The 57,671-nt window shown below is 52.5% G+C and carries 52 protein-coding genes, 3 tRNA genes, 1 other RNA gene and 1 other annotated feature (2 of these 57 running past the window's edge); of the genes, 35 read left to right on the forward strand and 21 right to left on the reverse strand.

Annotated elements, in window-relative coordinates; all coding sequences use genetic code 11:
- The 15 genes from thrS to HA50_RS08660 form a co-directional block, all read left to right on the forward strand.
- Nucleotides 1-1,046, forward strand: partial view of a threonine--tRNA ligase gene (thrS, locus tag HA50_RS08595; RefSeq protein WP_084874038.1) — the 3' portion only. It extends 883 nt beyond the left edge of the window; the window shows 1,046 of its 1,929 coding nt (coding positions 884-1,929); its start codon lies off the left edge, out of view; its stop codon occupies nt 1,044-1,046.
- A 3-nt stretch (nt 1,047-1,049) separates the two neighbouring features.
- The gene (infC, locus tag HA50_RS08600; protein WP_084874039.1) at nt 1,050-1,592 is read left to right on the forward strand and encodes a translation initiation factor IF-3; all 543 of its coding nucleotides are present in this window, start codon (nt 1,050-1,052) and stop codon (nt 1,590-1,592) included.
- 100 nt (nt 1,593-1,692) lie between these two features.
- Nucleotides 1,693-1,890: a 50S ribosomal protein L35 gene (rpmI, locus tag HA50_RS08605; RefSeq protein ID WP_010275699.1), complete on the forward strand. Its 198-nt coding sequence runs from the start codon at nt 1,693-1,695 to the stop codon at nt 1,888-1,890.
- A 108-nt stretch (nt 1,891-1,998) separates the two neighbouring features.
- Complete coding sequence (gene rplT / locus HA50_RS08610) at nt 1,999-2,355, forward strand: 50S ribosomal protein L20 (RefSeq protein ID WP_007892678.1); 357 nt, start codon at nt 1,999-2,001, stop codon at nt 2,353-2,355.
- Nucleotides 2,356-2,470: 115 nt separating this feature from the next.
- Nucleotides 2,471-2,596: a sequence feature (Phe leader region), on the forward strand.
- Nucleotides 2,476-2,520 carry a pheST operon leader peptide PheM gene (pheM, locus tag HA50_RS31020; RefSeq protein WP_121626058.1) on the forward strand — a complete coding sequence of 15 codons (45 nt, stop codon included), beginning with the start codon at nt 2,476-2,478 and terminating at the stop codon, nt 2,518-2,520. (Overlaps the previous feature by 45 nt.)
- Nucleotides 2,597-2,667: 71 nt before the next feature.
- A complete protein-coding gene (gene pheS, locus HA50_RS08615) occupies nt 2,668-3,651 on the forward strand; it encodes a phenylalanine--tRNA ligase subunit alpha (protein ID WP_084874040.1) in 984 nt (327 codons plus the stop codon).
- 14 nt (nt 3,652-3,665) lie between these two features.
- Entirely contained in the window at nt 3,666-6,053 is a 2,388-nt protein-coding gene (gene pheT / locus HA50_RS08620) for a phenylalanine--tRNA ligase subunit beta (RefSeq protein ID WP_084874041.1), read from the forward strand.
- A gap of 4 nt (nt 6,054-6,057) precedes the next feature.
- Complete coding sequence (gene ihfA, locus HA50_RS08625) at nt 6,058-6,360, forward strand: integration host factor subunit alpha (RefSeq protein ID WP_021506246.1); 303 nt, start codon at nt 6,058-6,060, stop codon at nt 6,358-6,360.
- Between the two features lie 193 nt (nt 6,361-6,553).
- Nucleotides 6,554-6,934: a DUF2502 domain-containing protein gene (locus HA50_RS08630; RefSeq protein ID WP_084874042.1), complete on the forward strand. Its 381-nt coding sequence runs from the start codon at nt 6,554-6,556 to the stop codon at nt 6,932-6,934.
- A 101-nt stretch (nt 6,935-7,035) separates the two neighbouring features.
- Entirely contained in the window at nt 7,036-8,019 is a 984-nt protein-coding gene (gene btuC, locus HA50_RS08635) for a vitamin B12 ABC transporter permease BtuC (protein WP_084874043.1), read from the forward strand.
- A 40-nt stretch (nt 8,020-8,059) separates the two neighbouring features.
- Nucleotides 8,060-8,602 carry a glutathione peroxidase gene (locus HA50_RS08640; protein WP_084874044.1) on the forward strand — a complete coding sequence of 181 codons (543 nt, stop codon included), beginning with the start codon at nt 8,060-8,062 and terminating at the stop codon, nt 8,600-8,602.
- A 3-nt stretch (nt 8,603-8,605) separates the two neighbouring features.
- Nucleotides 8,606-9,352, forward strand: a complete 747-nt coding sequence (gene btuD, locus HA50_RS08645) for a vitamin B12 ABC transporter ATP-binding protein BtuD (RefSeq protein WP_084874045.1) — start codon at nt 8,606-8,608, stop codon at nt 9,350-9,352.
- 74 nt (nt 9,353-9,426) lie between these two features.
- Entirely contained in the window at nt 9,427-9,885 is a 459-nt protein-coding gene (locus HA50_RS08650; RefSeq protein ID WP_084874046.1) for an NlpC/P60 family protein, read from the forward strand.
- A gap of 316 nt (nt 9,886-10,201) precedes the next feature.
- Nucleotides 10,202-10,945: an EAL domain-containing protein gene (locus HA50_RS08655; protein WP_084874047.1), complete on the forward strand. Its 744-nt coding sequence runs from the start codon at nt 10,202-10,204 to the stop codon at nt 10,943-10,945.
- 98 nt (nt 10,946-11,043) lie between these two features.
- Complete coding sequence (locus tag HA50_RS08660; protein ID WP_084874048.1) at nt 11,044-12,483, forward strand: protein adenylyltransferase SelO; 1,440 nt, start codon at nt 11,044-11,046, stop codon at nt 12,481-12,483.
- A 9-nt stretch (nt 12,484-12,492) separates the two neighbouring features.
- Here the strand turns inward: HA50_RS08660 and HA50_RS08665 are convergent, their stop codons facing one another.
- Complete coding sequence (locus HA50_RS08665; RefSeq protein WP_084874049.1) at nt 12,493-13,539, reverse strand: 3-deoxy-7-phosphoheptulonate synthase; 1,047 nt, start codon at nt 13,537-13,539, stop codon at nt 12,493-12,495.
- A 159-nt stretch (nt 13,540-13,698) separates the two neighbouring features.
- Nucleotides 13,699-14,526 (reverse strand): posphoenolpyruvate synthetase regulatory kinase/phosphorylase PpsR, encoded by an 828-nt coding sequence (gene ppsR / locus HA50_RS08670; RefSeq protein WP_084874050.1) that lies wholly within the window; start codon nt 14,524-14,526, stop codon nt 13,699-13,701.
- A 448-nt stretch (nt 14,527-14,974) separates the two neighbouring features.
- Here ppsR and ppsA point away from each other — a divergent pair, with 448 nt between their 5' ends.
- The 4 genes from ppsA (at nt 14,975) to HA50_RS08690 (ending at nt 24,426) form a co-directional block, all read left to right on the forward strand.
- Nucleotides 14,975-17,362: a phosphoenolpyruvate synthase gene (gene ppsA, locus HA50_RS08675; protein ID WP_084874051.1), complete on the forward strand. Its 2,388-nt coding sequence runs from the start codon at nt 14,975-14,977 to the stop codon at nt 17,360-17,362.
- A gap of 229 nt (nt 17,363-17,591) precedes the next feature.
- Nucleotides 17,592-19,769, forward strand: a complete 2,178-nt coding sequence (locus tag HA50_RS08680; RefSeq protein ID WP_084874052.1) for a zinc-dependent metalloprotease family protein — start codon at nt 17,592-17,594, stop codon at nt 19,767-19,769.
- A gap of 211 nt (nt 19,770-19,980) precedes the next feature.
- Complete coding sequence (locus HA50_RS08685) at nt 19,981-22,161, forward strand: M12 family metallo-peptidase (protein ID WP_139810912.1); 2,181 nt, start codon at nt 19,981-19,983, stop codon at nt 22,159-22,161.
- A 78-nt stretch (nt 22,162-22,239) separates the two neighbouring features.
- Nucleotides 22,240-24,426, forward strand: a complete 2,187-nt coding sequence (locus HA50_RS08690) for a M12 family metallo-peptidase (protein ID WP_084874054.1) — start codon at nt 22,240-22,242, stop codon at nt 24,424-24,426.
- 72 nt (nt 24,427-24,498) lie between these two features.
- On the opposite strand, the gene rprA is transcribed toward HA50_RS08690, so the two are convergent.
- Together rprA and ydiK are read right to left on the reverse strand one after the other, a co-directional pair.
- An RNA gene (gene rprA / locus HA50_RS08695) (antisense sRNA RprA) lies at nt 24,499-24,606 on the reverse strand.
- Between the two features lie 256 nt (nt 24,607-24,862).
- Entirely contained in the window at nt 24,863-25,975 is a 1,113-nt protein-coding gene (gene ydiK / locus HA50_RS08700; protein ID WP_084874055.1) for an AI-2E family transporter YdiK, read from the reverse strand.
- A 207-nt stretch (nt 25,976-26,182) separates the two neighbouring features.
- On the opposite strand from ydiK, the gene ydiJ reads away from it, so the two are divergent.
- The gene (gene ydiJ, locus HA50_RS08705) at nt 26,183-29,236 is read left to right on the forward strand and encodes a D-2-hydroxyglutarate dehydrogenase YdiJ (RefSeq protein WP_084874056.1); all 3,054 of its coding nucleotides are present in this window, start codon (nt 26,183-26,185) and stop codon (nt 29,234-29,236) included.
- A gap of 30 nt (nt 29,237-29,266) precedes the next feature.
- On the opposite strand, the gene HA50_RS08710 is transcribed toward ydiJ, so the two are convergent.
- The gene (locus tag HA50_RS08710) at nt 29,267-29,671 is read right to left on the reverse strand and encodes a hypothetical protein (RefSeq protein WP_084874057.1); all 405 of its coding nucleotides are present in this window, start codon (nt 29,669-29,671) and stop codon (nt 29,267-29,269) included.
- Between the two features lie 389 nt (nt 29,672-30,060).
- On the opposite strand from HA50_RS08710, the gene sufA reads away from it, so the two are divergent.
- The 7 genes from sufA (at nt 30,061) to HA50_RS08745 (ending at nt 36,728) form a co-directional block, all read left to right on the forward strand.
- Complete coding sequence (sufA, locus tag HA50_RS08715) at nt 30,061-30,435, forward strand: Fe-S cluster assembly scaffold SufA (protein ID WP_084874058.1); 375 nt, start codon at nt 30,061-30,063, stop codon at nt 30,433-30,435.
- A 7-nt stretch (nt 30,436-30,442) separates the two neighbouring features.
- Nucleotides 30,443-31,936 (forward strand): Fe-S cluster assembly protein SufB, encoded by a 1,494-nt coding sequence (gene sufB, locus HA50_RS08720; RefSeq protein ID WP_084874059.1) that lies wholly within the window; start codon nt 30,443-30,445, stop codon nt 31,934-31,936.
- Between the two features lie 35 nt (nt 31,937-31,971).
- The gene (sufC, locus tag HA50_RS08725) at nt 31,972-32,718 is read left to right on the forward strand and encodes a Fe-S cluster assembly ATPase SufC (RefSeq protein ID WP_084874060.1); all 747 of its coding nucleotides are present in this window, start codon (nt 31,972-31,974) and stop codon (nt 32,716-32,718) included.
- Complete coding sequence (sufD, locus tag HA50_RS08730) at nt 32,693-33,970, forward strand: Fe-S cluster assembly protein SufD (protein WP_084874061.1); 1,278 nt, start codon at nt 32,693-32,695, stop codon at nt 33,968-33,970. The genes sufC and sufD overlap by 26 nt, the downstream gene beginning before the upstream one ends.
- Nucleotides 33,967-35,190, forward strand: coding sequence for a cysteine desulfurase SufS (sufS, locus tag HA50_RS08735; protein ID WP_084874062.1), 1,224 nt, complete (start codon nt 33,967-33,969; stop codon nt 35,188-35,190). Before sufD ends, sufS begins: the two co-directional genes overlap by 4 nt.
- Before the next feature lie 20 nt (nt 35,191-35,210).
- Complete coding sequence (gene sufE / locus HA50_RS08740; protein ID WP_084874063.1) at nt 35,211-35,627, forward strand: cysteine desulfuration protein SufE; 417 nt, start codon at nt 35,211-35,213, stop codon at nt 35,625-35,627.
- Between the two features lie 66 nt (nt 35,628-35,693).
- Nucleotides 35,694-36,728 carry a L,D-transpeptidase family protein gene (locus HA50_RS08745; RefSeq protein ID WP_084874064.1) on the forward strand — a complete coding sequence of 345 codons (1,035 nt, stop codon included), beginning with the start codon at nt 35,694-35,696 and terminating at the stop codon, nt 36,726-36,728.
- A 63-nt stretch (nt 36,729-36,791) separates the two neighbouring features.
- Here HA50_RS08745 and HA50_RS08750 read toward each other — a convergent pair whose 3' ends face one another.
- The 6 genes from HA50_RS08750 to HA50_RS08775 all read right to left on the reverse strand — a co-directional run bounded on the left by HA50_RS08750 (nt 36,792) and on the right by HA50_RS08775 (nt 40,916).
- A complete protein-coding gene (locus HA50_RS08750) occupies nt 36,792-37,028 on the reverse strand; it encodes a major outer membrane lipoprotein (RefSeq protein ID WP_007374746.1) in 237 nt (78 codons plus the stop codon).
- 304 nt (nt 37,029-37,332) lie between these two features.
- Nucleotides 37,333-38,745: a pyruvate kinase PykF gene (pykF, locus tag HA50_RS08755; RefSeq protein ID WP_084874065.1), complete on the reverse strand. Its 1,413-nt coding sequence runs from the start codon at nt 38,743-38,745 to the stop codon at nt 37,333-37,335.
- A gap of 342 nt (nt 38,746-39,087) precedes the next feature.
- Nucleotides 39,088-39,164, reverse strand: a tRNA-Val gene (locus HA50_RS08760).
- A gap of 67 nt (nt 39,165-39,231) precedes the next feature.
- A tRNA-Val gene (locus HA50_RS08765) sits at nt 39,232-39,309 on the reverse strand.
- Between the two features lie 3 nt (nt 39,310-39,312).
- A tRNA-Val gene (locus tag HA50_RS08770) sits at nt 39,313-39,389 on the reverse strand.
- Nucleotides 39,390-39,542: 153 nt separating this feature from the next.
- Nucleotides 39,543-40,916 carry an MATE family efflux transporter gene (locus HA50_RS08775; RefSeq protein WP_084874066.1) on the reverse strand — a complete coding sequence of 458 codons (1,374 nt, stop codon included), beginning with the start codon at nt 40,914-40,916 and terminating at the stop codon, nt 39,543-39,545.
- 201 nt (nt 40,917-41,117) lie between these two features.
- On the opposite strand from HA50_RS08775, the gene HA50_RS08780 reads away from it, so the two are divergent.
- The gene (locus tag HA50_RS08780) at nt 41,118-41,768 is read left to right on the forward strand and encodes a riboflavin synthase subunit alpha (protein WP_084874067.1); all 651 of its coding nucleotides are present in this window, start codon (nt 41,118-41,120) and stop codon (nt 41,766-41,768) included.
- 41 nt (nt 41,769-41,809) lie between these two features.
- Here HA50_RS08780 and cfa read toward each other — a convergent pair whose 3' ends face one another.
- Both cfa and punC read right to left on the reverse strand, forming a co-directional pair.
- Nucleotides 41,810-42,958 carry a cyclopropane fatty acyl phospholipid synthase gene (gene cfa / locus HA50_RS08785; RefSeq protein ID WP_084874068.1) on the reverse strand — a complete coding sequence of 383 codons (1,149 nt, stop codon included), beginning with the start codon at nt 42,956-42,958 and terminating at the stop codon, nt 41,810-41,812.
- A gap of 308 nt (nt 42,959-43,266) precedes the next feature.
- Entirely contained in the window at nt 43,267-44,475 is a 1,209-nt protein-coding gene (gene punC, locus HA50_RS08790) for a purine nucleoside transporter PunC (protein ID WP_084874069.1), read from the reverse strand.
- Nucleotides 44,476-44,584: 109 nt separating this feature from the next.
- Between punC and punR the strand changes: the two genes are divergently transcribed.
- The gene (punR, locus tag HA50_RS08795; RefSeq protein WP_084874070.1) at nt 44,585-45,496 is read left to right on the forward strand and encodes a DNA-binding transcriptional activator PunR; all 912 of its coding nucleotides are present in this window, start codon (nt 44,585-44,587) and stop codon (nt 45,494-45,496) included.
- On the opposite strand, the gene purR is transcribed toward punR, so the two are convergent.
- Nucleotides 45,493-46,518 carry an HTH-type transcriptional repressor PurR gene (gene purR, locus HA50_RS08800; RefSeq protein ID WP_084874071.1) on the reverse strand — a complete coding sequence of 342 codons (1,026 nt, stop codon included), beginning with the start codon at nt 46,516-46,518 and terminating at the stop codon, nt 45,493-45,495. The two genes, punR and purR, sit on opposite strands and share 4 nt — an antisense overlap.
- Before the next feature lie 285 nt (nt 46,519-46,803).
- On the opposite strand from purR, the gene cydH reads away from it, so the two are divergent.
- Entirely contained in the window at nt 46,804-46,893 is a 90-nt protein-coding gene (cydH, locus tag HA50_RS31025) for a cytochrome bd-I oxidase subunit CydH (protein ID WP_139810913.1), read from the forward strand.
- A gap of 55 nt (nt 46,894-46,948) precedes the next feature.
- On the opposite strand, the gene HA50_RS08805 is transcribed toward cydH, so the two are convergent.
- Entirely contained in the window at nt 46,949-47,734 is a 786-nt protein-coding gene (locus HA50_RS08805; RefSeq protein WP_084874072.1) for a C40 family peptidase, read from the reverse strand.
- 367 nt (nt 47,735-48,101) lie between these two features.
- Between HA50_RS08805 and HA50_RS08810 the strand changes: the two genes are divergently transcribed.
- Nucleotides 48,102-48,434: a Grx4 family monothiol glutaredoxin gene (locus HA50_RS08810; RefSeq protein WP_021185244.1), complete on the forward strand. Its 333-nt coding sequence runs from the start codon at nt 48,102-48,104 to the stop codon at nt 48,432-48,434.
- A 36-nt stretch (nt 48,435-48,470) separates the two neighbouring features.
- On the opposite strand, the gene rnt is transcribed toward HA50_RS08810, so the two are convergent.
- From rnt to eptA, 5 genes are all read right to left on the reverse strand, one after another.
- On the reverse strand, nt 48,471-49,136 hold the full coding sequence (rnt, locus tag HA50_RS08815; RefSeq protein WP_084874073.1) for a ribonuclease T: 666 nt from the start codon (nt 49,134-49,136) through the stop codon (nt 48,471-48,473).
- Nucleotides 49,137-49,244: 108 nt separating this feature from the next.
- Entirely contained in the window at nt 49,245-49,652 is a 408-nt protein-coding gene (gene gloA / locus HA50_RS08820) for a lactoylglutathione lyase (RefSeq protein ID WP_084874074.1), read from the reverse strand.
- 96 nt (nt 49,653-49,748) lie between these two features.
- Nucleotides 49,749-50,846 carry an alkene reductase gene (nemA, locus tag HA50_RS08825; RefSeq protein WP_084874075.1) on the reverse strand — a complete coding sequence of 366 codons (1,098 nt, stop codon included), beginning with the start codon at nt 50,844-50,846 and terminating at the stop codon, nt 49,749-49,751.
- Between the two features lie 48 nt (nt 50,847-50,894).
- Nucleotides 50,895-51,491, reverse strand: a complete 597-nt coding sequence (locus HA50_RS08830; RefSeq protein WP_084874076.1) for a TetR/AcrR family transcriptional regulator — start codon at nt 51,489-51,491, stop codon at nt 50,895-50,897.
- 39 nt (nt 51,492-51,530) lie between these two features.
- A complete protein-coding gene (gene eptA / locus HA50_RS08835; RefSeq protein WP_084874077.1) occupies nt 51,531-53,168 on the reverse strand; it encodes a phosphoethanolamine transferase EptA in 1,638 nt (545 codons plus the stop codon).
- Nucleotides 53,169-53,398: 230 nt separating this feature from the next.
- Between eptA and HA50_RS08840 the strand changes: the two genes are divergently transcribed.
- The 4 genes from HA50_RS08840 (at nt 53,399) to HA50_RS08855 (ending at nt 55,801) form a co-directional block, all read left to right on the forward strand.
- Nucleotides 53,399-53,638 (forward strand): DUF1289 domain-containing protein, encoded by a 240-nt coding sequence (locus HA50_RS08840; RefSeq protein ID WP_084878433.1) that lies wholly within the window; start codon nt 53,399-53,401, stop codon nt 53,636-53,638.
- Between the two features lie 72 nt (nt 53,639-53,710).
- The gene (locus HA50_RS08845) at nt 53,711-54,607 is read left to right on the forward strand and encodes an aldo/keto reductase (RefSeq protein ID WP_084874078.1); all 897 of its coding nucleotides are present in this window, start codon (nt 53,711-53,713) and stop codon (nt 54,605-54,607) included.
- A gap of 79 nt (nt 54,608-54,686) precedes the next feature.
- Nucleotides 54,687-55,205, forward strand: coding sequence for a superoxide dismutase family protein (sodC, locus tag HA50_RS08850; protein WP_084874079.1), 519 nt, complete (start codon nt 54,687-54,689; stop codon nt 55,203-55,205).
- A 128-nt stretch (nt 55,206-55,333) separates the two neighbouring features.
- Entirely contained in the window at nt 55,334-55,801 is a 468-nt protein-coding gene (locus HA50_RS08855) for a hypothetical protein (protein WP_084874080.1), read from the forward strand.
- On the opposite strand, the gene HA50_RS08860 is transcribed toward HA50_RS08855, so the two are convergent.
- Nucleotides 55,770-57,671, reverse strand: partial view of an FUSC family protein gene (locus HA50_RS08860; RefSeq protein ID WP_084874081.1) — the 3' portion only. The gene runs 123 nt beyond the window's last position; only the last 1,902 of its 2,025 coding nucleotides appear in the window; the start codon falls outside the window, past its right edge; its stop codon occupies nt 55,770-55,772. The genes HA50_RS08855 and HA50_RS08860 overlap by 32 nt on opposite strands.

Here is a 57,671-nt window from a genome sequence, read left to right on the forward strand (position 1 = left end):
GTCCGTTCATGATGGACCGCGTGCTGTGGGAAAAAACCGGGCACTGGGAAAACTATAAAGAAGCGATGTTCACCACCTCTTCTGAGAACCGTGAATATTGCATCAAGCCGATGAACTGCCCAGGCCATGTGCAGATCTTCAATCAGGGTTTGAAATCCTATCGCGATCTGCCGCTGCGTATGGCGGAGTTCGGTAGCTGCCATCGCAATGAGCCGTCAGGCGCGCTGCATGGTCTGATGCGCGTACGTGGTTTTACCCAGGATGATGCTCACATCTTCTGTACCGAAGATCAGGTACGTGATGAGGTGAACAGCTGTATCCGTATGGTGTATGACATGTACAGCACCTTCGGCTTTGAAAAAATTGTGGTGAAACTCTCCACCCGTCCGGAAAAACGTATCGGTACTGACGAAATGTGGGACCGTGCGGAAGTGGATTTGGCGGAAGCACTGAATGAAAACCAGATTCCGTTTGAATATCAACCGGGTGAAGGTGCATTCTATGGCCCGAAAATTGAGTTCACCCTGCATGATTGCCTTGATCGCGCCTGGCAGTGTGGTACCGTTCAGCTAGACTTTTCGTTGCCGAAGCGTCTGGATGCCACTTATGTCGGTGAAAACAACGATCGCCAGACGCCGGTAATGATTCACCGTGCGATTCTTGGCTCGATGGAACGTTTCATCGGCATTCTGACCGAAGAATTTGCTGGCTTCTTCCCAAGCTGGCTGGCTCCGGTCCAGGCTGTGGTGATGAATATCACCGACAGTCAGGCAGAATATGTCACCGAATTGACAAAGAAATTGCAAAATGCGGGCATTCGTGTCAAAGCAGACTTGAGAAACGAGAAGATAGGCTTTAAAATCCGCGAGCACACATTACGTCGCGTCCCTTATATGCTGGTTTGCGGTGAGAAAGAGGTGGAAGCAGGCAAAGTTGCCGTGCGCACCCGCCGTGGTAAAGACCTCGGGAGCATGGACGTAGATGTGTTTGTTGAGAAGCTGCAACAAGAGATTCGCAGCCGACATCTTCACCAATTGGAGGAATAAGGTATTAAAGGCGGAAAACGAGTACAACCGACGCGTCCTAATCGTATCAACGGCGAAATTCGCGCTACTGAAGTGCGCCTGACTGGCGTTGATGGCGAGCAACTTGGCATTGTGTCTCTGCGCGAAGCTATCGAGAAAGCAGAAGAAGCTGGCGTAGATTTAGTTGAAATCAGCCCTAACGCCGAACCGCCGGTTTGCCGTATTATGGATTACGGCAAGTTCCTCTATGAAAAGAGCAAATCTTCTAAGGAACAGAAGAAGAAGCAGAAAGTTATCCAGGTTAAGGAAATCAAATTCCGACCTGGTACCGACGAAGGCGACTATCAGGTAAAACTCCGCAGCCTGATTCGTTTTCTGGAAGAGGGCGATAAAGCCAAAATCACGCTGCGTTTCCGTGGTCGTGAGATGGCGCACCAACAGATCGGTATTGAAGTGCTTAACCGCGTGAAAGAAGATCTGGTTGAACTGGCAGTGGTCGAATCCTTCCCATCGAAGATCGAAGGCCGCCAGATGATCATGGTGCTCGCACCTAAGAAGAAACAGTAGGCTTTCAAGTAATAAAATCCGCGCAGCGTTCGCGTTGTGCGGTTTTTTATTCGCCTGTCTGGTTCATTTTATTAACAATGCGAAGTGGATATTTGTAAAAATGCCAAAGATTAAAACTGTACGTGGCGCGGCTAAGCGCTTCAAGAAGACCGCTTCTGGCGGCTTCAAGCGTAAGCACGCGAACCTGCGTCATATTCTGACCAAAAAATCAACTAAGCGTAAACGTCACCTGCGTCCGAAAGGCCTGGTGTCTAAAGGCGATCTGGGTCTGGTTATTGCCTGCCTGCCGTACGCATAAGTTAACTTTTTTACTCCCGGTAGATTTCGGGTTGCAGTAAGGCAGTCAACGCCGCTGCGGCGCGAAAGATGCAGGGAAAACTCAGAATATTGAAACAGGAGAGCTCACATGGCTCGCGTAAAACGTGGTGTAATTGCTCGCGCACGTCACAAAAAAATCTTAAAACAAGCTAAAGGCTACTACGGTGCACGTTCACGTGTATACCGCGTTGCCTTCCAGGCTGTTATCAAAGCTGGTCAGTATGCTTACCGTGACCGTCGTCAACGTAAGCGTCAGTTCCGTCAGCTGTGGATCGCACGTATCAACGCTGCGGCGCGTCAGAACGGCATCTCTTACAGCCGTTTCATCAATGGCCTGAAAAAAGCGTCCATTGAAATCGACCGTAAAATCCTGGCTGACATCGCTGTATTCGACAAAGTGACATTTACTGCACTGGTTGAAAAAGCAAAATCAGCTCTGGCGTAAGTCAGGTAAAAAAGGGAGCTTGCTCCCTTTTTTATTATCCGCAAGCCACGCAAAAGATTGACATTTTACGCGCCGCGCTTTTCAATAGTGCCGTTGAAATCATGACAAGGTAACGCAAGCATGCACGCTGCTATTTTCCGTTTCTTTTTTTACTTTAGCGCCTGACATTCGGGGGCTTTTGCGCATAAGAAAAGAAACGAAAAATCGCGCTGAAAGCCTCCCTCGTGGAGGCTTTTTTGTTTCTGGCGACACTACATTGGATCCCCGGATCCCAACGAGAACAGACCAGCCTGACTGGAAGAAGAGGAAATCATGTCCCAACTCGCAGACCTGGTGGCCCGTGCCACGGCCGCCATCGACGAGGCGTCGGATATCGCCGCTCTGGACGCCGTGCGCGTCGAATTCCTGGGTAAAAAAGGACATCTGACACTGCAGATGACCACCCTGCGTGAACTGCCAGCAGAAGAGCGTCCTGCTGCCGGTGCGGTAATCAATGAAGCCAAACAGCAGGTACAGGATCGCCTCAATGCGCGCAAAGATACGCTGGAAAGCGCGGCGCTGAATGCGCGTCTGGCAGAAGAGACGATCGATGTCTCACTGCCGGGCCGTCGTTCTGAGAACGGTGGGCTGCATCCGGTAACCCGTACCATCGATCGTATCGAAACCTTTTTCGGTGAATTGGGTTTCGCGGTCGCCACCGGGCCGGAAATTGAAGATGACTACCATAACTTTGACGCGCTGAATATTCCGGGCCACCACCCGGCGCGTGCCGATCACGACACCTTCTGGTTCGATGCGACCCGCCTGCTGCGTACGCAGACCTCTGGCGTGCAGATTCGTACCATGAAAAATCAGCAGCCGCCGATTCGCATCATCGCGCCGGGCCGTGTGTATCGTAACGATTACGATCAGACGCACACCCCGATGTTCCATCAGATGGAAGGGTTGATCGTAGATAAAGACATCAGCTTTACCAACCTGAAAGGCACGCTGCACGATTTCCTGAACAACTTCTTTGAAGAGAACCTGCAGATTCGCTTCCGTCCGTCTTACTTCCCGTTCACCGAACCTTCCGCTGAAGTGGATGTGATGGGTAAAAACGGCAAATGGCTGGAAGTGCTGGGTTGCGGCATGGTGCACCCGAATGTGCTGCGCAACGTGGGTATTGACCCGGAAGTCTATTCTGGCTTTGCCTTCGGTATGGGTATGGAGCGTCTGACCATGCTGCGCTATGGCGTGACCGATCTGCGCGCCTTCTTCGAAAATGATTTACGTTTCCTCAAACAATTTAAATAAGGGCAGGTTATCCAATGAAATTCAGTGAACTCTGGTTACGCGAATGGGTAAATCCAGCCCTGGACAGCGCTGCGCTGGCTGAACAGATCACCATGGCCGGTCTGGAAGTGGACGGCGTGGATGCGGTTGCCGGTGCCTTTCATGGCGTGGTAGTGGGTGAAGTGGTGGAGTGTGGCCAGCATCCGAACGCCGATAAACTGCGCGTTACCAAAATCAATGTTGGCGGCGATCGCCTGCTGGATATCGTCTGTGGTGCACCGAACTGCCGTCAGGGCCTGAAAGTTGCGGTAGCCACCGTAGGCGCGGTATTACCGGGTGACTTCAAAATCAAAGCCGCCAAACTGCGTGGCGAGCCGTCAGAAGGGATGTTGTGTTCCTTCTCTGAGCTGGGTATTTCCGACGACCACAGCGGTATTATCGAACTGCCCGTTGATGCGCCGATTGGCACCGATATCCGTGCTTATCTGCAACTCGACGACAACACCATCGAAATCAGCGTGACGCCAAACCGTGCTGACTGCCTTGGCATTATTGGGATCGCCCGTGATGTGGCGGTGCTGAATGGTCTGCCGCTGAATGCGCCGGTTATTGAGCCGGTGAAAGCCACCATTGCCGATACCTTCCCGATTCGCGTTGATGCGACGGCTGCCTGCCCGCGTTACCTTGGCCGTGTCGTCAAAGGCGTCAACGTGAAGGCCGCTACGCCACTGTGGATGCGTGAAAAACTGCGCCGTTGCGGTATCCGCTCTATCGATCCGATCGTGGATATCACCAACTATGTTCTGCTGGAGCTGGGCCAGCCGATGCATGCCTTCGACCTTGACCGTATCGACGGCGGCATCGTGGTACGCATGGCGAAAGAGGGCGAAAGCCTGACGCTGCTGGACGGTAGTGAAGCAAAACTCAGCAGCGATACGCTGGTGATTGCTGATCACCACAAAGCGCTGGCGATGGGCGGCATCTTTGGTGGTGAACATTCTGGCGTGAACGAAGAGACGCAAAACATTCTGTTCGAATGTGCCTACTTCGATCCGCTGGCCATTACTGGCCGTGCACGCCGTCAGGGTCTGCATACCGATGCTTCGCACCGTTATGAGCGTGGTGTGGACCCGGCACTGCAATATAAAGCCATTGAACGTGCTACCCAGCTGTTGCTGGAGATCTGCGGTGGAGAAGCCGGTCCGGTTATCGATCAGACTGATGCGGCTGCACTGCCGCCACGCGCCACCATCACGTTACGTCGTGAGAAGCTGGATCGCCTGATTGGTCATGTGATTGCTGATGAGCAGGTGACCGATATTCTGACCCGTCTGGGCTGTGAAGTGACCGTTGCCGCCGGTGAATGGCAGGCAATTGCACCGAGCTGGCGTTTCGATATGGCGATCGAAGAAGATTTGGTTGAAGAAGTCGCGCGTATCTACGGCTACAACAATATTCCTGATGTGCCGGTGAAAGCGGGCCTGGTGATGACCCAGCACCGTGAAGCGGACCTGTCGCTGAAACGTGCGAAAACCCTGCTGGTGGATAAAGGCTATCAGGAAGCCATCACTTATAGTTTCGTCGATCCAAAAGTGCAGCAATTACTGCATCCTGGCGAAGAAGCACTGATTCTGCCCAGCCCGATTTCCAGCGATATGTCGGCGATGCGCCTGTCCCTGTGGACCGGTTTGTTGAGCGCAGTGGTGTACAACCAGAACCGTCAACAGAGCCGTGTACGCCTGTTTGAAAGCGGTTTGCGCTTTGTTCCTGATACTCAGGCCGATCTCGGTATCCGTCAGGATCTTATGCTGGCGGGCGTGTTGAGCGGAAATCGCTATGAAGAGCATTGGGATCTGGCGCGTCAGACGGTTGACTTCTATGATTTAAAAGGCGATTTAGAGTCGCTGCTGGATTTAACTGGCAAACTGGATGAGATTTCTTTCCGCGCAGAAGCGAATCCTGCCCTGCATCCGGGACAAAGCGCCGCAATTTATTTACGCGACGAACGAATCGGATTTATCGGGGTGGTTCATCCGGAACTGGAACGTAAGCTGGATCTCAACGGCCGCACCTTAGTGTTTGAACTGCTTTGGAATAAGGTCGCAGACCGCGTCCTGCCTGACGCGCGCGAGATTTCACGCTTCCCGGCGAACCGTCGCGATATCGCTGTGGTAGTGGCTGAAAACGTGCCCGCAGCAGATATCATCGCGGAGTGTAAGAAAGTTGGCGTAAATCAGGTAGTTGGCGTAAACTTGTTTGACGTGTACCGTGGTAAGGGCGTAAACGAAGGTGAAAAGAGCCTTGCGATTAGCCTGATTTTGCAGGATACCAGCCGGACACTCGAAGAAGAGGAGATTGCCGCGACCGTTGCCAAATGTGTTGCGGCATTAAAAGAGCGATTCCAGGCAACCTTGAGGGATTGAACCTATGGCGCTTACAAAAGCTGAAATGTCAGAGTACCTGTTTGAAAAGCTCGGGCTGAGCAAACGCGACGCCAAAGAGTTGGTCGAGCTATTTTTTGAAGAGGTTCGCCGCGCGTTGGAAAACGGAGAACAGGTTAAACTGTCCGGATTTGGTAATTTTGATCTGCGTGACAAAAACCAGCGTCCGGGCAGAAACCCGAAAACCGGGGAAGATATTCCAATTACGGCCCGCCGTGTGGTGACCTTCCGTCCCGGTCAGAAGTTGAAAAGCCGCGTCGAGAACGCGTCACCCAAGGATGCTGACTGATTTCAGTAAAACAAAAAGGCCGCTTAGCGGCCTTTTTTATTTTGGTCAGAAAATCAACGTTCTCCATGCTTTTTCCATAGTGTAAGGATTTCGTAAGTGCGCGGAAAATAGCATGAAAATCGGCACTTACTGATAGTGACCTCTTACGCGCTTTTGTTATAACAGCGGCAACACAAAACAAGAGGTTAAGCTGATGAAAAAGACAGCACTTTTATTAAGCATCCTGTTAGGAATGCCGCTGCTCGCCAATGCGAATGTTTCCGTAAACATCAACACCCCGGGCGTATCGATTCATATCGGTGACCAGGATAAACGTGGTTACTTCTGGGATGGTTATGACTGGCGTTCACCGTCATGGTGGCAGCAACACCACAACCGCCGCGTCGGAACCAAAGGCCCACACGGTTACTGGAACGGTAACGGCTGGCAGGCACAGCATCCGGGCAATAAAGCACCGCAGCAACGCCCGCCGCAGCACGATAACAAGCCGCAGCACGATAACAAACCTCAGCAGCAGCCGAATCATGACCAACGTGATAACCACAATGGTCAGCCGATTCCGCCACGTAATTAATGCCTGATCCTGCGGCGTCGCCCTGACGCCGCAATCGTGACCTTTCTTTTTGCTGTAATCTCACTACAATCAAATCTCTGTTTTCTCAGCCAATCTTATTTATGACTCTGCTGGATCAGCTGGGCCGCCAGGCGGACCGCCGCAGCCAACGCTGGCTTATCACGCTCTGCGCGTTGGTTATTATCCTGATGGTGGTAAGCCTGTGCGCTGGCGATAGCTGGATTGCCCCCACGCACTGGTTTTCCGCCGACGCGGACCTGTTTGTCTGGCAATTACGCTTGCCCCGTACGCTGGCGGTGCTGCTGGTGGGGGCAGCACTGGCGGTATGTGGGGTCGTGATGCAGGCGTTGTTCAATAATCCGCTGGCCGAACCCGGTCTGCTAGGCGTCTCCAATGGTGCCGGTATTGGCCTGGTACTTGGCGTAATGCTCGGTAATGGCTCATTGTGGAGTCTGGCGCTGGCGGCGATGGCCGGGGCGCTACTGATTACCTTAATCCTGCTGCACTTCGCCCATCGCCATCTTTCCGTCAGCCGTTTGCTGCTGACCGGTGTGGCACTGGGCATTATTTGCAGTGCTGTCATGACCTGGGCAGTTTATTTCAGCACCAGCCTCGACCTGCGGCAGTTGATGTACTGGATGATGGGCGGTTTTAGCGGCATCGACTGGCGCTATGGCTGGATGATGCTGGCGTTAATCCCCGCCATCCTCGCGTTGATTGCGACCGCGCGCGTGCTCAATCTGCTGGCGTTGGGAGAGACTTCTGCACGCCAGCTGGGATTACCGCTGTTACTGTGGCGCAATCTGCTGGTGCTGACCATGGGCTGGCTGGTTGGAGTCAGCGTAGCGATGGCCGGTGCCATTGGTTTTGTCGGGCTGGTGATCCCACATTTGCTGCGATTGAGTGGCTTCAGCGACCATCGTTATCTGCTGCCGGCCGCCGCGCTCGCCGGTGCGGCGGTGTTGCTGGGTGCCGACATTATTGCCCGACTGGTGCTGACGTCAGCTGAATTGCCGATTGGCGTGGTCACGGCCACACTCGGTGCTCCGCTCTTTATTGTGTTATTAGTAAAATCCTCGCGCTAGCTGTGGCTGGCTCCCTTTGTATTCACAACAGGAATTGACAATGAGCATTTATCAAACAGAACTGGTGACACTTGACGGTGAAAAAACCACGCTGGCGCAGTGGCAGGGTAAGGTCCTGCTGGTGGTGAATGTGGCATCGAAATGTGGCCTGACACCGCAGTACGAGCAACTGGAAGCGCTGCAAAAAGCCTGGCAGGCAGAAGGCTTCAGTGTACTCGGTTTCCCGTGCAACCAGTTTCTGGAGCAGGAACCGGGTAGCAGCGAAGAGATCAAAACTTTTTGCAGCGTCACCTATGGTGTGACTTTCCCGATGTTCGAAAAAACCGACGTCAATGGTCCGGCACGTCATCCGTTATATAGCCAACTGGTGGCTGCACAACCGGAAGCGTTGCGTCCGGAAGGCAGCGGATTTTATGAGCGTATGGAAAGCAAAGGCCGCGCGCCGAAAACCCCTGGCGATATCCTGTGGAATTTCGAAAAATTCCTGATTAACAAACAGGGTGACGTCGTGGCGCGTTTTGCACCGGATATGACGCCAGATGATGCGACCATTATTACCCGTATCAAGCAGGCGCTGGCGTAATCGATGCTGATGCAGTGCCAGGGTGTCAGCGTCAAAGGACGTCTGGCACCCGTTGACCTTCATCTGCAAACGGGTGAGCTGGTCCATCTGGTTGGGCCGAATGGGGCAGGGAAGAGTACCCTGCTTAACGTGCTGGCGGGATTATTACCCGCCGCTGGTGAAATACGCTTCTCCGGCCAGCCATTAGATCAGCTAAATGGCGCAGCGCTGGCCCAGCAGCGTGCCTGGTTACCGCAGCAGCAACCACCACCCGGCCAGATGCCGGTGTGGCACTATCTGCGTATGCATTTATTGCAGGTGACGCCGGAGACGGACCCGGTGTTGATGCTAATCCTTGAACTGATGGGTTTACAGGACAAGCTGATGCGCAACCTGACGCAACTTTCCGGTGGCGAGTGGCAACGGGTGCGGCTGGCGGCGGTGGTGCTGCAAATTCATCCGGCGATTAATCCGCGTGGCAGGTTGCTGATTCTGGATGAACCCATGAGTGCACTGGATGTGGCGCAACAGCGTGCGGTCGATACCTTACTGGCGCAGCTGTGCCAGGCGGGAATAACCGTTGTTGCCAGTGGCCACGACCTTAACCATAGCCTGCGTCATGCCGGGCGGGTGTGGCTGATGCATCAGGGAGCGATGGTGGCACAGGGTACGCCTGACAGTGTGCTGACCGCTGAACAACTCGGCCCACTCTACCAAATCGATTTCCAGCGCATCGAAACGCCGCAAGGGGCGCTATTACTAGTGTCCTGAAGGGCAATGCCTTGCACGGGATGGGCTTTTGCCGCTAAAGTATTGCTCGGGCAACGGATTTAAGGATTTTTCTGATGCGGCTGATGATTCTGATCCTGGCGCTATTGCTGGCGGGGTGTAGCCATCATGCGCCGCCGCCCAATGGTCGCTTGTCCGACTCCATCACCGTCATCGCTCAACTTAACGACCAGCTTAGCAATTGGCACGGCACTCCTTATCGCTACGGTGGACTCAGCCGGGGCGGTGTCGATTGCTCTGGTTTTGTATATCTCACCTTCCGCGATAAATTCGATCTGCAATTACCGCGCTCTACCGATGAGCAAAGTGATATCGGCACCCGAATTGATAAAAATGATCTGTTACCTGGTGATTTAGTCTTCTTCAAAACCGGGAGCGGTGAGAATGGCTTACATGTTGGCATTTATGATACCGATAACACCTTCATTCATGCTTCAACCAGTCAGGGTGTCATTCGGTCATCGCTGGATAATGTTTACTGGCGGAAAGTCTTCTGGCAGGCTCGCCGTATTTAGATTCTATTTACCTTATACGCTCGTTTAGCCAAAACTCTGCTGCTGATTTCTGTACTTAAATTAAATTTCTTAGCCCTAAAAATGCTCTTTTTTAAAATGGCACTTTACCCCAGGGGCATTTAATACTATCTATAATGCCTTAATGTAATTAATCGGTATGGATAATGTTCGTTGGTTATTTGGCTTAAGGATTATTTCAGCATGAAAAAGACGCAATCAGGCATAAAAGCAGCTGTCTTCTAACGTTTGCTCCTATTGCCTGAGCGTTTTCATTGATATACGATGCGCCAATCGCCACTGCTTCTGGCTGTTAAAAATGAAAGTTCATTTATCTGCCGACTATCAGTCGGAAACCTGGTTTTATCCAGCCTATTCATTAGCGGGCCAGTTAACTGCGGTTGAACTGGTTACGCAATTTGTCCACGACAGCGCACCAATCACGCTGCCGCAGGATTTGCTATTGCCGCAATTAGACGATGCACAGCAATTGCGCCTGTTGCAGAGCCAACTGACACTGCTGGAAAAGTACCGTGACTTTTTTGAGTTAAATCAAATTATCGCTTTGGTTCGTATTGATGATTCAATGGCGGAAACGCTGCTGGATAGTGAATTTCTGTTAAGAAAATTCAAACAACTGCCGTTTATTGTTTTGGATATCAGCGAAACGTTCCCCCAATTATCGCAGGGGAAATCGCATCCGCTTTTGAGTGCGCTAAAAAGTGAATTTCGTTTATCGCTTTCACAATTCGGCGCTGGAGCCACTCCGGCAAATGCGGTTTATGATAATCTCTTCAGCGTGTTAAAACTGGATAAAAACTTTATTCAGGGACTGGCGAAACGTGCATCTTTTATACCCTTTATTCAGACGGTTATAGACAATTTCGGCAGCAATGCATCGCAGATTATTATTTGCGGTATTGATGATGCTGCCATGCTGGAGAAAGTGACGGAACTGAGTGGTGCCCACCTGCAGGGCGGCCTGTTTCCGGTGGTCAAAGCCGAACGCTTAAACGATCTGATATATCCCGACGTAACCCTTAATTCTCCGTCACAGCAGTAAACCTTTCGTCTGTCGCCCCGGTAGTGCCCGCGTTACAATAACCATTGATTCTCAAACCAATCGTGGTGTCTGAAAACTGAGCACCTCGCGGAGTGACTATGCAGTTTACCAATAGCTGGCAGCGGGAGTTGCCGGGATTCTACAGTTCACTGGCACCCACCCCGTTACAGGGCGGACGTCTGTTGTATCACAACGCCCCTCTGGCGGCAGAGATGGCGCTAGACCCCGCCTTGTTCAGTGGTGACGGACATGGCGTATGGGCTGGGCAGGCGTTATTACCGGGGCAGGAGCCACTGGCACAGGTCTACAGCGGCCATCAGTTCGGTGTCTGGGCCGGACAGCTCGGCGACGGGCGCGGCATCCTGCTGGGTGAGCAATTGCTGGCAGACGGACGTAAACTCGACTGGCATCTGAAAGGTGCCGGGTTGACGCCTTACTCGCGCATGGGTGACGGGCGAGCGGTAATCCGTTCCACGGTGCGCGAATTTCTCGCTTCAGAAGCACTCCACCATTTGGGTATCCCCACCACGCGCGCCCTTAGCCTGGCGATTGGTGATGAACCGGTGTTGCGGGAAACCCAGGAACGTGGCGCGATGCTGATGCGTATCGCCGAAAGTCATTTACGTTTCGGCCACTTTGAACATTTTTACTATGGTGGCGAGCAGGATAAGGTAAGGCAGTTGGCTGACTATGCCATTCGTCATCACTGGCCGGCATTGCAGGATCAGGCTGACCGTTATCTGTTGTGGTTCACCGATATTGTGAAACGCACCGCCAGCCTGATCGCCCAGTGGCAAAGTGTCGGTTTTGCCCACGGGGTGATGAACACCGATAACATGTCGCTGCTCGGGCTGACCATTGATTACGGTCCCTATGGTTTTCTCGACGATTACCAGCCGAACTTTATCTGCAATCACAGTGATTATCAGGGGCGCTATGCCTTCGATAACCAGCCTGCGGTGGGATTGTGGAATCTCAACCGTCTGGCACACGCGTTGTCCGGGTTAATGACCACCGAACAACTGAAGCAGGCGCTGAGCCACTACGAACCGGAACTGATGCGGGTATGGGGCGAGAAAATGCGCGCTAAACTTGGTCTGCTGACGCCGGACGCCAATGACAACGTGATTCTTACCGGATTGCTGGCGCTGATGACCCAGGAACGCAGCGACTACACGCTGACTTTCCGTCTGCTCAGCGACACCCAACAACAGCAAATACGCTCACCGCTGCGGGATGAATTTATCGACCGGGATGCGTTTGATCGCTGGTATGAAGGCTATCGCCAGCGTCTGTTACAGGACGAAGCCAGTGATGAAGAACGGCAGAAGGTGATGAAAGGCGCGAATCCGGCGCTGGTGTTGCGTAATTATCTTGCCCAGCAGGTGATTGATGAGGTTGAACGCGGTGAAACTGCAGCGCTTGAGCGTCTGCATCTGGCTTTGCAGCAACCGTTCAGTGATGAAGCCGTCAGCGCGGAACTGCGCCAACGGCCACCTGAGTGGGGGAAAACGCTGGAGGTGAGCTGCTCCAGCTAATTCAGGCGATTAAAAACGGCTGTCGACGGCGGCAGCCAGTTGCGCCAGCACTTCTGCGCTATCATCCCAGCCGAGGCAAGGATCGGTGATGGATTGGCCGTAAACCAGCGGTTCGCCGCTGACCACCTTCTGGTTGCCTTCCTGCAGGAAACTCTCAATCATCACCCCGGCGACAGCACGAGAACCGGCGCGGATCTGTGCCGCAACATCCAGCGCTACGTCACGCTGACGACGATGTTGCTTCTGACAGTTGGCATGGCTGAAATCAATCACCAGCTGTTCCGGCAGATTGAAATCACGCAGGTTCGCCGCCGCTGCCGCCACATCATCGGCATGGTAATTAGGCTGACGACCACCGCGAAGAATCACATGGCCATGCGGATTGCCGCTGGTTTGATAAATGGTCATCTGGCCATTCTTATCCGGCGACAGGAACATATGGCTGGCGCGGGCGGCACGAATCGCATCCACGGCAATTTGCACATTCCCGTCGGTGCCATTTTTAAAACCAACCGGGCAGGATAACGCTGAAGCCATTTCACGATGAATCTGGCTTTCGGTGGTGCGGGCACCAATTGCGCCCCAGCTGATCAGGTCAGCAATAAACTGGCCGATCACCATATCGAGAAATTCAGTGGCGGTAGGCATCCCCGTGGCGTTGATATCCAGCAACAGCTGGCGCGCAATGGCAATGCCGCGATTGACATCATAGCTGCCATCCAGGTCGGGATCGGAGATCAGACCTTTCCAGCCCACCACGGTGCGCGGCTTTTCAAAATAGGCGCGCATCACAATTTCAAGTCGATCCTGGTACTTTTCGCGCAGCACATTGAGGCGTGCGGCATACTCCAGCGCTGCTTTTGGGTCGTGCAGTGAGCAGGGACCGATAATCACCAGCAGGCGCGGATCTTCTCCGGTGAGGATGCGGGCAATGCGCTGACGCGCTGTCGTGACACTGGCGGCAATCTCCGCCGAAATGGGGTGTTTTTGCGCTAAAGCGGCTGGCATTATCAGGCTGCCAATGCGCGCGGTACGCAGTTCATCAGTTTTGTTCATTGGGATTCTCGAAAATCTGTTCTTCGCAACGGTGAAATACCGGGAAGTGATGGTGGTCACAATAAACCATTAACCTGCGATTTCAACCTGCTAAAGCGAAAGGAAATAAAATAAGACGGCAGCCCCGCTTTACAAGCGCGTCAGCCACCGTCCCGAACGTTAATACATGCGGCGCGTCAGCCCCATAATGTCGAGGATTTTGGTGGCGATCTCTTCTACTGAGTAATTGGTGCTGTTGAGGTAACGAATCTGGTGGGTGCGGAACAACGCTTCCACCTCACCGACTTCAAGCCGACACTGGCGCATTGAGGCATAACGCGTATTTTCGGCGCGCTCCTGGCGGATGGCTGCCAGGCGCTCGGGGTCGATGGTCAGGCCAAATAATTTATGCTGATGAGCACGCAGTGCGGGCGGCAGTTTCAGGTTATCCATATCATCGGCGATAAAAGGATAGTTGGCGGCACGTACGCCAAATTGCATCGCCAGATAGAGGCTGGTAGGTGTTTTACCACAACGTGACACCCCGAGCAGGATCACCTGAGCATCTTCCAGGCCGCGCAGGGAAATCCCATCGTCATGTGCCAGGGTGTAATCGATGGCGGCGATGCGTGCATCGTATTTGCCGAGATTGCTGGCTGTCAGCCCGTGGGTGCGATGGGCAACCGGCATGGAAGGCACCCCCAGCTCACTTTGCAGCGGACCAACCAGCGCCTGCACGATGTCCTGACAAAATCCCTCGCTCTCCAGAATAATTTCCCGCACATCGGGCGTCACGATAGAGAAGAACACCAGCGGGCGTACGCCACTTTGCTGATATAGCGCGTTAATTTGCGCTTTAACTGCCTGTGCGCGCTGCACATTTTCAACAAAGGGCAGGGTTACGCTATTGGTATTGACCGGAAACTGTGACAGCACCGCATGGCCCAGCACTTCAGCAGTGATGGCGGTGCCATCGGAAATATAGAACACGCTGCGTTCAGCACTCATAATGGGAAATATCCTCATGGTAACTTTTGCGTAACATTAGCGTTGTTGAAATTTCATTTTACAGGATAATAAAACGAAATATCCATATGACAAACAACATCGCAAGCTGCGTATTAATCTAAATACCAATATAGATGAAATGGCGTTTTGGAAATCATCCTTTTTCCCGGTTATTTTGCTTCGCGCACAAAATAAAGTCCGATTCTGTTGCGCAACAAAATGCAACAGCTAACCCTCTGAAAATGGGAATTTTATCGCTGAAGCAATCTGTTAGCGTTAATTGAGTGCGTTGCGCAACTCTGCTAATTGCGGGTACTAATCCGATTTTTCATTTCTTTCACTGCTTTAACGATTCAACACTTAGTCTTTATTTAACGGTTGTGCCAGGCTGTATTTGCGAATAGCAAAATGTTCCATGTGCCCCCAATCATTTAAAAGGATAATCTCGATGTCCAATAAAGGCGAACAGCCGCTAGTGCTCTGGTACAACCAGCTTGGCATGCATGATGTTGATCGGGTGGGAGGAAAAAACGCCTCTCTGGGTGAAATGATTACCAATTTGTCGTCGCTGGGTGTGGCTGTACCCAATGGCTATGCGACCACATCTTATGCTTTTAATCAGTTTCTCGATCAAAGCGGGCTGAACCAGCGTATCTATGACCTGCTGGACAAGACCGATATTGACGATGTCGATGAACTGGCGAAAGCGGGTAAGCAGATCCGTCAATGGGTGGTGGATACCCCATTCCAGCCGGAGCTGGAGACGGCGATTCATGATGCTTATCAGCAATTATCCTCTGATGATGCGGACGCTTCCTTTGCGGTGCGTTCTTCTGCTACCGCAGAAGATATGCCAGACGCCTCCTTTGCCGGACAGCAAGAAACTTTCCTCAATGTGCAGGGCATTGATGCGGTGATGGTGGCCGTGAAGCACGTTTATGCTTCTTTATTTAACGATCGCGCCATCTCTTATCGTGTGCATCAGGGCTACGACCATCGCGGGGTAGCGCTGTCGGCGGGTATCCAGCGCATGGTGCGTTCCGATCTCGCCTCCTCAGGCGTCATGTTCACCATCGATACCGAATCCGGCTTTGATCAGGTGGTATTTATCACTGCGGCGCTCGGCCTGGGTGAAATGGTGGTGCAGGGTGCCGTTAACCCCGATGAATTCTACGTGCACAAACCAACGCTGGCGGCGAATCGCCCGGCGATTGTGCGACGTAATATGGGTTCGAAAAAAGTACGCATGGTTTATGCCGACTCCCATGAGCACGGCAAGCAGGTACGTATTGAAGATGTGGCGGAGGCCGAGCGCGATCATTTCTGTCTGACTGATGAGGAAGTGCAGGCGCTGGCGCGTCAGGCGGTCCTTATCGAGCAGCATTACAAACGCCCGATGGATATCGAGTGGGCCAAAGACGGTCACACCGGCAAATTGTTTATCGTCCAGGCGCGCCCGGAGACGGTGCGTTCTAACGGCCAGGTGATGGAACGTTACACTTTGCAGGGCAAAGGCAAAGTGGTGGTGGAAGGACGCGCCATTGGTCACCGCATCGGTGCCGGTGAAGTGAAGGTAATTCAGGACATCAGCCAGATGAACCGTATCGAGAAAGGCGATGTGCTGGTCACCGACATGACCGACCCGGACTGGGAACCGATCATGAAAAAAGCCTCGGCGATTGTCACCAACCGTGGTGGACGTACCTGCCACGCGGCAATCATTGCGCGTGAGCTGGGCATTCCGGCGGTTGTGGGTTGCGGTGACGCCACCGATCGTTTGAAAGACGGCCACAAAGTCACCGTCTCCTGCGCTGAGGGTGATACCGGTTACGTGTATGACGATTTGCTTGATTTTGAAGTGACCAGCTCGCAGGTGGATAGCCTGCCGGACCTGCCGTTGAAAATCATGATGAACGTCGGTAACCCGGATCGCGCATTTGACTTCGCCTGTCTGCCCAATGAAGGGGTGGGGCTGGCGCGTCTGGAATTCATCATCAACCGCATGATTGGCGTGCATCCAAAAGCGCTGCTGGAGTTTGATCAACAGACGCCAGAATTGCAGCAGGAAATTCGTCAAATGATGAAAGGCTTTGACGATCCGGTTGAGTTCTACATTGCACGCCTGACGGAAGGAATCGCCACTCTGGGTGCCGCATTTGCGCCAAAACGCGTCATCGTGCGTTTGTCTGATTTCAAATCCAATGAGTACGCCAACCTGGTCGGTGGTGAACGTTACGAGCCGGAAGAAGAAAACCCGATGCTGGGCTTCCGTGGCGCGGGCCGTTATGTTGCCGACAGCTTCCGCGATTGTTTTGCCCTGGAATGTGCCGCCGTCAAACGCGTGCGCAATGACATGGGTCTGACTAACGTCGAAATCATGATTCCGTTTGTGCGTACCGTGGCTCAGGCGGAGGCGGTGGTTGAGGAACTGGCGAAGCAGGGTCTGAAACGGGGTGAGAATGGTCTGAAGGTGATCATGATGTGTGAGATCCCGTCCAATGCGTTGTTGGCCGATCAGTTCCTGCAATACTTTGATGGTTTCTCCATCGGTTCCAACGATATGACGCAGCTGGCGCTGGGTCTTGATCGTGACTCCGGCGTGGTTTCGGCGTTGTTTGATGAGCGTAACGATGCAGTGAAAGCGCTGCTGTCGATGGCAATTCAGGCAGCGAAGAAACAGGGTAAATACGTTGGTATCTGCGGGCAGGGACCGTCCGACCATCAGGACTTTGCTGCCTGGCTGATGGAAGAGGGGATCGATAGCCTGTCCCTGAATCCGGATACGGTGGTGGAAACCTGGCTGAGTCTGGCGGAGCTGGATGCCGGGAAGTCATAAGGCATGAAAACTGAAACGTTCCGGAGCGAGTCCGGAACGTTTCGTTTGAAATAATAAATATCGGTCACTGTCAAACTTTCATATCTCCTTCTTAATATCTACCCCCTTTTCTTCAGTGAAATATTTTCTTTATTAGTTAACTCCGGAATGATTCAGGGATGCTCTATTTATCTCTTCTTTAATTCTTCCATTATTAATGTGGGAATTTATTTAACCGGAGAAACGGGTTTTGTTAAAATTTAAACGTAAATGGCTCATCACTATTATGGCTTCCACATTTTCTTCTACTGTGTTCGCCGCTCCTCAGCTCTTCACTGTTGTTGATAAAGATACAACTGATCAGGAAGCCACGAGGTTGCAACATTTAAGACAGCAATACCAGAATGTTGATTTTATCAGTGTAGATAAGGCGCTACTGGAAAATGAGGCGTCTGTTTTTCTGTTCAATAATAATGAAAAAATGCCGCCTGTAGAGATTCACGGAACTTCGCTGAGAAAAGATAGCAATGGTATGCACATATGGCAGGGGAATGCAGATGATGAAAAAAGCACCGCATCATTTGCGATGAATAATGGCAAGATTACGGGTTCTATTCGACTGAATGACGGGTCTTATTATGAGGTTTTTCCTGTCGATCAGGATCGGCAAATTTTGGTCAAAATCGATACTTCAACGCTGGAGAGTGACAATAATGACGTGATTGCAGATGAAACGCCCCCAGCGCATGAACGGACAATCAATCAGGTGTTGAGTGAAAATGAAAGCCGCAATACCAGTACCGAACAGGTCAGATTGAGGTTGTTATATGTTTATACCAATCAGTCACGCCATTGGTTTTCCCCTGATTCGGCACTGAAAGCCGCTCAGATGAATAGCGAATTGAATAAGACCTATGCAAATAGCGATACGCTGGTTCAGTTCGATGTTGCAGGGGTGCTGGATACCAAAATGGATGAGGGTACCATGTATAGCATGTTAGCTCAGATGCAAAAAACCGATAACGCACTGGGAAAACAGGTTGCGGCAAAAAGAGCGGAAACACGGGCCGATCTGGTGGTGATTATTTCAGAAGCCTATCAGGCATGCGGCACCGCGCAAAAAGATAAATGGGCAACTGTAGTGCATACCACGTGTGCTGTGGGCGTTCGGGCCCTGGCTCATGAAATCGGACATAATTTCGGACTTAATCATGGGGAAAAAGAACTGACCTGGCCGCGTTATGCGCATGGTTATCGTGTACCAGGTTATTTCTCGACGATTATGTCAAAACGATGTGGCGGCTGTGAGGCAGTTAATAACTTTTCTGATCCTTTGAAAAGCTATAAGGGTGTGCCTATTGGCACCGCAACAGGTAATGACGCCGTGCGTTTTATCAAAGAACGTCGATTTATTATGGCGGCAATGCATCCGGACTGGGAAAAGCAGCACCAACTTAATGGTGGTGCACTGCCAGCGAATCAGTTTTTTGAAATCAACCTGGCAGACCGACAAACTAATAAGCAACAGATTCTTGATTATGCTATTACCAAACCGGGTGAATGGGACTGGCCATATGAGTTATCCGTCGCAGTCAATAATTTCTTCCCCAAAGACGCTATTGCCGCGGGATTGTTGACTGATGAAGGTAAAATCGTTCCCAAAAACGGGTCCAGCTATGAAAATTATATCTGGTTGCATCAGGACAAATTGCAAAACTACAAAGTTGATATCAAACGAAGCACTTATGCTGTTGTTAGGGGAAGCAAATGGGCTGATGTGATGGCCATCAGCGGCGGTGACGGCGTGGCCCCAAACACCACGGTGGTGCTGACCATTAAGAATAAAACTTCAGGTCAGGCACTGGAGAAATATTATTTCAATAATGATGGAGAACACCTGGCCGCGACAACATGGCCAAACCAGCTGGCACGGACAATCAATAGCCATAATTCATCTAACGTGATTGCCGGAGAACTGAAGGACGGAATTTTAAACACCGTTACCGGCAGCGGTTACCGTAACCGGCTGTGGTTCCCGCTGGATAAAAAGAATGATCTGACGGCGGAGTTTTCTACCCTGAACATTGCAGAGAATCCCTGGGTTGAACAGAAGGATATCTTCGGTGACAGATTCCAGACCGATTTAGCCTCGGGCACCACCATTACCGTCGCTGTCAAAAACAGCAGCGGTACGGTGGTGGAACAGCACAAAGTCGCTATTCCTGATGATGAAAATGGAAAGTATCTCAGCCGTTATCGCTGGCCAGCCTATCTGGCGCATGAGGTTAATACATCGATGACACAAATCAGGCTGGGCGGCAAGCAGGCCGATGGCAGCATTAAAGTGGTGGCGGGGTCGCAGTATCTTAACTACATGTGGAAGAAAGATCGTGCTAACCAGACGGTGGTGGTGACGTTCAGTAAATAAAGCCTGACATCCGGCTGGCTTTACAGATAGCCAGCCGTAATTCTGCTATGAAATAATATCCATATCTTCGCAAGCCGTTCCTGACCACCATCAGGAAATTCCTCTGAAATCCTCCCCGGTTCCTGAAGCTGATGTAGGGCAACCGTATTGGTCATTTCCTGATTTTTAATAAAATACCCTTTTCGGTTTTATTAATTCAGGATTAGTTATTTTGCGCACCTTCAAGAAGAAATTTTTATTTGCCGTCATTGCATCGGCACTTTCATCATCAGTTCTGGCTGCTCCCCAGCTGTTTAGCATTGTCGAGAAAGATGTTAATAGACAGGACTCTCCTCTTTTAAGAACTCTCCAGGAAGAACATAAAGATTACAAACTGGTAAATATCAATAAGGATATATTGTTAAGCCGATCGTCATCATTCCAGATTGCGATGGAAGGTGGGGGGGAACCGGTTGAAATCCGTGCTACATCTCTGATGAAAGATGCCAGTGGTATTGATATCTGGCGGGGAGGTTCAGAAGACGAACAAAGCACGGCTACTTTTGCCATCAATGACGGAGGTGTGAATGGCAGCATCCGGCTGAGTGATGGCTCTTTTTATGAGTTCTATCCTGTTGCTCGGGGTTTATATGCGCTGGTGAAAATAGATACCTCTCATATCTCAGCAGACGAGCATGATGATGTCTGGGATGATGCGGCAACAGAGAAATTCCATGAAGTTAATGAAAAGTTGAATAACAAGGAAAATTTCACTACCAGCACGACCCCAGCCAGAATAAAAATACTGTATGTTTATACAAACCAAACTCGTGATAAATTTCAGGAAGACCCCGCCAGATATGCTACCTATCTTACCGGTGAGTTAAATATTAGCCATTCAAGAAGTGAGACCTTCACTCAATTTGAATCGGTAGGGGCTGTCGATGCAAAAATGGATGAAGGTAGAATGGATAGTATGCGAGCACAAATGGGGAAAGCCACGACTACATTAGGTAAACTGGTCGCTGAAAAGCGAGCAGAAACGCGAGCCGACCTTGTGGTATTAATATCGAAAGCTAACGAATTATGCGGAACAGCTGATGGTTGGGGACCAAACAGTGTTGTTAATGTGGATTGTGCGGTCAAAACCAGAACGTTGGCACATGAGACCGGTCATAACTTCGGATTAAAACACAATGAAGATGAGGCAACATGGCCACCCTATGCCAACGGTTATGGGGTGCCAGGCAAGTTCCGTACAATTATGTCAAAAGAATGTTCGCCGTCCTGCCCAAAAGTGGACTATTTTTCTACGCCAAATAAATCTTCTCATGGTCAGCCGGTAGGTACGGCGGCAAGTAATGATGCTGTGCGCCATATCAGGGAAAGACGTTTTATTGTTGCGAATTACTTTCCTGACTGGGAAAAACAACACCAACTTAATGGCGGTGCATTGCCAGCGAATCAGTTTTTTGAAGTCAGCCTGACAGATCGACAAACTAATAAGCAGCAAATCCTTGACCATATTATTATCAACGCTGGTGAATGGAGTTGGCCATATGAGTTATCCGTGGCAGTCAATAAATTCTTCCCTAAAGACGCTGTTGCTGCAGGATTGCTGACTGATGATGGTAGTATTGTACCGAAAAACGGATCCAGTTATGAAAACTATATCTGGTTGCATCAGGATAAATTACAAAACTATAAAGTTGATATCAAACGTAATACCTATGCTGTCGTCAGAGGGAACAAATGGGCTGATTTGATGGCGATTAGTGGCGGCGACGGTGTGGCCCCAAACACCACGGTAGTGCTGACCATTAAGAATAAAACTTCAGGCCAGGCGCTGGAGAAATATTATTTCAATAATGATGGTGAGCAGCTTACCTCCACATCATGGCCGCACCAGCTGGCTCAGGTGATCAATAGCCACAATTCACCGAATCTGATTGCCGGAGAACTGAAGGACGGAATTTTCAACACCGTCACCGGCAGTGGTTTCCGCAACCGGTTGTGGTTCCCGCTGGATAAGAAGAACGATTTGATGGCGGAATTTTCCACCCTGAATATTGCAGAGAACCCCTGGGTTGAACAGAAGGATATCTTCGGTGACCGATTCCAGACCGATTTAGCCTCGGGCACCACCATTACTGTCGCCGTTAAAAACAGCAGCGGCTCGGTGGTGGAACAACGCAGCGTCGAGATTCCTGATGGAAAGGATGGCGAGTACCTCAGCCGTTACCGCTGGCCGGCCTATCTGGCGCATGAAATTAATAAATCCATGACGCAAATCAGGCTGGGCGGCAAGCAGGCCGATGGCAGCATTAAAGTGGTGGAGTGGTCGCAGTATCTTAACTACATGTGGAAGAAAGACCGTGCTAACCAGACGGTGGTGGTGACCTTCAGTAAATAAAGCCTGACATCCGGCTGGCTGCTTTTATATGCAGCCAGCTGGAACAAGCCACAGAATAATATTTTCATCTCAGGATTAATGATTTTGTTCACATTTAGACAGAAGTTGTTATTTACCCTTATTGCCTCAACATTATCCACCTCAGTTCTTTCCGCACCGCAGTTGTTCAGCGTGGCGGCGAAAGATCCCAATGGGCCGGATACGCCGCTGTTAAGAAGTCTCCAGAATAATCACAGGGATTACCAGCTGGTTAACATTAATCAGAATATTTTATTAAGTCGCTCTTCATCCTTCGGGTTTAAGGCCAGAGATAACGGACAGGAAATCGAAATCAAAGCCATCTCACTGGAAAAAGATAATGTTGGTAATGATATCTGGCGGGGTAAGGCGGAAAATGGTCAGGGAGAGGCCACTTTTTCGGTTCGCGATGGGAAAATCAACGGCGGCATTACGCTAAACGATGGGTCTTATTATGAAATTTATCCGGTAACTGAAGGCTTACAGGCGCTGGTGAAAGTTGATGCATCAGATTTTCATGAAGATGAAAACGATACTGTCACCGACGAAAAGGCGGAAGCTCATCAACATGAGTTAAGTGATGCCCAAAGCGAGAGAGAAACATTAAGCACGGATACGACACCGGCCAGAATAAGGGTTTTATATCTTTATACTAATCAGTCCCGTGGGGACTTTGGAGGTAACCCAATACTTTTCGCAGGTTACCTCAACGATAAATTGAATCAAAGTTATGCAGACAGTGAAACGCACATTCAGTTCGATGTGGCCGGAGTTATTGATTCAAAGATCGATGAGACGGCTATAACTACGATGATTAATCAAATGATTACGGCCGGTACACCGTTGGGTAAACTGGTGGCAGAGAAAAAGGCAGAAACACATGCTGATCTTATTACTTTAATCGTAAAAGATGGTAGCACTAACTGTGGAATGGCTCATCTGGGTCTAAGAACGAGTGTGGTGGCGGTAGGATGCTCTGTTGCCACAGGATGGCATACTCTGGCTCACGAAATAGGGCATAACTTTGGCCTGGGACATAATGTAGGCTCGAACTCGAAAGGTCCGTATGCGCATGGTCACCGTGTGGAGGGCAAATTTCGCACGATTATGTCATCTGTGTGTTCTTTAGCATGTACGCGAATCAACCACTTTTCTACACCGCTAAAAAATCAGGATGGTCTGCCAATGGGTACGGCGGCACAAAATGATGCAGTGCGTTTCCTCAGAGAAGTCCGTTTTAATTTCAGCGACACCTATCCCTATTGGGACAGTCAGTATCAGCTGAATGATGGTGATCTTCCGGCACATCAATACTTTGAAGTGATTCTGACCAATCGTCAGACTAGTAAAACCATCAGCCTGGACAAGAAAATCATTAATCCAGGGCAGTGGGACTGGCCCTTCGAGGTCGCGACTGCGGTCAATAGCTATTTCCCCAAAGGCATTGTTGAAGCAGGGCGTCCAAGAGGGGGCGTGATTATTCCTGCCAGTGGCTCCAGCTACCTGAACCATATCTGGCTGCATCAGGACAAAAAAGATGCTTACAAGGTGGATGTGAAGCGCAAAACCTATGCGGTAGTGCGGGGTAAAGAGTGGGGCGATGTAATGCCCATCGATGGTGGTAATGGTATGCCTGCGGATGCCACCATGATGCTGAACATTAAAGATAAAGTTTCGGGCCAGGTGCTGGAGACGCATTATTTCATTAATGGCCGTCAGGCTCTTGATAAAACATCATGGCCGCACCGACTGGCGCAGATAATCAACAGCCAGCAGTCAACCAACGTCATCGCCGGTGAACTGAAGGACGGTAATTTCAACACCGTAACCGGCAGCGGTTTCCGTAATCTGCTGTGGTTCCCGCTGGAGAAGAAAAACACGCTGAGCGCTGAATTTACTCTCCTGAGTGCGGCTGAAAACCCCTGGGTCGAAGAAGTTGGCGCTTATGGTAATAAGCACATGACTGACCTGGAAAAGGACACCGTCGTGACGATTAAAGTGAAAAACAGCAGCGGCGTGGTGGTTGAGCAACATAGCGTCAGGATCGATGATGCTGAACTGGACCGTTACAGATGGCCGACCTATGCAGCAAAAATATTCAACCAGGAATTTACCCAAATCATTATCGGGGAAAAAGATAAGGCCGGAAGTGGCAGTATCGACATCATTCCGGGGTCGCAATATCGCAACCTTATCTGGAAGAAACAGCGCGCCAACATGACAGTTGAGGTTTCTTACAGTAAATAAGACAGAAAGCCGGGCTGGTGGCCTTTTTGCTATCCAGCCCGGCATATCTCTGCAGGATTGGCTTAAAAAACACAAAAAAAAAGCCCATCACAGGGGATGGGCAAAGACTACACACAGCAATTCTTCACTTTACTCAGGGGAAAAAGGTTGTTTTAAAATCAGTGGTTTGATCTCAAACATAGGAAACATGTTATTCACAGCCGCTTCTGGCGTCTTTAAGAATCCTCTTATTAGTTTAAAGCTGATAATCTTTTATCGCCGTTTTTAGCCGGTTTAAACCGCGATTCAGTACGAAAAATAATCTTTCCGTTACGAAAATTGACCTAAAGAGGGTGGAATTGCGGTTTTTCTTAAAAATCACTTATGGAAAATTTTGCTTTCGGCAGGAAACTCAGTGATGGCGATTAACTGAGGCTAATCGCCGTCAGGCAGGGGATCAGGCAGTGTGATCGTCGTGTTCTGTCAGTTCTTCAACCACATCAACAGGATCGTCATCCGGGGCCGGCACTTCGTGCATCCATGCCGATACCAGACGATAAGAAACCGCCAGCACCACCGGACCAATAAACAGACCAATCATGCCAAAGGCCACCAGACCACCGATCACACCGGAGAGAATCAAAATCATCGGCAAATCGGCACCCATGCGGATCAACATCGGGCGCAACACGTTATCGAGCGTACCCACGACACAACTCCACACCAGCAACACCGTGCCCCAGGTGGTATCGCCGCTCCAGTAAAGCCAGATAATGGCAGGTACCAGCACGATCAGCGGACCAAGCTGTACCAGGCAGGAGAGGATCATCACCACGGTTAATAAGGTGGCATAAGGAATGCCGGAAATGGCTAACCCGATACCGCCCAGCACCCCCTGTACCAGCGCAGTGACCACCACGCCGAGCGCAACGGCACGAATTGCCTGACCAGCGAGCAGCACCGCAGCATCGCCACGGCGTCCCCCCATACGGCAGGCAAAATGACGGATACCCTGTCCGACCTGCTCACCACGCCAGTACAGCAGCACGCTAAACAGCAACATCAGTCCCAGATGCAACATAAAGCGGCCAAAGTGACCGGCCTGCGCCACAAAGAAGCCGGTGGTGCGGCCAATGTACGGTTGTAGCTTGTTCATGATGGCGGTGCCGCCACCGTCCACCAGCAGGTGATAGCTGGAGAACAGCTTGTTACCCACCATCGGGACTTCTTTCAGCCAGTCCAGCTGAGGCAATACCAGGTGGCCCTGGGTCGCCCAGGCAATTACCGGGGCGCTGTTATCAATCAGGCTATTAACCAGCACGGCGATAGGAATGATAAACAGCAGCAGCAACAGGATGGTCATCGCCACCACTGCCAGTGAACGGCGTCCCCAGAGCAGATGTTGCAATCTGATCATCAATGGCCAGGTGGCGATCACCACCATACTGGCCCAGGCAAAGCCCAGGATGAAAGGCTGAACCACCCAAAGACAGGCGGTGATCATGATCAGGATAAACATCAGTGAGAACAGCATTTGCGGTAAATCCAGACCGCGTTGCAGGTTTTTCATAACAGCGTCTTGACCTCAATTGAATCCTTTGCGGAGGGGCTTGCTGGCCCTGATTAATGATGATCTATTTCCTGGCGATTAAACAGGGGGATAGCGGGTGCTTTTTACGTTTCCTGAAAAAACAGCAGGCGACAAAAAAATGTGATAAAACGAATGGTTCATAAAAATCGACTACGCAAACGTTTACAACATCTCGGTCACCCAATAATGATCCCACAGATTTCCCAGGCACCGGGCCTCGTTCAACTGGTGCTGACATTCCTGCAATCCTTAAAAGAACAAGGATTCACTGGCGATACCGCCACCAGCTACGCCGATCGTCTCTCCCTTTCAACCGATAACAGCATCTATCAGCTGTTGCCGGATGCGGCGCTTTTCCCCCGTTCCACCGCCGATGTGGCGCTGATTGCCCGTCTGGCTGGTGAAGAGCGCTTTACCAGCCTGGTGTTTACCCCGCGTGGCGGTGGTACCGGCACCAATGGACAGTCGCTTAACCAGGGGATTGTGGTCGACATGTCGCGCTACATGAACCGCATCCTTGAAATCGATACCGAGCAGGGCTGGGTACGGGTTGAAGCCGGGGTGGTGAAAGACCAACTCAATGCCTGGCTGAAGCCGTATGGCTTTTTCTTCTCGCCGGAGTTATCCACCAGTAACCGCGCCACCCTAGGGGGGATGATTAATACCGATGCCTCCGGACAGGGATCGCTGGTGTACGGCAAAACCTCCGACCATGTGGAAGGCCTGCGCGCCGTGCTGATCGGTGGCGACATCCTGGATACCCGCGCCATGCCGACGGCACTGGCGGAGAAACTGGCACAGACGCCGACTGCGGAAGGCCGCATCTATCAACAAGTGATGACCCGCTGCCGTGAACAGCGCGCGTTAATCCTGGAAAAATTCCCCAAACTGAACCGTTTTCTCACGGGCTACGATTTACGCCACGTGTTCAGTGACGATTTGCAAACCTTCGACCTGACGCGCCTGCTATGTGGCGCTGAGGGAACGCTGGCATTTATTACCGAAGCTCGACTCGACATTACCCCGATTCCGAAAGTGCGTCGTCTGGTCAACATAAAATATGACTCCTTCGACTCAGCGCTGCGTAACGCACCTTTTATGGTGGAAGCAAAGGCATTGTCGGTAGAAACCGTCGATTCCAAAGTGCTGAATCTGGCGCGGGAAGATATCGTCTGGCATTCGGTAAAAGAGCTGATCACCGATGTACCCGATAAAGAGATGCTCGGGTTAAATATCGTCGAGTTCGCGGGTGATGACGGTGAACTGATTGAGCAGCAGGTCTCGACGCTGTGTGCCCGACTGGATGAATTGATGGCGCAGCAGCAGGGTGGCGTGATTGGCTATCAGCTGTGTAATGACCTGAGCGGCATTGAGCGCATCTATAATATGCGCAAAAAAGCGGTGGGTTTGCTCGGTAACGCCAAAGGGCGCGCCAAACCGATTCCGTTTGTCGAAGATACCGCCGTACCACCGGAACATCTGGCGGATTACATCGTCGATTTCCGCGCGTTGCTGGATAGCCACGGATTGAGTTATGGCATGTTCGGCCATGTGGATGCCGGGGTGCTGCACGTGCGTCCGGCGCTGGATATGTGTGACCCACAGCAGGAGATGCTGATGAAACAGATCTCCGATGAAGTGGTGGCGCTCACCGCGCGCTACGGCGGGTTGCTGTGGGGTGAGCATGGCAAAGGATTCCGCGCCCAGTACAGCCCGGCGTTTTTCGGTGAAACGCTGTTCAATGAGTTGCGGCGGATTAAAGCGGCATTCGACCCGGATAACCGTATGAACCCCGGCAAAATCTGTACGCCGCTCGGCAGCAATGAGCCGATGATGCAGGTCGATGCGGTGAAGCGTGGTACTTATGATCGCCAGATTCCGCTGACGGTGCGCAACGAATGGCGCGGGGCGATGGAATGTAACGGTAACGGCCTGTGCTTCAACTTTGATACGCGTAGTCCGATGTGCCCGTCGATGAAAATCACCCGTAACCGTATTCATTCGCCAAAAGGACGCGCAACGCTGACGCGTGAATGGTTACGCCTGTTATCGGAGCAGGGCGTTGACCCGCTGCTGCTGGAGAAAGCCTTACCGGAGCAAGGTTCCAGCCTGCGTACGTTGATCCAGCGTACCCGCAACTCATGGCATGCGAAGCAGGGCGAGTATGACTTCTCCCACGAAGTCAAAGAGGCGATGTCGGGGTGTCTGGCGTGTAAAGCCTGCTCCACCCAATGCCCGATAAAAATTGATGTGCCGAACTTCCGTTCACGCTTCCTGCAGCTGTACCACACCCGTTATTTGCGTCCGATGAGTGACCATCTGGTTGCCACGGTGGAAAGTTACGCGCCGCTGATGGCTAAAGCGCCGAAGGTGTTTAACTTCTTCCTGAAACAGCCGTGGGTACGGGAACTGAGCAAAAAACATATCGGTATGGTCGATCTGCCGCTGCTTTCCTCACCGAGTCTGAAGCAGCAATTAAGCGGACACCCGGCCATGAGCCTGACGCTGGAGCAGCTCGAAGCCCTCAGCAGCGCTGAACGGGAAAATTGTGTGCTGGTGGTGCAGGATCCCTTTACCAGCTACTACGAAGCGCAGCTGGTGACGGATTTCGTCAAACTGATCGAGAAGCTGGGTTACCGCCCGGTGCTGCTGCCGTTCTCACCGAATGGCAAAGCGCAGCATGTTAAAGGCTTCCTGCAACGTTTTGCCCGCACGGCTTCCATCACCGCTGAGTTCCTGAACCGTGTGGCGCGCCTTGGCATGCCAATGGTGGGCGTCGATCCCGCCACCGTGTTGTGTTATCGCGATGAATACAATCAGGTGCTGGGCGACAAGCGCGGTGAGTTTAACGTGCAGCTGGTGCATGAATGGCTGCAACAGGCGGTCGCCGAACGCGCAGTGCAGAGTACCAGCGGGGAAGCCTGGTATCTGTTTGCTCACTGCACCGAGGTGACGGCGCTGCCCTCAACACCGAATCAGTGGCAGGATATCTTTGCCCGCTTTGGCGCAAAACTGGAAAACATCAATGTCGGCTGCTGCGGTATGGCAGGCACCTATGGCCACGAAAGTCAGAACCTGGAGAATTCACTGGGGATTTATGCGCTTTCCTGGCATCCGCAGATGCAAAAACTGCCGCGTCAGCGTTGCCTCGCCACCGGATTTTCCTGTCGCAGCCAGGTGAAACGGGCAGAGGGGAATGGCATGCGCCATCCGCTACAGGCATTGCTGGAAATGTTGTAAACAAATTGTAGGCGTCACAACGCAGCTGGATTAGAATATCCAGCCTGCGTGGCGGACGAAATCACTCTGCAGGCTGGTGGCTTGATCCCACTCGCCGCTCAGCGCCAGTTGATGACACAAGCGAGTCAGCGACAGGCGCGCCAGTTGATAGGCCTGAATACGGAACAAACGGTCGCGATCGGCATTGCCCATCTCCTGCACTAAGCGGTGATGGAGCTTGCCCATGGCGTGCAGATAGCTTTGGTCATCGCCATTCAGCTGGCAGATTTCTGCCATGTCGAGACAGGTGTCGTTAAAGCGACGCAGCTGTTCGATAGTACAGTCGGTGCGGTTGAGCTTTGCCTGAGCCATATAGAAGTCGACGGTGATATCACGTACCGAAAACTTATATTCATCGATTTTGTGTTGTAACCAGGCTGAGACGGTAAGCGTCATATCGCCACCTTAAACGGGTTAATGATAATCATTATCATATTCAACCACATCAGGAATGCAATTCCCAAGAGAAATTTTATTGATTTACTTTGCCTGTCAGTAAAATTGGCAATAACAATTTCTTTACATTGTAGAAAGGCGTAACCTATCAATCATGAGAAAAACGTAAAGTGTGAAAACAAAATTTTGCGGGTTTTTAACGGGTTACAGCTATTACAACGGAGCCGTTTTGCCGCCCGCAAAGCAGTGCGAAGCGACTATGCTTAAGAAAGCAACAGTGAAAAATAGCACGAGATGATTATCCCTGCAAAACAAGAGGTTGAAGTGATACCTGATATCACTACCATAGGGGGATAGCCTGAAAAGGCCCAGACTTACGAGGTAGCACTATGTCATCAGTAAATGCAGCTTCTTTCTCACCCGAAGATTTCGTCTGGAAAGGGCTGACGCTGACCGAATCGGCAGCAAAACAGATTCTTAACCTGGCCGCTGAAGACCCGGAAGTCAAGGGCCTGCGTCTGGGGGTGAAACAGTCCGGCTGTGCCGGTTTTGGTTATGTCATGGACCTGGTGAAAGCTCCTGCCGATGACGACCTGCAGTTCTCCTTCTTTGGCGCAACGTTGTTTGTGCCGCTTCAGGCAATGCCGTTCGTCGACGGAACCGAAGTGGATTATGTCCGTGAAGGCCTGAATCAGATCTTTAAATTTAATAACCCTAAAGCTCAGCACGCCTGCGGGTGTGGCGAGAGCTTCGGCGTCGAGTAAGTCAACTATGTCACGAAACAGCGAAACATCTGACGATGTACAAATGTGGGAAGGCAAGCTCAATTATAAAGAGGGCTTCTTTACCCAACTGCAAACCGAAGAATTTGCTCACGGCCTCAACGAAGATGTGGTGCGGGCAATTTCGGCTAAGCGTAACGAGCCAGAGTGGATGCTGGAGTTTCGTCTTAAAGCCTTTCGTGCCTGGCTGGAAATGGAAGAGCCGCACTGGCTGAAAGCGCATTATGAGAAACTCGACTACCAGGATTACAGCTATTACTCGGCGCCATCCTGCGGCAACTGCGATGACACCTGTGCTTCCGAGCCAGGCGCTACCCAGGCCTCAGGTTCAACCCCGTCCAGCGAATATCTGACGCAGGAAGTGGAAAACGCCTTTAACCAGCTGGGTGTACCGGTGCGTGAAGGCAAAGAAGTGGCGGTCGATGCCATTTTCGACTCCGTTTCCGTTGCCACCACCTATCGCGGCAAGCTGGCGGAGCAGGGCATTATCTTCTGCTCGTTTGGCGAAGCGATTCAGGAACACCCTGAGCTGGTGAAAAAGTATCTGGGTACCGTGGTTCCGGCCAACGATAACTTCTTTGCTGCGCTGAACTCAGCGGTGGCGTCGGATGGCACCTTTGTGTACATCCCGAAAGGCGTGCGTTGCCCGATGGAGCTGTCTACCTATTTCCGTATCAATGCGGCAAAAACCGGCCAGTTCGAGCGCACCATTCTGGTGGCGGACGAAGACAGTTACGTCAGCTACATCGAAGGTTGCTCGGCACCGGTACGTGACACCTATCAGCTGCACGCGGCAGTGGTGGAAGTGATTATCCACAAAAACGCGGAAGTTAAATATTCTACCGTGCAGAACTGGTTCCCGGGTGGTGAAGGTGATGGCGGTATCCTCAACTTCGTGACCAAGCGCGCCCTGTGTGAAGGCGACCACAGCAAAATGTCGTGGACGCAGTCAGAAACCGGTTCAGCCATCACCTGGAAATACCCGAGCTGCATTCTGCGCGGTGATTACTCCATCGGTGAATTCTATTCTGTGGCGCTGACCAGCGGACATCAGCAGGCCGATACCGGCACCAAGATGATCCACATTGGTAAGAACACCAAATCGACCATTATCTCTAAAGGTATCTCGGCCGGTAAGAGCCAGAATACCTATCGTGGTCTGGTGAAAATTATGCCAACCGCCACCAACGCGCGTAACTTTACCCAGTGCGACTCGATGCTGATTGGCCCGGATTGCGGCGCGCATACCTTCCCGTATGTGGAAGCGCGCAATAACACCGCGCAGCTGGAGCACGAAGCCACCACCTCGCGTATCGGTGAAGATCAGATGTTCTACTGTCTGCAACGCGGTATCAGCGAAGAAGATGCGATCTCAATGATCGTCAACGGCTTCTGTAAAGATGTTTTCTCCGAGCTGCCACTGGAATTCGCCGTGGAAGCGCAAAAATTGTTAGCAATCAGCCTTGAGCACAGCGTGGGCTGATGGCCCGTTGCCGGAAGCAATGTGAAGGAAAGAGTATGTTAAGCATTAAAGATTTACAGGTTAGTGTTGAAGACAAAGAAATTTTGCGCGGTCTGAACCTCGAAGTGAAGCCGGGTGAAGTGCATGCCATTATGGGACCGAACGGTTCCGGTAAAAGTACCCTGTCTGCAACCCTGGCTGGCCGTGAAGATTATGAAATCACCGGCGGTTCCGTCACCTTCAAAGGCAAAGATTTGCTGGAGCTGGAGCCGGAAGAGCGTGCGGGCGAAGGCATCTTTATGGCGTTCCAGTATCCGGTGGAAATTCCGGGCGTCAGCAACCAGTTTTTCCTCCAGACTTCTGTCAACGCGGTGCGTAAATACCGTGAGCAGGAGGAACTGGATCGCTTCGACTTCCAGGACTTTATCGAAGATAAAATCCATCTGCTGAAAATGCCGGAAGATTTGCTGACCCGTTCTGTGAACGTGGGCTTCTCCGGTGGTGAGAAAAAACGTAACGACATCCTGCAGATGGCGGCACTGGAGCCGGATCTGTGCATTCTTGATGAAACCGACTCCGGTCTGGACATCGATGCGCTGAAAATCGTGGCCAACGGCGTTAACAGCCTGCGTGACGGTAAGCGTTCATTCATTATCGTTACCCACTACCAGCGTATCCTGGACTACATCAAGCCAGACCATGTACACGTGCTGTATCAGGGCAAAATTGTGAAATCTGGCGACTTTTCGCTGGTGAAACAGTTGGAGGAGCAAGGCTATGGCTGGCTTACCGACGAAAAGTGATAACGCCCTGCAACAGTGGCATCACCTGTTTGAATCGCGCGGTGAAGTGCGTTCACTCCAGGCACAGCAGCACTGGCAGCAACTGATGCGTCTCGGCTTGCCAACCCGCAAGCACGAGAACTGGAAATACACCCCGCTGGAAGGTCTGCTGGGCCAGCAGTTTGTGCTGCCACAGCCGCAGGATGTGACCGCTGAACAGGTTGAACTGGTTGCTCTGCCGATTGAAGCGGTGCGTCTGGTGTTTGTTGATGGCCGTTTCCAGCCAGCTCTGAGCAGCCGCGATACTGGCCTGTTTGAGATCCAGCATTCGCAGGCGGCAGAACGCCGTCCGCTGCCGGCAGCGATTCAGCCGGAAGTGTTTCTGCATCTGACCGAAAGTCTGGCAGAAGAAGCCACCAGTATTCGACTGGCACGCGGCAAAGCAGCGGCCCTGCCGTTGTACCTGCTGCATATCACCAGCGGCCAGGATGCCGGGATGAATACCGTTCATCATCGCCACCATCTGCAACTGGAAGCCAGCGCAGAGGCGGAAGTGATTGAACACTACGTCACGCTGAACGATGCACCTCACTTTACCGGTGCGCGTTTCACCTTCGACGTGGCTGACAATGCCCGACTGTCGCACATCAAACTGTCGTTTGAGAGCGAGAAAAGCTACCACTTCGCCCATAACGATGTGGTTCTTGGTCGTGATGCGCAAGTCAGCACCACCAGCTTCCTGCTGGGTGCCGGTTTGTCACGTCATAACACCAGTGCACAGCTTAACGGTGAGAACACCAATCTGGCGATGAACAGCCTGGCCCTGCCGGTGAATCAGGAAGTGTGCGATACGCGTACTTACCTGGAGCACAACAAAGGCTACTGCATGAGCCGTCAGATGCACAAAACCATCGTGCGTGACAAAGGTCGTGCGGTGTTTAACGGTATGATCAAAGTGGCACAGCACGCGCTGAAAACCGACGGACAGATGACTAACAACAACCTGTTGATGGGCCGTCTGGCGGAAGTCGATACCAAGCCGCAGCTGGAAATCTACGCCGATGACGTTAAATGTAGCCACGGTGCTACCGTAGGTCGTATCGACGATGAGCAGATGTTCTATCTGCGCTCGCGTGGTATTGAAGAGTCTGCTGCGCAGCGTATGATTATTCATGCTTTTGCCGCAGAGCTGACCGAATCCTTAAAGAATCCGGTACTGCGTCAGGCAGTGTTGCAGCGTATTGCTGCGCGTATCCCGGGAGTTGAGTCATGAGTTTCGATCTCGAACGAGTCAGAGCGGAGTTTCCGATTCTGAAACGCGAGGTCAACGGTCATCCGCTGGCTTATCTGGATAGTGCGGCCAGCGCACAGCGTCCGCTGGCCGTCATTAATGCGGAAAGTTATTTTTATCAGCACGGCTATGCGGCCGTGCACCGCGGCATTCACTCGCTGAGTGCGCAGGCTACCACTGATATGGAAAACGTGCGCATCCAGGCGGCGCGTTTTCTTAACGCTTCCTCGCCGGAAGAGATTGTTTTCGTCAAAGGCACCACCGAGGGGATCAACCTGGTGGCAAACAGCTGGGGCGGCAGTCAGTTGCAGCCTGGCGACAACATCATCATTACCGAGATGGAGCACCACGCCAACATTGTGCCGTGGCAGATGGTGGCGCAACGTACCGGTGCTGAAATTCGCGTACTGCCGCTGAATGAGCAGGGCGAACTGGCGCTTGAGCAGCTGGGTGGATTGATCGATAGCCGTACCCGTTTGCTGGCGGTGACCCACGTTTCCAACGTGCTGGGCACGGTCAACCCGGTGAAAGCCATCGTGGCCCAGGCGAAAGCCGCTGGCGTTATCACGCTGGTGGATGGCGCGCAGGCGGTGATGCACCATGCGGTTGATGTGCAGGATATCGGTTGCGACTTCTACGTTTTCTCTGGTCATAAGATCTACGGCCCGACCGGCATTGGTGTGCTGTATGGCCGCAAGGCACTGCTCGATATCATGCCCCCCTGGGAAGGTGGTGGTTCGATGATCGATCAGGTGCAGCTGCCGACCGGCACCACCTGGAATACTGCACCGTGGCGTTTCGAGGCCGGTACACCGAATACCGGGGGTATCATTGGTCTGGGCGCGGCTCTGAAATGGGTCACCGAGCTTGGTCTGGACACCATCCATCAGCGTGAATCGATGCTGATGCGTTATGCACTGGATAAGCTGGCCTCCGTACCGGACCTGACCATTTATGGCCCGACGACGCGCAGCGGTGTGGTGGCGTTCAATCTGGGCAAACATCATGCCTTTGATGTGGGAAGCTTCCTCGATCAGTACGGCATCGCTATTCGTACCGGGCATCATTGCGCTATGCCGCTGATGCGCCATTATGCAGTACCCGCCATGTGCCGGGCCTCTTTCGCGCTGTACAACAGCGAAGAAGAAGCCGACCGTCTGGCGGCTGGTCTGACGCGTATTCATCGTCTGCTGGGCGGTTGAGCAGATTTCAGGAGTCACCGATGGCAAATTTGCCAGACAAAGAGAAACTGGTGCGCAACTTTAACCGTTGCGCTAACTGGGAAGAGAAGTACCTCTACATCATTGAACTCGGGGCAAAATTACCAGAATCGTCTGAAAGCTTATATCAGCCGGAAAACGTGATTTCTGGCTGTCAGAGTCAGGTGTGGATCACCATGTCTCCACAATCAGATGGAACTATTACCTTTGCCGGTGACAGCGATGCTGCCATTGTTAAGGGTTTGATTGCCGTGGTATTCAGCCTGTATCAGGGGCTGAAAGCGCCGGAAATTCTGGACCTGGATGTGCGCTACTGGTTTGAACAACTTGCGCTCACCCAACACCTCACCCCTTCGCGTTCGCAGGGGCTTGAAGCGATGATTCGCGCGATCCGTCATAACGCACAGTCCCTCAGCTAAGATACACTCTCCAGACCCCGGTCAAATCTGACCGGGGTCTGTTTCTTCCGACAAAGAGAAAATTGCATGAGACCAGCTTTACGTTTAGCCGGTGCATTGCTGTTGTCCTGCTGCGGACTGTCTGCACCTGCGCTTGCCACGGAATACCCTCTGCCCGCCGCTAACAGCCGTTTAATTGGCGAAAACACCCTCACGACTGTACCTGATGACAAACGCCCGCTGGAGGTCATTGCAAAGCATTATAAGATAGGTTTGCTCGGCATGCTGGAAGCCAACCCTGGCGTAGATCCCTGGTTGCCTAAAGCCGGTACGCAGCTGACGGTGCCGTTGCAGATGTTGCTGCCGGATACGCCGCATGAAGGCATCGTGATTAACCTCGCTGAACTGCGCCTGTATTACTACCCGAAAGGGGAAGATCGGGTGATTGTCTATCCCATCGGTATTGGCCAGCTGGGGGCAGCGACACCGATTATGGTGACCAGTGTCGGCCAGAAAATCCCCAACCCGACGTGGACGCCTACGCCGAATATCCGCAAGCGCTACGCGAAAGAGGGCATCACCCTACCGGGTGTAGTGCCTGCCGGGCCGGATAACCCCATGGGGCTGTTTGCCATGCGTCTGGCGCACGGTTCCGGCCAGTATCTGATTCACGGTACCAACGCCGATTTTGGCATCGGTATGCGCGTCAGTTCAGGCTGTATTCGCCTGCGTCCGGAAGATATCGAAGCGTTGTTTGCCAGTGTGCCGAAAGGCACGCGTGTACAGGTGATTAACCAGCCGGTGAAATATGCAATAGAGCCGGATGGGAAGCGTTATATCGAAGTGCATCAGCCGTTATCACACACCGATAAAGATGATCCACAAACCATGCCGATTACGTTAACAGCGGCGATGAAAAACTTCCTGAATAGCCCGCAAAGCGATACTGCGCTGATTAAGGCGGCGCTGGAGAGACGTTCGGGAATGCCAGTGCTGGTGAGCAGTGGGGAGCCAGTGACAGCGGATACCGCGATGCCGCAGGTGGTGCAATCTCAGCAGGGGAGTGAGGCGACGCGTGCCACCATCAGTGAAGCGATGGGGACGTCCGTAGCAAAGCCGTGAATTCTGGCTGAATCAGGACAAAAAAATGGCGCCTTAATGGCGCCATTTTCAGTACCAGAACTCTTACTTACGGTAAGAGTGAGCCTGGTTGTCCAGACGCTGGTTAGCACGAGCTGCGTCATCTTTAGCAGCCTGAACGTCAGAACGGATTGCGTTCACGTCGTTGCTCAGCTGGTCAACTTTAGCGTTCAGAGTCTGAACGTCTGAAGACAGCTGGTCGATTTTAGCGTTGCTTGAGCAACCAGCCAGCAGAGTTGAACCCAGGATTACCGCGCCCAGTACCAGTTTAGTACGATTCATTATTTATACCCTCTAGATTGAGTTAATCTCCATGTAGCGTTACAAGTATTACACAAAGCTTTTTGAGTTGAGAATAAATTTTTGATGAGAACATGCTTAAACTTGATCGTTCGCTCAAAGAAGCATCGTTTCGCAGAAGATGATAAAAATATTTAGCTAAAACAGAGGGATTTAATCGGATTAACCTTAATTTTCTGGCTTTTTGAATAGTTATTATCGATTGGCAATTTCCAGTATCTGTATTAGCCCCGGAATAAAAAAAGCGCCCGATAAGGGCGCTTTTTAATAAACATTGAATTAAAAATCAGAGTACGTGTACAGACGATGTATTGGTAGTTCCACTTGGCACCAGTGCACCGGATACCATCACCACCACGTCGCCTTTTTGCCCATAACCGCTTTCCAGTGCCATTTCTTTACCAATGCGGTAGAAATCATCCGTTGAGGCAATTTCGTTGACCAGACGGGTTTCCACACCTTTGCTCAGAATCAGCTGGCGTGCGGTGGTGGCATTGGTGGTCAATGCCAGGATGGTCGCATCAGGGAAGTATTTTCTGATGGCTTTGGCTGATTTACCGCCTTCGGTCGCCACGACAATCAGTGGGGCTTCCAGCTTCTCTGCCGTCTCAACAGCACCACGGCATACCGCTTCAGTGATACGCAGTTTGCGTGAATCCTGCAGCGAATCAATGCGTGATTTCATCACACGGTCAGTGCGTTCACAGATGGTCGCCATGATAGTGACCGATTCCAGCGGGTATTTGCCCTTGGCGCTTTCGCCAGACAGCATCACTGCATCGGTACCGTCGAGAATGGCGTTGGCCACGTCACCGGCTTCCGCACGGGTCGGACGCGGGTTTTTGATCATAGAATCGAGCATCTGGGTCGCGGTAATCACCACTTTGCGTGCTTTGTTGCACTTCTTGATCATCATCTTCTGCGCGAAGATCACTTCTTCAACCGGGATTTCCACACCCAGGTCACCACGGGCGACCATGATGCCGTCTGAGGCTTCGAGAATTTCATCGAAGTTGTTCAGGCCTTCCTGGTTTTCGATTTTGGAGATGATCTGGATGTGTTCGCCGCCGTGTTGTTTCAGGTGCTCACGGATTTCCAGCACATCAGAACGTTTACGGATAAAAGAGGCTGCGACGAAATCGACACCCTGCTCACAACCAAAAATCAGGTCGCGTTTGTCTTTTTCTGCCAGCGCAGGCAGCTGAATGGAGACACCAGGCAGGTTAACACCTTTGTTTTCACCGAGGTCACCGTTGTTCAGCACTTTACACACCACGGTGTTTTCAGTGACTTCGATCACTTCCATGCCAATCAGGCCATCATCCACCAGCACGGTATTGCCAATTTTAAGGTCTTCAGTAAATCCGGCATAGGTCACCGCGACGCGGTCACTGTTGCCGATCACTGATTGATCGGTGGTGAAGGTGAAGGTCTGGCCAGCTTTCAGTGACGCGTCGTTGCCGCCTTCCAGTTTCATGGTGCGGATTTCCGGACCTTTGGTGTCCAGCAGAATCGCAGCCTGACGACCGGTTTTCTCGATGACGGCACGCATGTTTTTAATGCGCTGACCATGCTCGGCGTAGTCCCCGTGCGAGAAGTTCAGGCGCATGACATTCATGCCAGCTTCCAGCAGTTGAGTCAGCATCTCTTCCGATTCGGTTTTCGGACCGATAGTACAAACGATCTTGGTCTTTTTCATGTCAGCTTATCTGTAAGTTGTGATGGATGATAAAGGTTGGGATTCGATGCGCAGGCACCGAAGTGGAAATTCGTTTGGTGTTGATAAGGGTAATACAGAGTAAGAATAGGAGACGATAGCTAAGCGTGCAGGGAAGTTGTGCGGTACGCGAGGGAACCGACCAGGCGGTGTTGCGCAAATAATTTGAGTTCTCGCAATAAACACGTTAGCGCTGAAACCTTTCAAGTGAGACAACGCGGCATAGTATAGACGCTCAGTATGCGAAAACCAATATGAAAGCGGTAACATAAAACGATGCAGATCAAGGAACAGAGTGTTGCGCAACGGGAGATAAAAAAAGAGTGGTGCGTTCTAATGGACTCGAACCATCGACCCCCACCATGTCAAGGTGGTGCTCTAACCAACTGAGCTAAGAACGCATTTTACCCGTCATACTTCAGATTGCATGTGCGTTGACTGCAACCCGAATTATTTAGGGTAATAAAATGGTGCGTCCGAGTGGACTCGAACCACCGAACCCCCACCATGTCAAGGTGGTGCTCTAACCAACTGAGCTACGGACGCACTTGGTGCGCTCTAATGGACTCGAACCATCGACCCCCACCATGTCAAGGTGGTGCTCTAACCAACTGAGCTAAGAGCGCAACACGCTGTCAGGGCGACAGCGGGGACGAATATTAACGGCACGCTGGTAAGCTGGCAAGGGGAAAAAGTGATTTTTCATCATGACTGACCAGCATCTGTGCTATGCGTCGTTTTTTTAGGCGTTGCGGGCCTTTTGCGGCCCGCTCAGCCACTTAGCGCGCAGCGCGGGTCAGAATCACCTGGGCAGGCAAACGCTGCAAACGACGAATACGCCAAATCATCATGATCGCCGCCGAGGTTAACCCGACGATAAAACCACACCAGAAACCGGCCGGGCCGAGTCGGGGAACGACCCAATCTGTCAGCGCCAGGATATAGCCAACCGGCAGGCCCAGTACCCAGTATGCAATCAGGGTGATAAAGAAGATCGAACGGGTATCTTTGTAGCCACGCAAAATACCGCTGCCAATCACCTGAATCGAATCCGAGAACTGGTAAATCGCTGCCAGCAGCATCAGTTGCGCCGCCAGCGTGATGACTTCCGGGTTAGCGGTGTATAACGCGGCGATATGATGGCGGAAGGTCACGGTAAATAGCGCGGTGACGGCGGCCATGCTGATGCCCACACCTTGCGCGGTCCAGGCCGCGACGCAAGCCTGTTCTGCCGAACCCTGTCCCAGCCGGTATCCCACGCGAATCGTCGTTGCCACACCGAGTGACAACGGCAGCACGAACATCAGCGAACTGAAGTTCAGCGCAATCTGGTGTCCGGCCACCTTAACGATGCCAAGCGGCGACACCATCAACGCCACCACGGCAAACAAGGTCACTTCAAAGAACAGTGCCAGCGCCACCGGCAGGCCAAGGGTAAACAGACGGGACAGAATCGCCCGCGAGGGTGCGGACCAGCCAGTCGCCATACGAATATCGCGCATACTGCCCATGCGTTTCAGCCAGAAGCGCATCACCAGAAACATCACCCAATAAACGGAAGCTGTTGCCACACCGCAGCCGACACCACCCAGTGCGGGCATGCCAAAATGCCCGTAGATGAACACATAGTTCAGCGGGATATTGGTCAGCAAACCGAGAAAGCCCAGCACCATGCCGGGTTTGGTTTTTGATAACCCTTCACATTGGTTACGCGCTACCTGGAAAAACAGATAACCCGGCGCGCCAAACAGCAGGGCATGGAGGTAACCTTCAGCTTTGGCGGCCAGCAACGGGTCGATGTCATGCATGGAACGGATCAGATATCCGGCGTTCCACAGCACCAGCATAATAAGCACTGCGACGAACAGCGCCAGCCAGTAGCCCTGACGAACCTGTTCAGCAATGCGCTCGCGGCGTCCTGAACCGTTGAGTTGCGCAACGGTGGGCGTCAATGCCAGTAGCAAACCATGACCAAATAGAATGGCGGGAAGCCAGATAGAGGTGCCGACCGCAACGGCAGCCATATCCGTGGCGCTTACCGAACCGGCCATAATGGTATCCACAAACCCCATCGCAGTCTGGGCAACCTGAGCAAGGATGACCGGGATCGCAAGGGCCAGCAATTGACGCGCTTCTGTTAAATACTTCTGCACGTATCACCTGCATTTAAAATAAAAAGGAGAGCGGGGAGACATCCCCAAAGAATACGCGGCTTAGTGTAACGGTCGCTTGCGTATCCGCCAAACATTGTTCGCAATTTGTTAAAACAAGCGTGTAAATTTTGCGCACCGGCAAATTAAACCCGAGGAGGTCAGCTGTGATAAACTACGGCAAACTTCGCAGAGGCTGAGATTATGTTTACTGGAATTGTGCAGGGTAAGGCAGAAATTGTTGCTATTGAAGAAAAAGAGCTGTTTCGCACTCACATCGTAAAATTGCCGGAAGAGTTGCTGCCGGGGCTGGCACTGGGTGCTTCGGTTGCCAACAACGGCTGCTGTCTGACGGTGACGGCGGTTGAAGGCGACCGGGTGAGCTTTGACTTAATCAAAGAAACCTTGCGTATTACCAACCTGGGTGAATTGCAGGTGGGCGATCTGGTCAATATTGAACGGGCAGCGAAATTCAGTGATGAAATTGGCGGTCATTTGATGTCTGGACATATTATGACCACCGCAGAGATCTGCAAAATTATTCAGTCAGAAAACAACCGTGAGGTGTGGTTTAAATTACAGGACCCGGCGCAGATCAAATATATTCTGCACAAAGGTTTTGTCGGTATTGACGGCATCAGCCTGACGGTGGGCGATGTGACGAAGAGTAAATTCTGCGTGCACCTGATCCCGGAAACGCTGGAGCGCACCACGCTCGGGGCGAAAAAGCTGGGGCATAAAGTGAATATCGAGATCGACCCGCATACTCAGGCGATTGTCGAAACCGTCGAGCGCGTGCTGGCGCAGCGTGAAGCCGCTACACTGGCGCAGCTAACGTCCGACGAGAGCGAATAAACCCGCAATAAATAAGGCGCCATTTGGCGCCTTTCTGTTACTTAGCGTGCAACACGCAAACCGCCTTCAGCGCCACGGCTAAATACCACCTGCCACAACTGAATATCACGCGCCCGGAATGCACCGGCACACGCGCAGAGATAATAACTGAACATGCGTTTAAAGCGGTCGCCATATTTTTCTGCCAGCTGCGGCCAGGTTTCCAGGAAACGATCATGCCAGGCCATCAACGTGGTGTCATAATCCGCGCCGAAATTGTGCCAGTCTTCCATCACAAAATGTGACTCGCTGGCATCAGCAATCTGGCGTACTGAAGGCAGACAGCCATTCGGGAAGATATATTTGTCGATCCAGGGATCCACATTCATATCGGTTTTAACTGACCCGATGGTATGCAGCAGAAAAATACCGTCCGGCTTCAGATTACGATCGGCCACTTCAAAATAGGTTGCGTAGTTTTTCGGGCCAACGTGCTCGAACATGCCAACGGAAACGATGCGATCAAATTGCAGATTCAGGTCGCGATAATCCTGCAACAGGATGGTGACATCCAGACCGGCGCAACGCTCCTGCGCCATTTTCTGCTGTTCAGCGGAAATGGTTACGCCATGCACTTTGACGCCGTAATTGCGGGCGGCAAATTCAGCCAGTCCACCCCAGCCACAACCAATATCCAGCAAAGACATGCCGGGTTGGAGTTGCAGTTTGCGGCAAATCATATCGAGCTTGGCCTGCTGCGCCTGTTCCAGTGTTTCTGCATCCTTCCAGTAGCCGCAGGAATACTGCATAAAAGGATCGAGCATCAGTGAAAACAGGTCATTACCGAGATCGTAATGTTCTTTACCCACAATCCAGGCGCGTTTTCTCGATTGCAGATTGGTCAAACGCGCCGCAGCGATTCGCAGTGTGTCTTTAAAATGATGCGGTAATTGCTGATCCAGATGGTGTTTCAGTACGCGATGAAAGAACATGTCGAGGTTTTCACATTCCCACCAGCCGTCCATGTAACTTTCACCGAGGCCCAGCGATCCTTCCTGCAGGACCCGTTTAAAAAAATCCGGATGCTTAACCTGAATATCCCAGGGGCGAGTACCATTTATGGCAATATCGGCCCGTTCCAGTAATTCATGGGCGATACGAAACCAGTGGTTTTCTTCAAGGCTCACTTCTTCTATACACGATGAACTCATAGCTTCTCCATCACCTTTCCGATTTCAACCTGAGAAAAGAATAGTCAATTTCTCCAGGCTTGTGAGAGAACTCACGGAAAATCCGTGCGCCAGATATCCGACGTTTTACAGAGGTATGAATCTGAATAGAAATGTCTGGCACAACACCGGGGAGAACATCGTGCAGACACCATCCCAGCGACAGAGTCGCTAAATATTAATACAATTATGTTATTGATTTGTTACAGAAATGCTGACCCACGCAGTATATGCTTCCGTGGGTCAATATTCAACGACTTATCGTTAGTTTGCTAACTAAGGTCGTTGCGTTAGCGATTATCTTCGCAGGGACGGGAGTTGTGAGCAACATCACTTTGTGCGTTTGCCACAGCGGCACGCTGCCAGCCGAAACCAGCCCAGGCAAGTGCAACAGTGGCGAGCATCACCAGGCTGGTGCTGTGCAATGCCTGTTGTAAGCCAGCGGAAACCAGCAGGCTGGCGATAAAGCACAATCCCAGTTGCAGCAGGTTTTGTAAGGATGCCGCTTTACCGGTGGCCTGAGGGAAGGGCAGCAGCGCGCTGGCGACGACGATCGGGTAGATCGCGCCATTGGCCAGTGCCATGCCGCAAAACGGCAGCAGCAACGCCCAGAGCGCAGGGGTTGCAAGCTGGGCAACGGCAAACAGGCCGACGATGCTCAGGCTGTAAATCACCAGCAACCACGGCAGCAGTTGTTTGCCCTGAAACCGATTCAGCAGGGCACGGCAACCAAAGCCACCGACGAGGAAGGCGATGGTCTGCGGTACATAACTCAGACCAATATCGGCGGGTGACAGCCCGGCATCAGCAAGAATAAAAGGCGAACCGGTCAGCCAGGCGAAAAAGCTGGCGGAGCAGGCAGAGTAAATCAGCACATTACCGCTGTAGACCTTTGATGCCAGTAACGTCAACCAGCCGGGCTGTGGCGCGCGTGCCGCCTGAGTGCGGGCGGGGTTCGTCAGTCGCAGGGTACCGACCAGTAGCACCAGCGTGACCAGCGTCAGCAACAGGAAAATGCTGCGCCAGTGGAAATGGCCCATCAGCCAGGCTCCCAGCAACGGGGCCAGCGCCGGTGACAATGCCACCAGCGGCATAATGGTGGCGAAAACTTTGTTCGCCTGCGCCTGCGGATAGCGATCAACCACCAGCGCCTGCCAACTGACCGCCGCCGCGCACACCCCAAGCGCCTGGACAAAACGCAGCGCCAGCATCAGTCGTACATCGGTTACCCACAGCATGCCGAGACAGCCCAGCGCGAAGATCACTAATCCGGCCAGCAGAATGGGTTTGCGACCAAAGCGGTCAGACAACGGACCCCAGAAGACTTGCGCACAGGCGAAGCCACCGAGGAACAGGCTCAGGCTGGCACTGATGGTACCAGGGGCAGTAGCAAAATCCTGCTGCATGGCACCGAAGGCCGGCAGGTACATATCCGTAGCAAGAAAGCCCAGCATGCTTAGCAAAGCAAGGTAAGGCAAAAATCCTTTTGATGACAACATGGTGATTCTCATTAGACAAATTGAACGCCGGGGAGTGTAAAAGGGTGCGGCAGGCTTTGTGAAACGCTAATATTTGCGAGGTGCTATCAAAAATTTTGCAGGCAAAATGATGTGGTCTGAATACGCGCTTGAAGTGGTGGATGCGGTGGCGCGCAGCGGCAGTTTTAGCGCTGCGGCGCAGGAGTTGCATCGCGTGCCTTCTGCCATCAGCTATACGGTACGTCAGCTGGAAACCTGGCTGGCCGTGCCTTTGTTTGAAAGGCAGCACCGGGAAGTGGTGCTGACGGCCGCGGGTGAGCATTTCGTGCGTGAAGGGCGGAGTGTTATCAAAAAAATGCTGGCAACCCGACGCCAGTGCCAGCAACTGGCTAACGGCTGGCGTGGGCAGTTGAGCATCGCGGTTGACTGTATCGTTAAACCGCAGCGTACCCGGCAACTGGTAAAGGATTTCTACCGCCATTTCCCGGATATGGAGCTGATTATCAGCTATGAAGTGTTCAACGGGGTCTGGGATGCGCTGGCTGATGGTCGGGTCGATGTGGCGATTGGGGCCACCCAGGCCATTCCGGTCGGTGGGCGTTTTGCCTTCCAGGATATGGGCGCGCTGAACTGGCGTTGCGTGGTCAGTCCCGAGCATCCCCTGACAAAAAGTGCCCAGCTGGATGAAGAAACCTTACGGGCGTGGCCTTCACTGGTGCTGGAGGATACATCGCGGGCGCTGCCGCGGCGTATGACCTGGACGCTGGATAACCAGCGGCGTCTGGTGGTACCGGAGTGGGAAACCGGGATGGATTGTCTGCGGGCAGGGTTGTGCGTAGGGATGGTGCCGGGCCATTTAGCCCGGCCACTGCTGGATAGCGGCGTGTTAACCGAACTGACGTTGCCTGCACCTTTCCCGGAGAGTCCCTGCTGCGTCAGCTGGTCGGAACAACGCGCCTCACCGGCATTAAGCTGGTTGCTGGACTATCTGGGCGATGCAGAGACGCTCAACCATGAGTGGTTGAGCGAAACGGTGGCTTAGCGACGATAGTCGCGGAACGGGCCGTCGGCGACGGAGCGGCGTTCAATCAATGTGGGCTGCACTTCGATGGTCTGCGGCTCTTCGCGCTTACTGGTGATGCGATCGAGCAGCATTTCCAGCGCTTTTTCTCCCAGCTGTGCTTTTGGCTGATGAACGGTTGTCAGAGCCGGGGTGAAATACCGGGCGTTGCGCACGTTGTCATAGCCAATCACCGAGATATCCTGTGGCACGCGCAGCCCCATTTCATCGGCGGCACAAATCGCGCCCATCGCCATGATATCGCCACCACAAAACACCGCCGTCGGACGTTGTTTCTGGTTGAGGATCTGCTGCATCGCCTGATAACCGGATTCCGGTTCGAAGTCGCCCTGCACAATCCACTCCGGGCGCACGGTAATACCGGCTTCATGCAACGCCTGCATAAAACCAGCATGACGACCACCGCCAGTGTTGCGCTCCATCTGGCCAGGGATGGCACCAATGTCGCGATGTCCACGTTCGATCAGGTAACGTCCGGCGAGATAGCCACCCTGGAAGGCGTTATCCTGCACGGTATCGGTGAAATCACCGCGAGACTCGCCCCAGTCCATCACCACCATCGGGATATTGCGGTTCTCTTCCAGCATGGTGAGCAGGTCGTCGGGATATTCGGAACACATCACCAATAAACCGTCGACGCGCTTTTGCGCCATCATCGAGAGATAAGCACGCTGCTTTTGCAGATCGTTATGCGCATTGCCGAGAATCAGCGTATAGCCACGGTCGAAACAGTGGTTTTCCACCGCTTCAATGATTTCCGCGAAATAGGGGGCTTCGCTGGAGGTGGCGAGCAATCCCAGCGTTTTGGTGTGGTTGACTTTCAGGCTACGCGCCACGGCGCTGGGCGAGTAGTGCAGCTCTTTGATCGCTTCCCATACGGCGTTACGCGTTTCTTCCGCGACAAAACGCGTTTTGTTGATGACATGCGAAACCGTGGTGGTGGAGACACCGGCGCGTTTCGCCACATCTTTAATTGTTGCCATGAAAATGGTACTCCCGGGCTTATCGCAACTTACTGATAAGTATATTGTTAAACGTTTGCGTCTGCTAATGGTTTTGCGCCCCAATTTTCGGGGCAAATGGCGAAGAAAAAGGCGTTAACTCGCAGTTAAAATCACTTTAACAGGCCACAAACACAGCGTGCGCAAAATCTGTTGCGCAACGAAAGGCGGCGATTCTAGCAAGCTGGCGCGGATAACACGAGATTTTTGCCGGGCGCTGTGCGAAAATTACATTAACCCTTCAATTAATGTGACTAAGGAGTTGTGATGAGTACAGACCTGAAACTGGCGCTGGGTACTACCGTTGGCGCGTTGTTAATGATCATCGTGTTCAGCTTCACCGCGATCCTTCATTAATAAAAAAAGCCGGACCTGAAATTTCAGTGTCCGGCTTTTTATTGCGCGGTGATGTTTAGCGAATGGTTTTCGGCGTCATCATGCGGCGTGCACCGACATAATGCTTCTGCCAGTAATCTTCACCTAATGCGCTAATCTGAATATCTTTACCGGTACGCGGTGACTGAATAAATTTGCCGTTGCCCAGGTAAACACCCACATGGTCAGCGGTACCGCGATGGTTAATGCGGAAGAACACCAAATCTCCCTTCTCCAGCATATCGCGTTTGATCGGCGCCGCATCACGCAGGTGATACATTTCGTTAGCGGTGCGCGGGAATTTGTATTTCACCAGATCTTTATAGGCATACCACACCAGACCACTGCAATCGAAACCGGTATGCGGTGAAGTACCGCCCCACTGGTAAGGTTTACCGATCTGACCCATTAATTTGTTCATCGCCGTTTCACGCGCCTTTTGATAGCGCTGACGGTGTGATTTGCTCATCCTGATAGTGGTGAGGTCGCTGGCGTCATCCTGCTCATCCAACACTTTCGCCACGCGCTGATGACCATATTTTTTGGTCGGCGACTTCAGCAGGGCTTTTCTGCGGGTGGTTTTGTGCAGCGCAGTTTCGGTTTTGGTGGGTTTCTTCAGTCTTAACTTATGAACACTGCTGGTAAGGCGTGATTTTTTGGTGCTGGTCTTGACCGGGCGTCGTTTACGGCGCTCATCTTCGCGTGCACTTTTTTTCTCTGCATTATGCAAACTGGCATTGATGGGCGCATGCGGTGACGCAGAAGCCACATTAAAAAACAGTTGGGCGAAAGCCAGCATAAAAAGCGTAATAAGTAAACGCATAGTCCGGTTACAGGTTAAGCAGTCTGCGATAAAACAGCCTGCGGCAAGTTAGAAAAATCTGATCAATGATCAGCGCCGGGATTGATTCTAATCCACTTTTTTTCCAAAAGGTAAGGCATTTTTCGATTAATCTGTTACCAGATGGTATCTGGGGCAAAAATGAGCGATTTCAGCCGGTTAACGCAGCATAATTATTGCCAATTATTAATCGGTTCATGCTTGCTAATGATATGAAAATGTTATTTGTGGCGTTGGAACTTAACAAACATGGCGATTAAGGTCGCTGAGGAGCAAAATCCCGTTTTCAGTGCGGGGGTGAAGTCGCTACAATAAACAAACACGAAGTGAGGAATTAAGGAAGGCAAAAATGAGTACTGTTGAAAAAATTCAGCGCCAGATCGCAGAAAACCCGATCCTGCTGTATATGAAAGGTTCGCCGAAACTGCCAAGCTGCGGTTTCTCTGCGCAGGCGGTGCAGGCTCTGTCTGCCTGTGGTGAGCGCTTCGCGTATGTTGATATCCTGCAAAACCCGGATATCCGTGCTGAATTGCCGAAATATGCCAACTGGCCAACGTTCCCGCAGCTGTGGGTTGATGGCGAGCTGGTCGGTGGTTGCGACATCATCGTTGAGATGTTCCAGCGTGGTGAGCTGCAACCGCTGATTAAAGAAACTGCTGAGAAGTATAAAGAAGCAGAATAATTGCAAAGGCCGACGCATCGTCGGCCTTTCTTTTGGTCATTCTGCGTCGTCTTCCGACACATCGTCATTGAACGCCACTGGCCAGCCGCCAAGGCGCTTCCAGCGATTGACCAGCTCGCAAAACAGCGTCGCGGTTTGTTCAGTGTCATACAAGGCAGAATGCGCCTGGGTACTATCGAAATCCATACCTGCCGCTTTACAGGCTTTTGCCAGCACCGTCTGACCCAGCACCAGGCCGCTTAATGCTGCGGTATCAAAAGTAGCAAAGGGATGGAACGGGTTGCGTTTCAGACCGGCGCGCTCGGCAGCCGCCATCAGAAAGCCATGATCAAAGGTGGCGTTATGCGCCACAATTATCGCCCGATTGCAGTGACTGTCCTTTGTGCCTTTACGCACCATCTTAAAAATTGCATGTAACGCTTCATATTCGCTCACCGCGCCGCGGAGCGGGTTGCTGGGATCAATCCCGGTAAACGCCAGTGCATCTGGGTTAAGAATCGCGCCTTCAAAAGGTTCAACGTGAAAATGCAGTGTTTCGTCGCGATGCAGCCAGCCGTCTTCATCCATTTTGAGTGTGGTGGCGGCAATTTCCAGCAGGGCATCGGTTTTAGCATTAAAACCGGCCGTTTCGACGTCGATCACCACGGGATAAAAACCGCGAAAGCGTTGATGGAGAGCGTTTAAGTCGTTCGATTCAGACATCAGGATCTCATAGCAATAAATGGGGCAGCGCGCATTATGGCAAAAATTGCGAGAGGGTGCAGCAGGAGAGGAGCGCCAGCCCGTAAATGCACGAGCTGGCAGGCAGGCTTAGTTGCCGATGCCGTGTCCGGCATGTTTGTTTTCGATCAGTTCGATTTTGTAGCCATCCGGATCTTCGACAAACGCAATCACCGTGGTGCCGCCTTTAACCGGGCCAGCTTCACGGGTGACTTTACCACCGGCATCGCGGATGCGGTCGCAGGTGGCGGCGACATCATCAACGCCCAGTGCAATGTGCCCGTAGGCGTTGCCGAGATCATAGCTCTCGACGCCCCAGTTATAGGTCAGCTCAATCACGGCACCTTCGCTTTCTTCGGTGTAACCAACAAAAGCCAGGGTGTACTTATATTCGGTGTTTTCGCTCTGACGCAGCAGGCGCATGCCCAGCACACGGGTGTAAAAATCAATGGAACGCTGCAAATCGCCAACACGTAACATGGTGTGAAGTAAACGCATAACATCCTCTTTTAACAAGCACAAAGGCTAAGTATAGCGAGTTAACGCTCTGAAGAAACAGCATTGCCGCACATCCGGTGCGGCAATCGAACTTTCTTATAACGTCGGGTAATCGGTATAACCTTCGGCCCCGCCACCGTAGAAGGTTTCCGGACGCTGCGGATTCAGTGGCGCATCCTGTTGCAGGCGGGCGACCAAATCCGGGTTGGCGATAAAATCACGACCAAACGCGACGGCATCAATCAGGCCACGCTGAATCAGGTCATCCGCTTTTTCTATCGTGTAGGCACCGGCACCGATGATCACCCCTGGGAACAACGCGCGCACTTTCTCACGGAAAGCGTCGCTATAAGGCTGACCACCCGCCCAGTCTGGTTCTGACAGGTGCAGATAAGCCAGTTTACGTTTGCCCAATTCCGAGATGTACCACAGGGCGGCGGCTTCTTCATCCGCGCCATTTTCCAGATTCTGGAAAGCACCAATCGGTGAAATACGGATACCGATACGATCGGCAGACCAGTTAGCAATCGCCGCATCCACCACTTCAAGGGCGAAACGACCACGTTTGGCAATCGAACCGCCGTACTCGTCCGTACGCTGGTTGGAGCCAGGGGCGAGGAACTGATGCATCAGATAACCGTGCGCCGAATGCAGTTCCAGCAAATCAAAGTCTGCTTCGCGTGCGTTAGCCGCAGCCTGGCCGAAATCCGCCACGATCTGTTGAATTTCTGCCACGCTGAGCTCACGCGGTACGGAGGTATCTTCACGGTACACGGTGCCATCGGCGTGACGCAGTGAGGTACGGGTACCGGCAGCCAGAGCGGAAGGGGCAACCGGCGGCAGACCATCTGGCTGCACGCTATTATGGGAGATACGCCCGGTATGCCACAGTTGCACCGCGCTGTGTCCGCCCGCGCCGTGAATGGCCTCGTTGATGACTTTCCACGCGGCGATTTGCTGCTGGGTATGCAGCCCCGGCGCACCGGCATAACCTTTCGCCTGGAAAGAAATCTGGGTCGCTTCCGTGATGATCAACCCGGCGCTGGCACGCTGCTGATAATACTCAGCCATCAGCGGGGTGGGGATATCGCCTGGCTCAATGCTGCGCAGACGCGTCAGAGGGGCCATGAAAACACGGTTAGGCACGGTAATCGCACCCACTTTCAGGGGGGAGAACAACTGTTTACTCGCCATGATGACTCCTGTATTAGACCGGTCGTCTAGAAACTGCGGTTTTTAAAATCAGTGGCGGATCAGCCACTGTTCAATGGTTTCGAGCGCCAGACTAATCGGGCCTGGCTCTCTTGAGATCTTGCTTTGCAGGCTGGCACCCAGCCACAGCAGATAGCAACGCTGTGCCAGCTGTTGCGGGCTTTGCCCATACAACAACGGTTGTTCTGCTGCCACATCATCGAGACAGCGGGCATAGGCGTTAATCACCGCCGTTGCGCCATGTTGCAGCGCATCCCGCATCGGCTCCGACAGGTCGCACACCTCGGCGGACAGCTTCACCCCGAGACAACCCATGATATGGCCTTGTTCGATAAATAAACGTTCCGCCGAGCGAAAGTGTTGCAGGAAACGCTCACGCGCTGTGGCACCAGGCTGATTAAGTTGCTGCTCAATCGTCTGCAAATGGTGGACAAAATAGCGCTCCAGCAGGGCCACACCAAAAGCTTCTTTTGAACGGAAGTAGTGATAAAACGAACCTTTCGGCACTTCCGCCAGCGTCAGCATTTCACTGAGGCCCATACCGGTAAAACCGCGTTGTAAACACAGCTGCTCGCCGGTAGCGAGCAGATGTTCACGGGTTTCGTTGCGTTGCAGAGTCTTGTTCATGGACAGCAGAGTAGTAGACCGATCGGTCTAATGCAATCTTTAGCTGGCTGCCTGGCACGATCTGATCATATCCAGTTTTGGCTGATACTCGTTGGTCTGGATGTTGAACATGCCGAGCAGAGTATGGAACAGATTGTCCTGTGACACCGGCTGATCGGCGGCCTGCTGACGTAAACACCCCTGATTAATATGGTATGTGGCGGCGTAGTCTGGCGACATCCACATCAGCAGCGGTATATGGGTTTGCTGCGAGGGAGCAAACATATAGGGCGCGCCGTGCAGATACATACCATGCTCACCCAGCGATTCGCCGTGGTCAGAAAGGTAAACCATCGCCACATTGAAGCGATCGCTCAACCCTTTGAGTTTATCAATGGTACGACTCAGCATATCGTCGGTGTACAGCAGCGAATTATCATAGGTATTCACCAGCGCCTGGTGATCACAATCCTGAATCTGGTTGCTGTCACAGGTTGGGGTAAAGCGACGGAATTCGGCCGGATAACGCTGATAATAAGCCGGACCGTGACTACCCATCTGATGCAGCACGATAATGCCGTCGTTATGCAGGCTGCCGATGTAGTTGTCCAGATTGTGCAGCAGGACATCATCAAGACAAAAACCGTCATGGCAATATTGCGGCAGGTTCCACAGGGTCATATCGGTATGCGGGACACGATCGCAGGCACCTTTGCAGCCACCGTCATTTTCGCGCCACAGTACGCTTACCCCGGCATGGGCCAGCACATCGAGCAGACCTTCCTGATGGTGGGCCAGATTGGCATCGTATTGCTCACGCGGCATATTCGAGAACATGCAGGGTACGGAAACGGCGGTTTCGGTGCCGCAGGAGCTGGTTTGCGGATAGTAGATCACCTGCTGCTGTTTCAGCTGCGGATTGGTTTCACGCGCATAGCCGCCGAGGGAAAAGTCTTCAGCACGACCGGTTTCGCCCACCACCAGTACCACCAGCGTTTTTTTCTGTTCGGCGGCGATTAACGGGCCTTTATGGGCATCTTCGCCAATCTTCACCAGTTGCTGACTACCCTGTAACCAACGTTGATCGACATAATGGCCAGTACCGCTGACGATATTGGCTGGGGTGATCATTTTTACCAGCCCTTTGTTGTTGCGGACCAGTGAGGCGTAATCTTTATAAAACAGCACCGCCATCAGCAGGATTATCAACAACGCACCGAGGGCACCGGCCAGGCGCTGCAACAGGCTCCACCACCAGCGTTGTCCTGAGCGGATACGTACGCTGGTGATAAACGCCGCAGGCAGAATCCCCATCAGCAGCATCCAAATGACCCATGTACGGCTGATCAGCGCACCGGCTTCCTGGGCATTCGACTCAAACACGTTTTCAATCATGTTGGTATCGATAACCGTACCGAAGCTGTGCATAAAGTAGTTGGCAGCGGCGCTGGTCAGCACCAGCAGGATCAATAGCGGTTTACGGATAAATGGCCAGGCGAGCAGGGTAAAAATAAAGTAGAACGCCGCGATCAGGACCACGGGAATACTGGCGGCGAACAGATAATCGTGCAGCCGTGTGTAAGGAATAATTTGCCATGCGCGCAGCAAAAACAGGCCATTTAGCACAACACCAAAGAAAAACGCGGCGCTGAAATTAAACCAGCCAGAGTGACACTGTAACTTATTCGGGAATTTCATGAAAACTCATCAATGGAACAGAATCGCGCCAGAGTAGAGACAAAATATGAGGAAAACCTTAACCAAACTTAAACGCCCCCTGGGTCCACAGGGACAGATTAGTAAGTAACGGTAACCCGCTGGCTGGCGGAAAATTGATTGTGCAGAATACGTGCAATTGGCGTTTACTCTGCGCACAATGTCACTAAGCTGTTATCAATATGCTGCAATTTGCCTGTACCGGAGTGGATGTGGCCGAGCAACTTGAGTTTTTTCCTGTCCCCAGTCCCTGCCGGGGGATTTGCCAGAGCGATGCTCGTGGCTATTGTCGTGGCTGCCTGCGCAGTCGCGAGGAACGTTTTGACTGGATGAAATACAGTGATGCGCAAAAACGCCATGTGCTGCGTTTATGCCGTCAGCGCTGGTTACGCCTGCAACGCAGCCAAAAGCCCGAAGAACCTGACGAACCTCAACAACCCTCACTGTTCTGACCGTTGCTGTGCGTGACTTTCCGTTATACTGCCGATTCATCCATTCGGATTTGCGTTTAACGGAGAGCCACGATGTTACAACCGCAACAAATTGCCCCGCAGGGACCGAAATTTTCACCGCTGATCATGGGTTACTGGCGTCTGATGGAATGGGGCATGACGCCACAGCAGTGCGTGGAGTTTATCGAGCATCATCTGGCGCTGGGCATCACCACGGTTGACCATGCGGATATTTATGGTGACTACCAATGCGAGGCCGCGTTCGGCGCAGCACTGAAACTGGCGCCGGGTTTACGTGAAAAGCTGCAAATCGTCACCAAATGCGGCATCGCGACGCGCGCTAAACCGGAACACCACATCGGTCACTACATCACCGATGCCCGCCATATTTTGCAGAGTGCAGAAAATTCGCTGCGCCATTTTGGCACTGACTATCTCGACCTGCTGTTGATTCATCGGCCTGACCCACTGATGGATGCCGATGAGGTCGCAGAGGCGTTCCTCTCATTGCATCAGAGTGGAAAAGTGCGTCATTTCGGGGTCTCCAATTTCACCCCGACGCAATTCACCCTGCTGCAATCCCGTCTGCCTTTTACCCTGGCGACCAACCAACTGGAAATTTCTCCGCTGGAACAATCGGCGCTACTGGATGGCACGCTGGATCAGTGCCAGCAATTGCGTATGCGCCCAATGGCCTGGTCCTGCCTCGGCGGTGGGCGTTTATTCAACGACCCGCATTACCAGCCGCTGCGTGACGAACTGAACCAGGTGAAACAGGAAATCGGTGCCAGCAATATTGAACAGGTGGTGTATGCCTGGGTGATGAAACTGCCCAGCCGGCCGTTACCGATCATCGGTTCCGGTAAAGCAGCACGCGTCAGCGATGCGGTGGCGGGCAGCCAGTTGACGCTGGATCGCCAGCAGTGGTTCCGCATTCGTAAGGCCGCATTGGGCTACGATGTGCCCTGAAGCGTAAAAATGCGTCAAAATGCAGCAGCTCCGGAAAAAAGCAGCCAGGCTTACAGGGAACTAACCATAAGGAGATGTTATGAATAGAACCCTGATTGCTGTTCTGGCGCTGCTCTGTACCGGCGTTGCCCAGGCTGCTAGCGAAGAAGTGGAGCTGCACAAGGTGACGGAACAAGGTATTGGCGCGGCGATAGGTAAAGTGACCATCACCGAAACCCCCTACGGGCTGCAATTTACTCCCGCCCTGAGTGGCTTGCCTGCGGGCATCCATGGCTTCCATGTCCATGCCAACGGCAGCTGTGAACCTGGCGAATCGGCCGGGAAAAAGGTGGCGGCGGGTGCGGCGGGGGGGCATTTTGATCCCGGAAAAACTGGCAAACATCTGGGACCCTATGCCGAAGGCCACCTGGGTGATCTGCCTGCGTTATATGTCGGCGATGACGGTAAAGCGAATTATCCGGTGCTGGCCCCGCGTATCAAATCCCTTGATGAAATCAAAGGGAAAGCCCTAATGGTACATGTGGGCGGTGACAATCATGCTGATCACCCGCAACCGCTGGGTGGCGGCGGTGCCCGCTTTGCCTGTGGTGTGATTTAACCGGGGGCGGCGACCTGCTGCCGCCCCGATTTGCGTAACCAGACATTTCTCAGATATTTTTGCACTGTTCCCGCTGATTTTTCCCGCCTATGATACGTGGCAGGGAATAAAACCGCTCAGGGGCAGGAATGAAAACGTGTGGGATCATGTTGTTATGTGCGTTGCTGGTAGGATGTGATCAACCGAATGATACGCAATTACGCCTGGACGCCAGTCGGCAGCTGCAAAGAACGATCGATGTCAATCCACTACGCGCCAGCTGTGAGCACATTGCGCGCGGGCGCGAATGGCTGACGCAACGAACGCTGGAGAAGCTGGAAGCAAAAGGCTGTCAGAATGTGCTGCGCAGCGCGACCGAGACCAACTTCATCCATGCTGAAGTTTATCGTCACACCATGACGGTGGTGTGCGGTGCTATCGATGGGAAAAGTTTTACCGGCACCGATCTGCCGCGTCGTTTTATCTATTCCCCGGAGGAGAAAGCACTGGTGCTGGAACCGATGTCCGAGCAGGATAAAACCCGCTTTGAAGGGCGGAAAACCCTGCAACAGTTGCAGGATGATTTCAATCGGCAGCAGCAACAATATTGTCAGTAGGCACGGCCTGTTTCAGTTGCGCCAGCGAACAGCGTAAACGCCAGAGAATGCCGGCAAGGGTATTGGCTTCGCTGTCTTGCGTGACCGGGAGATGGGCAATCATTTCCTCCAGTTCATCCAGCGTTGCCTGCAAAGAGATGTGGCGCACACCCCGCAGGCTCATGATTCGCTGTAAATCCTGCAAACTGCAGTCACGCATCTGGGCCAGGGTGGGAGAGCTGGGCTGCCACTCACGCAGTTGCCAGACAATATGCGAACAGTTGAGCAGCACCACGCCCCAACGCAGCAGCCATACGCGCGCCTGTTCATCGCGGCTGTTACTTAACTGGCTGATATGATGATAAATCTGCGATTCAAAGCGGCTCTCGCTTAAACGGGGGTGGCGGCGCAGTTGATCGAGGAAGGCATGGCGCAACGCACGAATATGACGCCGACTGCGGCGCGCATCCGAGCTGGGGCGCAGCACCTGAAACGCCAGCCAGGCCAGCATCACACCACAAACTTTTGCCAGGTTATCGTTGAGAAAACTCTGGTAATCCCAATCCGGCGGGTTACTGACGGCAATAAACGATCCCATAAAGACAATAAATTGCCCCCACATCCCGGCGCGTGTTTTCTGCTGCAATTTGAACAGCTGCAATGTCAGCAACAGCGGGAACAGCACCAGCAAAAACTGCCACAGCGCGCTGATTTGCACCATCAAGCCAAACTGCAACACAAAGCTGAACACGGACAGCCACAGCAACGTTTTCAGCAACAGGGAGATGCTGCCGGTGGGTGAGGGAGCTGAAGAATACAGTACACAGGCGATGGCGGTGAGGGTCAGCGCTGCTGCGCCGGAATCCCATTGGGTCGCGATCCAGTACGCACAACCCAGCATAATCACGCTGAAAGTGCGTAACGCGCTCCAGCCCGCTTCTGCATTGTCACTTTCCCGTGCCAGTGAGGGAACACGCGGTGGCTGAAAGCGCGTATCGGCATCGGCGCGTTCGATCAGTCTGATCCAGCGCTGCACGTTAAGGTAAACCCAGGCAAAGTAGCGCAGGCGCTGCACAAAGGCGCGCTGCCGATAATCGCCCTCTGCGGCGGGGGTGATGCTGCGCAGAATCAATGCCAGCCGGTATTTATCACATTCCGGTTGGGCCAGTTCGTGCAGCAATTTCTGCATAGCGTCAAATAAGGGTTGCGGCGCATCCGGCCAGTTCAGCAACATCCGGCGCAGGCTGGAAAGCACGCTGGTTAAACGCAGCTGCTGATGTAGCACGTAGTTGAGCACGTTATTTTGCCGACGAAAACGGTAGTGGCTCCAGAAGGCCTGAATGCGCAGCAGGTTCATGGTCAGAATCTGGCTGATGACATTCTCATGGGCAGTGCGGACATTATCGGTACTGCCTTGCTGCAACAGCAGCACCGCATGGTCCAGCAACCGGGCATGCATTTGCCGCAGCGATCCCATCAATGCGTGACCATCAGAGGTGCTGGGCAGCACCATCATCATCAGCCCGGCACACAAAATCCCGGAAATGACCTCGCAGACGCGTGCCTGGGTAATGGTCCATAAGTCGCTGATGTCAGTGATATTAACGCTGCTGAACGCGATGATCGCGGCAGTATAACCGGCCAGCGAGAAGGCATAGGCCACATTGTTTTGAAAGTGATTGGCAATCCAGGTACATAACGCCAGCCAGCTGGCCATAAAAAAGGCAAATAACCAGGGTTCATTCAGCGTATGTCCGGCAATCAGCAGGGCAGCGGTGGCACCGAGCAGACTGCCGACGATACGGCCCAGGCTTTTGCTGATCGCGCCGCCCACGGTGGGAAAGCTGACGACCGCTGCTGACGTCATTGCCCAGTAGGGTTGATCCAGTTG

Source organism: Pantoea cypripedii, assembly GCF_002095535.1.
GTDB classification, from domain to species: domain Bacteria; phylum Pseudomonadota; class Gammaproteobacteria; order Enterobacterales; family Enterobacteriaceae; genus Pantoea; species Pantoea cypripedii.

Excerpts from the sequence above, each read along its gene's own strand:
- btuC (WP_084874043.1), top strand. The coding sequence starts at position 7,036 with ATGACTCTGCTGGATCAGCTGGGCCGCCAGGCGGACCGCCGCAGCCAA.
- HA50_RS08855 (WP_084874080.1), top strand. The coding sequence starts at position 55,334 with ATGAAAACGTGTGGGATCATGTTGTTATGTGCGTTGCTGGTAGGATGT.
- eptA (WP_084874077.1), bottom strand. The coding sequence starts at position 53,168 with ATGAAATTCCCGAATAAGTTACAGTGTCACTCTGGCTGGTTTAATTTC.
- pheS (WP_084874040.1), top strand. The coding sequence starts at position 2,668 with ATGTCCCAACTCGCAGACCTGGTGGCCCGTGCCACGGCCGCCATCGAC.
- HA50_RS08745 (WP_084874064.1), top strand. The coding sequence starts at position 35,694 with ATGAGACCAGCTTTACGTTTAGCCGGTGCATTGCTGTTGTCCTGCTGC.
- ydiJ (WP_084874056.1), top strand. The coding sequence starts at position 26,183 with ATGATCCCACAGATTTCCCAGGCACCGGGCCTCGTTCAACTGGTGCTG.
- ppsR (WP_084874050.1), bottom strand. The coding sequence starts at position 14,526 with ATGAGTGCTGAACGCAGCGTGTTCTATATTTCCGATGGCACCGCCATC.
- HA50_RS08780 (WP_084874067.1), top strand. The coding sequence starts at position 41,118 with ATGTTTACTGGAATTGTGCAGGGTAAGGCAGAAATTGTTGCTATTGAA.
- ppsA (WP_084874051.1), top strand. The coding sequence starts at position 14,975 with ATGTCCAATAAAGGCGAACAGCCGCTAGTGCTCTGGTACAACCAGCTT.
- HA50_RS08630 (WP_084874042.1), top strand. The coding sequence starts at position 6,554 with ATGAAAAAGACAGCACTTTTATTAAGCATCCTGTTAGGAATGCCGCTG.
- HA50_RS08750 (WP_007374746.1), bottom strand. The coding sequence starts at position 37,028 with ATGAATCGTACTAAACTGGTACTGGGCGCGGTAATCCTGGGTTCAACT.
- rpmI (WP_010275699.1), top strand. The coding sequence starts at position 1,693 with ATGCCAAAGATTAAAACTGTACGTGGCGCGGCTAAGCGCTTCAAGAAG.
- HA50_RS08845 (WP_084874078.1), top strand. The coding sequence starts at position 53,711 with ATGTTACAACCGCAACAAATTGCCCCGCAGGGACCGAAATTTTCACCG.
- sufS (WP_084874062.1), top strand. The coding sequence starts at position 33,967 with ATGAGTTTCGATCTCGAACGAGTCAGAGCGGAGTTTCCGATTCTGAAA.
- nemA (WP_084874075.1), bottom strand. The coding sequence starts at position 50,846 with ATGGCGAGTAAACAGTTGTTCTCCCCCCTGAAAGTGGGTGCGATTACC.
- btuD (WP_084874045.1), top strand. The coding sequence starts at position 8,606 with ATGCTGATGCAGTGCCAGGGTGTCAGCGTCAAAGGACGTCTGGCACCC.
- HA50_RS08665 (WP_084874049.1), bottom strand. The coding sequence starts at position 13,539 with ATGAACAAAACTGATGAACTGCGTACCGCGCGCATTGGCAGCCTGATA.
- HA50_RS08660 (WP_084874048.1), top strand. The coding sequence starts at position 11,044 with ATGCAGTTTACCAATAGCTGGCAGCGGGAGTTGCCGGGATTCTACAGT.
- punC (WP_084874069.1), bottom strand. The coding sequence starts at position 44,475 with ATGTTGTCATCAAAAGGATTTTTGCCTTACCTTGCTTTGCTAAGCATG.
- HA50_RS08830 (WP_084874076.1), bottom strand. The coding sequence starts at position 51,491 with ATGAACAAGACTCTGCAACGCAACGAAACCCGTGAACATCTGCTCGCT.
- sufE (WP_084874063.1), top strand. The coding sequence starts at position 35,211 with ATGGCAAATTTGCCAGACAAAGAGAAACTGGTGCGCAACTTTAACCGT.
- HA50_RS08655 (WP_084874047.1), top strand. The coding sequence starts at position 10,202 with ATGAAAGTTCATTTATCTGCCGACTATCAGTCGGAAACCTGGTTTTAT.
- HA50_RS08650 (WP_084874046.1), top strand. The coding sequence starts at position 9,427 with ATGCGGCTGATGATTCTGATCCTGGCGCTATTGCTGGCGGGGTGTAGC.
- HA50_RS08690 (WP_084874054.1), top strand. The coding sequence starts at position 22,240 with ATGATTTTGTTCACATTTAGACAGAAGTTGTTATTTACCCTTATTGCC.
- HA50_RS08710 (WP_084874057.1), bottom strand. The coding sequence starts at position 29,671 with ATGACGCTTACCGTCTCAGCCTGGTTACAACACAAAATCGATGAATAT.
- sodC (WP_084874079.1), top strand. The coding sequence starts at position 54,687 with ATGAATAGAACCCTGATTGCTGTTCTGGCGCTGCTCTGTACCGGCGTT.
- sufC (WP_084874060.1), top strand. The coding sequence starts at position 31,972 with ATGTTAAGCATTAAAGATTTACAGGTTAGTGTTGAAGACAAAGAAATT.
- cfa (WP_084874068.1), bottom strand. The coding sequence starts at position 42,958 with ATGAGTTCATCGTGTATAGAAGAAGTGAGCCTTGAAGAAAACCACTGG.
- pheT (WP_084874041.1), top strand. The coding sequence starts at position 3,666 with ATGAAATTCAGTGAACTCTGGTTACGCGAATGGGTAAATCCAGCCCTG.
- sufA (WP_084874058.1), top strand. The coding sequence starts at position 30,061 with ATGTCATCAGTAAATGCAGCTTCTTTCTCACCCGAAGATTTCGTCTGG.
- HA50_RS08810 (WP_021185244.1), top strand. The coding sequence starts at position 48,102 with ATGAGTACTGTTGAAAAAATTCAGCGCCAGATCGCAGAAAACCCGATC.
- pykF (WP_084874065.1), bottom strand. The coding sequence starts at position 38,745 with ATGAAAAAGACCAAGATCGTTTGTACTATCGGTCCGAAAACCGAATCG.
- rnt (WP_084874073.1), bottom strand. The coding sequence starts at position 49,136 with ATGTCTGAATCGAACGACTTAAACGCTCTCCATCAACGCTTTCGCGGT.
- HA50_RS08805 (WP_084874072.1), bottom strand. The coding sequence starts at position 47,734 with ATGCGTTTACTTATTACGCTTTTTATGCTGGCTTTCGCCCAACTGTTT.
- HA50_RS08640 (WP_084874044.1), top strand. The coding sequence starts at position 8,060 with ATGAGCATTTATCAAACAGAACTGGTGACACTTGACGGTGAAAAAACC.
- ydiK (WP_084874055.1), bottom strand. The coding sequence starts at position 25,975 with ATGAAAAACCTGCAACGCGGTCTGGATTTACCGCAAATGCTGTTCTCA.
- sufD (WP_084874061.1), top strand. The coding sequence starts at position 32,693 with ATGGCTGGCTTACCGACGAAAAGTGATAACGCCCTGCAACAGTGGCAT.
- sufB (WP_084874059.1), top strand. The coding sequence starts at position 30,443 with ATGTCACGAAACAGCGAAACATCTGACGATGTACAAATGTGGGAAGGC.
- rplT (WP_007892678.1), top strand. The coding sequence starts at position 1,999 with ATGGCTCGCGTAAAACGTGGTGTAATTGCTCGCGCACGTCACAAAAAA.
- gloA (WP_084874074.1), bottom strand. The coding sequence starts at position 49,652 with ATGCGTTTACTTCACACCATGTTACGTGTTGGCGATTTGCAGCGTTCC.
- purR (WP_084874071.1), bottom strand. The coding sequence starts at position 46,518 with ATGGCAACAATTAAAGATGTGGCGAAACGCGCCGGTGTCTCCACCACC.
- cydH (WP_139810913.1), top strand. The coding sequence starts at position 46,804 with ATGAGTACAGACCTGAAACTGGCGCTGGGTACTACCGTTGGCGCGTTG.
- punR (WP_084874070.1), top strand. The coding sequence starts at position 44,585 with ATGTGGTCTGAATACGCGCTTGAAGTGGTGGATGCGGTGGCGCGCAGC.
- ihfA (WP_021506246.1), top strand. The coding sequence starts at position 6,058 with ATGGCGCTTACAAAAGCTGAAATGTCAGAGTACCTGTTTGAAAAGCTC.